The 41,446-nt window shown below is 42.7% G+C and carries 45 protein-coding genes; 20 read left to right on the top strand and 25 right to left on the bottom strand.

The window, feature by feature from the left end; genetic code table 11:
* Window positions 1-279: 279 nt before the first annotated feature.
* The gene (gene hemW, locus GW12_RS12000; protein WP_034587791.1) at window positions 280-1,434 is read right to left on the bottom strand and encodes a radical SAM family heme chaperone HemW; all 1,155 of its coding nucleotides are present in this window, start codon (window positions 1,432-1,434) and stop codon (window positions 280-282) included.
* Between the two features lie 124 nt (window positions 1,435-1,558).
* Between hemW and GW12_RS11995 the strand changes: the two genes are divergently transcribed.
* Window positions 1,559-2,017: a DMT family transporter gene (locus GW12_RS11995; protein WP_034587787.1), complete on the top strand. Its 459-nt coding sequence runs from the start codon at window positions 1,559-1,561 to the stop codon at window positions 2,015-2,017.
* 40 nt (window positions 2,018-2,057) lie between these two features.
* The gene (locus GW12_RS11990; protein ID WP_034587785.1) at window positions 2,058-3,419 is read left to right on the top strand and encodes an MATE family efflux transporter; all 1,362 of its coding nucleotides are present in this window, start codon (window positions 2,058-2,060) and stop codon (window positions 3,417-3,419) included.
* 240 nt (window positions 3,420-3,659) lie between these two features.
* Here GW12_RS11990 and GW12_RS11985 read toward each other — a convergent pair whose 3' ends face one another.
* A complete protein-coding gene (locus GW12_RS11985) occupies window positions 3,660-3,869 on the bottom strand; it encodes a DUF1737 domain-containing protein (protein WP_034587782.1) in 210 nt (69 codons plus the stop codon).
* 258 nt (window positions 3,870-4,127) lie between these two features.
* On the opposite strand from GW12_RS11985, the gene GW12_RS11980 reads away from it, so the two are divergent.
* Window positions 4,128-5,426, top strand: a complete 1,299-nt coding sequence (locus GW12_RS11980) for an AarF/ABC1/UbiB kinase family protein (protein WP_034587780.1) — start codon at window positions 4,128-4,130, stop codon at window positions 5,424-5,426.
* 129 nt (window positions 5,427-5,555) lie between these two features.
* Window positions 5,556-5,813, top strand: coding sequence for a type B 50S ribosomal protein L31 (locus GW12_RS11975; RefSeq protein ID WP_034587776.1), 258 nt, complete (start codon window positions 5,556-5,558; stop codon window positions 5,811-5,813).
* 76 nt (window positions 5,814-5,889) lie between these two features.
* Here the strand turns inward: GW12_RS11975 and crcB are convergent, their stop codons facing one another.
* Window positions 5,890-6,270 carry a fluoride efflux transporter CrcB gene (gene crcB / locus GW12_RS11970; RefSeq protein ID WP_034587774.1) on the bottom strand — a complete coding sequence of 127 codons (381 nt, stop codon included), beginning with the start codon at window positions 6,268-6,270 and terminating at the stop codon, window positions 5,890-5,892.
* Between the two features lie 163 nt (window positions 6,271-6,433).
* Here crcB and GW12_RS11965 point away from each other — a divergent pair, with 163 nt between their 5' ends.
* Window positions 6,434-6,766, top strand: a complete 333-nt coding sequence (locus tag GW12_RS11965; protein WP_034587771.1) for a HopJ type III effector protein — start codon at window positions 6,434-6,436, stop codon at window positions 6,764-6,766.
* A gap of 78 nt (window positions 6,767-6,844) precedes the next feature.
* On the opposite strand, the gene GW12_RS11960 is transcribed toward GW12_RS11965, so the two are convergent.
* A complete protein-coding gene (locus GW12_RS11960) occupies window positions 6,845-7,396 on the bottom strand; it encodes a hypothetical protein (protein WP_034587802.1) in 552 nt (183 codons plus the stop codon).
* A gap of 193 nt (window positions 7,397-7,589) precedes the next feature.
* Between GW12_RS11960 and GW12_RS11955 the strand changes: the two genes are divergently transcribed.
* Window positions 7,590-8,216, top strand: a complete 627-nt coding sequence (locus GW12_RS11955; protein WP_034587770.1) for a class I SAM-dependent methyltransferase — start codon at window positions 7,590-7,592, stop codon at window positions 8,214-8,216.
* 1 nt (window position 8,217) lies between these two features.
* Here the strand turns inward: GW12_RS11955 and GW12_RS11950 are convergent, their stop codons facing one another.
* Window positions 8,218-8,799: a hypothetical protein gene (locus tag GW12_RS11950; protein WP_034587769.1), complete on the bottom strand. Its 582-nt coding sequence runs from the start codon at window positions 8,797-8,799 to the stop codon at window positions 8,218-8,220.
* A gap of 11 nt (window positions 8,800-8,810) precedes the next feature.
* Window positions 8,811-9,287, bottom strand: a complete 477-nt coding sequence (locus GW12_RS11945) for a Holliday junction resolvase-like protein (RefSeq protein WP_034587767.1) — start codon at window positions 9,285-9,287, stop codon at window positions 8,811-8,813.
* A 124-nt stretch (window positions 9,288-9,411) separates the two neighbouring features.
* On the opposite strand from GW12_RS11945, the gene GW12_RS11940 reads away from it, so the two are divergent.
* From GW12_RS11940 to GW12_RS11925, 4 genes are all read left to right on the top strand, one after another.
* The gene (locus GW12_RS11940) at window positions 9,412-10,056 is read left to right on the top strand and encodes a ParA family protein (protein ID WP_034587765.1); all 645 of its coding nucleotides are present in this window, start codon (window positions 9,412-9,414) and stop codon (window positions 10,054-10,056) included.
* A gap of 126 nt (window positions 10,057-10,182) precedes the next feature.
* The gene (locus tag GW12_RS11935) at window positions 10,183-11,316 is read left to right on the top strand and encodes an AI-2E family transporter (RefSeq protein WP_161788391.1); all 1,134 of its coding nucleotides are present in this window, start codon (window positions 10,183-10,185) and stop codon (window positions 11,314-11,316) included.
* 127 nt (window positions 11,317-11,443) lie between these two features.
* Window positions 11,444-11,992 (top strand): superoxide dismutase family protein, encoded by a 549-nt coding sequence (gene sodC, locus GW12_RS11930; protein WP_034587761.1) that lies wholly within the window; start codon window positions 11,444-11,446, stop codon window positions 11,990-11,992.
* 215 nt (window positions 11,993-12,207) lie between these two features.
* The gene (locus tag GW12_RS11925) at window positions 12,208-12,504 is read left to right on the top strand and encodes a DUF3817 domain-containing protein (RefSeq protein ID WP_034587758.1); all 297 of its coding nucleotides are present in this window, start codon (window positions 12,208-12,210) and stop codon (window positions 12,502-12,504) included.
* A gap of 120 nt (window positions 12,505-12,624) precedes the next feature.
* On the opposite strand, the gene GW12_RS11920 is transcribed toward GW12_RS11925, so the two are convergent.
* The 4 genes from GW12_RS11920 to GW12_RS11905 all read right to left on the bottom strand — a co-directional run bounded on the left by GW12_RS11920 (window position 12,625) and on the right by GW12_RS11905 (window position 17,081).
* Entirely contained in the window at window positions 12,625-13,854 is a 1,230-nt protein-coding gene (locus tag GW12_RS11920) for an MFS transporter (protein ID WP_034587757.1), read from the bottom strand.
* Between the two features lie 147 nt (window positions 13,855-14,001).
* Window positions 14,002-15,081, bottom strand: coding sequence for a hypothetical protein (locus GW12_RS11915; protein ID WP_034587756.1), 1,080 nt, complete (start codon window positions 15,079-15,081; stop codon window positions 14,002-14,004).
* A 68-nt stretch (window positions 15,082-15,149) separates the two neighbouring features.
* Window positions 15,150-15,521, bottom strand: a complete 372-nt coding sequence (locus GW12_RS11910; protein WP_034587755.1) for a hypothetical protein — start codon at window positions 15,519-15,521, stop codon at window positions 15,150-15,152.
* A 150-nt stretch (window positions 15,522-15,671) separates the two neighbouring features.
* The gene (locus GW12_RS11905; RefSeq protein WP_034587799.1) at window positions 15,672-17,081 is read right to left on the bottom strand and encodes an FAD-binding oxidoreductase; all 1,410 of its coding nucleotides are present in this window, start codon (window positions 17,079-17,081) and stop codon (window positions 15,672-15,674) included.
* 354 nt (window positions 17,082-17,435) lie between these two features.
* Between GW12_RS11905 and serA the strand changes: the two genes are divergently transcribed.
* From serA to GW12_RS11890, 3 genes are all read left to right on the top strand, one after another.
* Window positions 17,436-18,668 (top strand): phosphoglycerate dehydrogenase, encoded by a 1,233-nt coding sequence (gene serA / locus GW12_RS11900; RefSeq protein ID WP_034587753.1) that lies wholly within the window; start codon window positions 17,436-17,438, stop codon window positions 18,666-18,668.
* A gap of 179 nt (window positions 18,669-18,847) precedes the next feature.
* Window positions 18,848-19,675: a DMT family transporter gene (locus GW12_RS11895; RefSeq protein ID WP_052127920.1), complete on the top strand. Its 828-nt coding sequence runs from the start codon at window positions 18,848-18,850 to the stop codon at window positions 19,673-19,675.
* A 241-nt stretch (window positions 19,676-19,916) separates the two neighbouring features.
* A complete protein-coding gene (locus GW12_RS11890; protein ID WP_034587749.1) occupies window positions 19,917-20,795 on the top strand; it encodes a DMT family transporter in 879 nt (292 codons plus the stop codon).
* 77 nt (window positions 20,796-20,872) lie between these two features.
* Here GW12_RS11890 and GW12_RS11885 read toward each other — a convergent pair whose 3' ends face one another.
* The 3 genes from GW12_RS11885 to truB form a co-directional block, all read right to left on the bottom strand.
* The gene (locus tag GW12_RS11885) at window positions 20,873-21,340 is read right to left on the bottom strand and encodes a hemerythrin domain-containing protein (protein ID WP_034587747.1); all 468 of its coding nucleotides are present in this window, start codon (window positions 21,338-21,340) and stop codon (window positions 20,873-20,875) included.
* Window positions 21,341-21,467: 127 nt separating this feature from the next.
* Window positions 21,468-22,235, bottom strand: coding sequence for a TSUP family transporter (locus GW12_RS11880; protein WP_034587744.1), 768 nt, complete (start codon window positions 22,233-22,235; stop codon window positions 21,468-21,470).
* Between the two features lie 22 nt (window positions 22,236-22,257).
* A complete protein-coding gene (gene truB, locus GW12_RS11875) occupies window positions 22,258-23,163 on the bottom strand; it encodes a tRNA pseudouridine(55) synthase TruB (protein WP_034587741.1) in 906 nt (301 codons plus the stop codon).
* Between the two features lie 155 nt (window positions 23,164-23,318).
* On the opposite strand from truB, the gene GW12_RS11870 reads away from it, so the two are divergent.
* Window positions 23,319-24,350: a lipase secretion chaperone gene (locus tag GW12_RS11870; RefSeq protein WP_034587739.1), complete on the top strand. Its 1,032-nt coding sequence runs from the start codon at window positions 23,319-23,321 to the stop codon at window positions 24,348-24,350.
* A 535-nt stretch (window positions 24,351-24,885) separates the two neighbouring features.
* Window positions 24,886-25,869: a triacylglycerol lipase gene (locus tag GW12_RS11865; protein ID WP_034587797.1), complete on the top strand. Its 984-nt coding sequence runs from the start codon at window positions 24,886-24,888 to the stop codon at window positions 25,867-25,869.
* 61 nt (window positions 25,870-25,930) lie between these two features.
* On the opposite strand, the gene rplS is transcribed toward GW12_RS11865, so the two are convergent.
* The 12 genes from rplS to ispH form a co-directional block, all read right to left on the bottom strand.
* A complete protein-coding gene (gene rplS, locus GW12_RS11860; RefSeq protein WP_004787066.1) occupies window positions 25,931-26,302 on the bottom strand; it encodes a 50S ribosomal protein L19 in 372 nt (123 codons plus the stop codon).
* A 176-nt stretch (window positions 26,303-26,478) separates the two neighbouring features.
* Window positions 26,479-27,228 (bottom strand): tRNA (guanosine(37)-N1)-methyltransferase TrmD, encoded by a 750-nt coding sequence (gene trmD, locus GW12_RS11855; protein WP_034587795.1) that lies wholly within the window; start codon window positions 27,226-27,228, stop codon window positions 26,479-26,481.
* 41 nt (window positions 27,229-27,269) lie between these two features.
* Complete coding sequence (gene rimM, locus GW12_RS11850; protein ID WP_034587737.1) at window positions 27,270-27,818, bottom strand: ribosome maturation factor RimM; 549 nt, start codon at window positions 27,816-27,818, stop codon at window positions 27,270-27,272.
* Between the two features lie 29 nt (window positions 27,819-27,847).
* Window positions 27,848-28,105, bottom strand: a complete 258-nt coding sequence (rpsP, locus tag GW12_RS11845) for a 30S ribosomal protein S16 (protein WP_034587736.1) — start codon at window positions 28,103-28,105, stop codon at window positions 27,848-27,850.
* A 125-nt stretch (window positions 28,106-28,230) separates the two neighbouring features.
* A complete protein-coding gene (locus tag GW12_RS11840) occupies window positions 28,231-28,674 on the bottom strand; it encodes a type IV pilin protein (RefSeq protein ID WP_034587734.1) in 444 nt (147 codons plus the stop codon).
* The gene (locus tag GW12_RS11835; protein WP_034587733.1) at window positions 28,668-29,120 is read right to left on the bottom strand and encodes a type IV pilin protein; all 453 of its coding nucleotides are present in this window, start codon (window positions 29,118-29,120) and stop codon (window positions 28,668-28,670) included. Before GW12_RS11835 ends, GW12_RS11840 begins: the two co-directional genes overlap by 7 nt.
* Window positions 29,121-29,130: 10 nt before the next feature.
* Entirely contained in the window at window positions 29,131-33,201 is a 4,071-nt protein-coding gene (locus tag GW12_RS11830) for a pilus assembly protein (protein ID WP_034587732.1), read from the bottom strand.
* A gap of 20 nt (window positions 33,202-33,221) precedes the next feature.
* A complete protein-coding gene (locus tag GW12_RS11825) occupies window positions 33,222-33,995 on the bottom strand; it encodes a pilus assembly protein (RefSeq protein ID WP_034587729.1) in 774 nt (257 codons plus the stop codon).
* Window positions 33,996-34,964, bottom strand: coding sequence for a PilW family protein (locus GW12_RS11820; protein ID WP_034587728.1), 969 nt, complete (start codon window positions 34,962-34,964; stop codon window positions 33,996-33,998).
* Window positions 34,964-35,515: a type IV pilus modification protein PilV gene (gene pilV, locus GW12_RS11815; protein WP_034587726.1), complete on the bottom strand. Its 552-nt coding sequence runs from the start codon at window positions 35,513-35,515 to the stop codon at window positions 34,964-34,966. The genes GW12_RS11820 and pilV overlap by 1 nt, the downstream gene beginning before the upstream one ends.
* Before the next feature lie 2 nt (window positions 35,516-35,517).
* Complete coding sequence (locus GW12_RS15890) at window positions 35,518-36,003, bottom strand: GspH/FimT family pseudopilin (RefSeq protein WP_034587724.1); 486 nt, start codon at window positions 36,001-36,003, stop codon at window positions 35,518-35,520.
* Window positions 36,004-36,166: 163 nt separating this feature from the next.
* Window positions 36,167-37,117 carry a 4-hydroxy-3-methylbut-2-enyl diphosphate reductase gene (gene ispH, locus GW12_RS11805; RefSeq protein ID WP_034587722.1) on the bottom strand — a complete coding sequence of 317 codons (951 nt, stop codon included), beginning with the start codon at window positions 37,115-37,117 and terminating at the stop codon, window positions 36,167-36,169.
* Window positions 37,118-37,251: 134 nt separating this feature from the next.
* On the opposite strand from ispH, the gene gmk reads away from it, so the two are divergent.
* From gmk to GW12_RS11780, 5 genes are all read left to right on the top strand, one after another.
* Window positions 37,252-37,875: a guanylate kinase gene (gene gmk, locus GW12_RS11800; protein ID WP_034587720.1), complete on the top strand. Its 624-nt coding sequence runs from the start codon at window positions 37,252-37,254 to the stop codon at window positions 37,873-37,875.
* A 74-nt stretch (window positions 37,876-37,949) separates the two neighbouring features.
* Entirely contained in the window at window positions 37,950-38,231 is a 282-nt protein-coding gene (gene rpoZ / locus GW12_RS11795; RefSeq protein ID WP_034587719.1) for a DNA-directed RNA polymerase subunit omega, read from the top strand.
* Between the two features lie 217 nt (window positions 38,232-38,448).
* On the top strand, window positions 38,449-40,551 hold the full coding sequence (locus tag GW12_RS11790) for a bifunctional (p)ppGpp synthetase/guanosine-3',5'-bis(diphosphate) 3'-pyrophosphohydrolase (RefSeq protein ID WP_034587717.1): 2,103 nt from the start codon (window positions 38,449-38,451) through the stop codon (window positions 40,549-40,551).
* 75 nt (window positions 40,552-40,626) lie between these two features.
* On the top strand, window positions 40,627-41,010 hold the full coding sequence (locus tag GW12_RS11785; RefSeq protein WP_034587715.1) for a RidA family protein: 384 nt from the start codon (window positions 40,627-40,629) through the stop codon (window positions 41,008-41,010).
* 188 nt (window positions 41,011-41,198) lie between these two features.
* Window positions 41,199-41,393 (top strand): bacterioferritin-associated ferredoxin, encoded by a 195-nt coding sequence (locus GW12_RS11780; RefSeq protein ID WP_034587713.1) that lies wholly within the window; start codon window positions 41,199-41,201, stop codon window positions 41,391-41,393.
* Window positions 41,394-41,446: the final 53 nt, after the last annotated feature.

Here is a 41,446-nt window from a genome sequence, read left to right as displayed (position 1 = left end):
ATTTTGCTAGTCTAGAGCCATGTTTATATACTAAGTGGTAGAGGGAATTTATTACCTAAACACTTATACGTGTATAATCTGTCAGGTAAAATTATTCAAAAAATCAATAATTTTCATCTTGGTCTAAAAGAAGCTAAATCCGTAGGCAATTCAAATCATTGGGAACCCGAAGGTTTAGCGATCGACGGAGTTAGGAACGAATTAAATATCCTTTTCGCAGTAGGAGATAAAGGTCAACGAACAGCTCATTTACATCGAGTTAAAATACAAAATTAAGCCTTACAAAAACTCTTCCAACACCGAATTCAAAAAGGTATGGCCTTGCTCGGTACAAGCTAAACGCTCAGGATCATCTACCATCAATTTACGCTGACGCAGTGAGTTTAATAATTCCTTGATTGAATCCAAGCTTTGACCTGTGCGTTCTGCATAGAGTTTGACATCAACACCCACATTTAAACGCAGCGCATTCATCATAAATTCAAACAGCATATCTTCTGCTGCAATCGGTTTAAATTGCAAATGCTCAGCTGGAACTTTGGCTAAATAGTCTTTTGGCAAACGGGTTTTCTGGTAACGGTACACGCCATCTGCTTGAGTGACTTTACCATGTGCCCCTGCCCCAATCGCCAGATAATCGCCAAATTGCCAGTAATTCAGGTTATGTGCTGAGGGCAGCTCTTTACGCCAAGCAGAGACTTCATAATTTACGAAACCATTGGCTTTTAGATAGGCTTCGCCCTGTTCCTGAATTGCTTCCAGTACTTCATCATTTGGCAAAACTGGCTGAGTACGGAAAAAGACTGTATTCGGTTCAATGGTCAGCTGATACCAAGAAATATGGGTCGCGCCATTTTCAATTGCCAGTTTCAAGTCATTTAGTGCCTGTTCCAGTGTCTGTTCTGGCAGTCCATGCATCAAATCGACATTGATACGCTGAAATCCGGCTTCTTTGGCATGCTGAATTGCGTTGATCGCATCTTCATTGCTATGAATACGTCCCAGCTTTTGTAGATGTTCAGTATTAAAGCTTTGTACACCTAAAGACAGGCGGTTAATCCCTGCAGCCAGATACCCAGCAAACGGATCATGCTCTACAGTCCCTGGATTAGCTTCCAGGGTAATTTCACAGCCCTCTTCAAAAGGAATTAAAGCTATTAATTCTGCGAACAACCATTGATAGCCTTGCGCAGAAATCAGCGACGGCGTACCGCCACCGATAAACACGCTATGAATCTGGCGGCCTTGGGCAAAATCGACCTGCGTCTTAAAGTCCTCAACCAAGGCATGCAGATATTCCTGCTCCAGATCCAGAGACAATTTTCCATCTGGCACCGCATGCGAATTAAAGTCACAGTACGGACATTTACGCACGCACCATGGCATATGGATATACAGGGACAGCGGGATATTGGCAGGGTTTAAATCAGACAAGGACAGTGCTCAGAATATCAGATGAATTTTGTTGCATTTTAGCATGACAAAAGTACCTAGCTCAGCAAATCTGGCCCACTTTATATTAGACTGAATTTAGTCCAACAAAAACAAGATGCTAAGAATGAAAATATCCCCCGAGATTCTGCTATTTATTCCACTGGCGATGGGTATTGGCATTGCCATGAGCTTTCAGACCGGGATCAATACCCAGCTCAGAGAATCTTTATATTCTCCACTGCAGGCCGCGCTTTTCTCTTTTCTGGTTGGTACAATAGTGCTCGCTGTGTTGGTATTTTTTCAGCAAGTCGATAAACCGGGATTTAGCACTTTTGCGCAATTGCCCTGGTATTTATGGCTAGGTGGTATTCTTGGGGTTTATGCCATCAGCATGAGCATTTACAGTGCGCCTAAACTTGGTCTGCTCAGCCTGTCTGCCCTGATTATTTTCGGGCAGCTAGTTACGTCGATGATCATCGATCATTTTGGCTGGCTCGGTAGTGAAAAAATACAACTCAACTGGCAACGTCTTCTGGGTGGCGTGGTGATTTTTATTGGTGTGCTTCTCACTTTACAACGCTAAACCTTATATCTAAGCACATAATGAAAGATGAGTAATTTTTGTGTCGAATGTTACGTCAGCCACAACTGTACGCTTTGAATTAAAACGACTCTTTACCCTGATGCTACCGATCCTGGTCACTCAATTTTCTCAGGCGGGGCTCGGTCTGATTGATACCATTATGGCTGGCCATCTGTCTGCACTGGATCTGGCCGCGATTGCAGTTGGTGTGGGTTTATGGATTCCAATCATGTTGCTGTTTAGCGGCATCATGATTGCCACTACACCATTAGTAGCAGAAGCCAATGGCGCACGTACACCAGAAAAAATTGCCACCATTGCCCGACAGTCGCTTTGGGTGGCATTAATTTTGGGAATCATTGCCGGACTGATTTTACAGTTCTTGCCTTTTCTACTACCGATACTTGGCGTGCCAGAAAACCTGCAACCGAAAGCCAGCTTATTCCTGCATGCGATTGGTTTTGGGATGCCAGCCGTCACCATGTATGCCGCGCTACGCGGTTATTCCGAAGCTATTGGCTATCCACGCCCAGTCACAGCGATCAGTCTGGCTGCCCTGCTGGTGCTAATTCCACTGAACTATATTTTTATGTATGGCGTTGGTCCGATTCCTGCACTCGGTAGTGCCGGCTGTGGTTTTGCCACAGCAATTCTGCAATGGCTGATGTTGATTACGCTTGCCACTTATATCTTTAAAAATAGCTCCTATCGTTCTACCCAGCCATTCACGCATTGGGAAAAAATTAATAGCTACTGGCTAAGACGTATTTTAAAACTCGGGCTCCCCATTGGTCTGGCAATTTTCTTTGAAGTCAGTATTTTTAGTACCGCTGCGATTATCCTCAGTCCACTCGGTGAAACCATTGTCGCAGCACACCAGATTGCAATTTCGATTACTTCACAACTGTTTATGATTCCGATGTCCCTCGCCATTGCCCTGACGATTCGGGTGGGGACGTATTATGGAGAGAAAAACTGGGTGGCGATGCACAAGGTACAATGGCTCGGCTTCGCAACGGCAACCATCTTGGCGGTCATGACCATGCTGCTCCTGTGGTTCTTTAAGCATGAAATCGTAGCGCTCTACACTTCAGATTTTCATGTCACCCAGATTGCGGTTTATTTGGTGCTATTCGCCATTGCTTACCAGATGATGGATGCCTGGCAGATCAGTGCGGCCGGTTGCCTGCGTGGTATGCAGGACACTAAAGGTCCAATGTGGATTACCATGGTGGCCTACTGGGTGGTGGCTTTTCCGGTCGGAATTTATTTATCCCGCTTTGATGATATGGGCGCAGCAGGCGTTTGGGTTGGGCTGATTGTCGGTCTGACTGTTGCCTGTGTGCTGCTATTGATCCGTCTCCATGGCAACAATAAACGTTTAAGCCAACAAGTTAATTAACCTCAGATAAGCTTTTCTCTGAATTTTAAAGTTCAAAAATTACAAGACTGAGAAAAGGCGGCATGGATGCCGCCGTTGAGCAATCTTGCGCTACGCTTTAAAGCAGTGCTTAAAGCGTGCTCAGGAGGCAATATTCGCCTAACAAAGCGTTTTTTACTTTTGTCGCTACAAAAGTAAAAACAGCCTACACGGAAAAATCAGAACCTCAGATAAGAAAATGGGGCTATGACAATTTGAACTTTAATTAGCTGCCAAAGCATCCTTTAATCCCTGCGGAATTTCCGACTCATCCACCACTTCTTTTATAACCACCTGCCCCACAATCACATCTGTCCCATTAAAGGTCATAGTCGGTGAACCATATAGCTCATAACCTTCGTTTAATGCTTTGGTGACACGGGCACAAAAATGCACATCATCCTTACCAGTAAAATAACGATAAACTTTCATGGAATAGTCTGAAATAAAATGATGTAGTCTATTCTAATCTTATCGGAGCGTAAGAAAACTCAGAATAAATACTAAGCCTGATCACCCCAGATGATGAGCCGAAAATAGCATTGGCACAAATTTTGGTAGATTTTTGAAGGAATTGTGAAGCATTCAATTGACCTAGCAACACAACCTCTACAATTAGTTATAGGCATTTAGGCCTTTGTCGCCTATGATCAAAGGCAGCATTCAAAAGATGATTTTGAGGAATCCCGCATGGCAAAAACGGCTAGCACACCCGGTCGTCGCTTTATGAAACTTGCCGGTATGACCGCAAGTATCGCCAGAAAAACACTATCGAATTCGATTAAAAATTTAACTGCAGACGATGAGCAGAAAACTGCCGCGCGCAGTAAACTTTTTCAGGATATTGGCGTTCAGATCGCGGACACCTTGGGGGAAATGAAAGGTGCAGTGATGAAGGTCGGCCAGATCGCCTCACAATATAAAGACATCTTCCCGCCTGAAGTCGCCAAAGCCATTGCCAAGCTGCAGCGTCAGGCACCGCCAATGCCTTTTAATGTCATTCGCGCACAAGTTGAAAAAGAACTCGGTAAACCTTTAGAACAGCTATTTCAGGAGTTTGATCCAATGCCTTTCGCCGCAGCGTCGATTGGTCAGGTGCATAAAGCCACTCTGCCGAATGGTCAAGCAGTGGTGGTGAAAGTGCAATATCCGGGTGTGGATGAAGCTTGCGAAAGCGACCTGAAACAGGTCCGTCTGGCACTACGTTTAATGGGTGTTTTAAAAATTGACCGCAAGCTGCAAGACCAGCTATTTAAGGAAATTCAGCACAGCTTGGATGATGAGCTGAATTATGAAATTGAAGCGCAGAATCTGGAAGTCGCACGTGCTTTCCATGAATCACTAGATGACAAGATCATTATTCCAGAGGTGTATAAAGATTACTCGTCCCGCCATATTCTCACGCTAAGTCTTGAACAGGGTGACAGTATGGAAACTGCCAGCAACTGGCCGGTAGAAGTACGTAATGAACTGGGTCGCCGCCTGTTCCGTGCGATTGGTCAGGAAATTTTTTACCTGCGTCGTTTCCACTGTGACCCGCATCCGGGCAACTTCGCTTTCCGTGAAGATGGCACCGTAATCATTTATGATTTTGGTGGGGTAAAAACCTTGTCGACTGAGGTAATTGGTCATTTTAGAGAATTGGTACATGCAGCTCGGGAACAGAATATTCCGATGATTGAGCAGCAACTCGACTCTCTGAAATCGCTTACAGAGCTGGGCAAGTTCCCTCAAGAATTATATGAACAATGGCTGGAAGTGCTGTTACGCCCTCTCACTGGTTATTATGACTTTGAAGAAAACTCGGCCCATCATGATGGCGTCGAACTGATTAAGCCTTCACTGAAATACTGGGATGTATTCAAGCCATCGCCGGATACATTGATGGTGAACCGAACCATTTCCGGTCAATACTGGAACCTGATTCATTTAAAAGTGAAAGATGATTTAAGTGATGTGTTTGAAGAGTTGGTACCAAAACGTGTCTAATTTTTAAAACTTAAATTTTAAAAAGTTACGCCCGGTTACACATCATTACCGGGTTTTAATTGATTTAAATAATGTTACATTATAACATATCAAATAATCTAATTGTGTTGTTTAAGCAAGGTGAATATTATGCGTCCTGATATCCATCCAGAGTATCGTGAAGTGTTATTCCATGACACCAATGCCGATGTTTATTTTGTGATTGGTAGTACCATGAGTTCCAACCAGACCCGTGAATATGAAGGCAAGACTTATCCATACGTGACTTTGGATATTTCCAGCGCTTCACATCCTTTCTATACCGGTGAGCAACGTCAAACCAGCAACGAAGGTCGTGTGGCAAGCTTTAACAAACGCTTTGCACATTTTAAACGTAGCAGCAGCTAAAACAGCCGGTCTCATTTTTCATATCCTCGATCTGCCAGGAAATTTTTCTTGTTTCCTGGCTTTTTTGATGCCTGCTTTAGGCTTGAGCCAACACCAGCTGGGTCAGGTAAAAACCGATCCCCAACATAATGACACCCATGATCAGGCTGGAAATGGCATAGCCCAGTGCCATAGTGACTGCACCATTTTTAAGTAACTGGAAAATTTCCAGACCAAAACTGGAAAAAGTGGTAAAACCACCGAGAATGCCCACCATCAGCAACAGGCGTGCTTCATTCTGCAGGAAGACATATTTCTGGCTAAAAGCAAAAAAGATCCCGGCAAACAGACAACCAATCACATTGATCCACCATGTTGGCCATGGAAACATCATCTGTGGCTTGGCAATGAGCAAACCTGCCCCATAACGCAGTGTTGCCCCAATCGCGCCGCCCATTGCCACCAAAAGCCAGTTCATGTCCGCTCCATTTTCATTCTATCACTCATGCTCTGTTGAGATATGTAACAGAGAATCTGAATAACATCATGCACCTAAAATTGCACAATGAACATGGAACTTTAAAAAAAAATTGGTATAGTCGACGCCATTCAAATTTATTTAAGTGATAGAGGGAAACTCCATGGCTCAGGATTTACTGGCACAACTGGCTGCAGGCGAAGCGCAATTTGCTGATGTGATCGCATACATTGATGCACGTTATACCCACACACCAACTGCGTTTAAAAATGGCCAGCAAGCCAATGCTGCGACTGAAAACCAGGGCAGTGCTAAAGTCTTTTCTTTTGCAACACTAAAAGGTCTAGACAAAGACCAAACCCTCAGCCTGTTCGCAGAACACTATGCAGCTGTATTGGCTACGCCAGACGCGACTGATCACCAGAATATTCGTCAGTTCATGCTGAATGGCTGGGATGGCATTCAATTTGAAGGTGAAGCACTCGCTGCAAAATAAGCACACACTTCATGTGAAAAAACCGCTTATTTAAGCGGTTTTTTCATGCAAATTTGTTTTTAATGAATAACCGTACAACTAGCTACGCTGTACTTTTTCAATCCATTGAATCGAGTTCACACGGAATACTTCACAGGCACCCTCGCCTGTATCGGTTGGCGTTAATGATGATCTCCAGACCAGATTATTGTCTCGCACTTCCACCAGCTCACCTTTCAGACGGACCAGATCACCACGTTTTACCTGTTTAATTGCTTTGGCAATCTGTGGATTGGCTGGAATGATGTGCATATTGGAAACCATCTGCATGGCCTGCTCTTTCGGTACCGGTACTTTATCCATTTTCCAGTTCAGGAAGCGGTCATACTGGTTCACGGTAATATGACGGGCAATTTCCGGTTCGGCAAACAGCCCCCAGCTGACTGCATAATCAATCGGGGAAAACTTGGCTTGCGGGTCGTTGGTATAGATTTTTGACCCCAGAATACGGAAATCCCCTCTAAACGGTTTCAGTACCGAAATTGACTGCCCTTTCACTACCGGAGGCAAGCCTTTGGCAATATTATGATCTATGGATGCCTGTGACAGCACCGGCAACATGAGACCCAGACACAGGGCAACATGCTTCATGCTTTTCAACATCATCTCTTATCTAGTCCAGTCTTCTCAATTCATCTTTTCAGACTATCTTAGCGTGATTTTGTGAAGGAAATAGTTGATATTGGTAACAATGTGCATTGGTTTGGTCAGGCTGAATCTGCTTGTACCTGCAGAATTTTCGGTTAAGCTAAGGTCAGTCCAGCCATAAATCGAACCTATAACCATGCTGTATCAATTTTATCAAAAACATATTTTCCCTCATCTGCTCAATCAGGTGATGCAAACACCTTCCCTGATGGATCTGCGTCGTGAACTTTTGGTCGGTGTCTCTGGTGAAGTGCTGGAAATCGGCTTTGGTACCGGGTTAAATCTGCCGTTTTATCAGGGCATCAGTACGGTCTATGCCTTGGAACCAAGCAACGAGATATTTAAGCTGGGACAGGAACGCATTCAGGCTGCACCGTTTCTGGTGGAACACATCCTTGCCAACGCTGAAGCACTGCCGTTTGACAATGACACAATTGAAAATGTGGTCTCGACCTGGACGCTATGCAGCGTGCCGGATCTGGTGAAAAGCCTGCATGAAATCTACCGGGTGCTTGTTCCAGGTGGAACCCTGCATGTGGTTGAGCATGTGCTGAACCGGCAAAACCTGAATGTGCAGCGTTTACAGCAATTACTGACACCAATTCAGAAAAAAGTCGCGGATGGCTGCCACCTGAACCGGGATATTGAACTGGCATTGCTAGAAGCGGGTTTTGAACTGGATGAAGTCAAATATATCGATGCAGCGGGCATTCCAAGTATCGGCCAACGCATGCTGCTGGCACGGGCACGTAAACCAACTTGAGCTAATTTAAAACCTGAAGACGTGTCACTTTTACCATTTGACATTGGTCACGCTGCTTTGATCCAATTCCGGCAGCAAAGGTTTGTCCAGTAGTGCCGGAACGTACCGAGACAATCTCACCTTTTAGCTGAATCTGCTGACCGGATTTCAGACGGCGCAACTGGTTGGCAATGCTTTTATTGGCAGCAATCAGGCTAAAGTGCTGCACATAGTTTTGAATCGCTTCGCGTTCTGCATCATTCAAAATGCCTTCAACCTGAAAACAGCGTTTAGACTTATCCAGCTCCAGTTTGGCCTGCATCTCTGGTAAAGGCTGCCGAGTGAGCAGTACATCAATATTACTGAGATAAGCCAGATCATTAAATCCACCGACAAAAGGGCTGGCCTGATGCAGTACCCGGCGATTCGGTGCAATAAAGGATTTTTCCAGAATGGTATAAGTCGCTGAAACGGGCTGCACGGCTTCGACCTTAAAGTTTTTCAGCACGCCAGTTTCTTCCAGATGTGGCACGGCACGAAAAAATTCTATCCAGATCCAGATACCCACGGCGAATAGTGCTAAGGTGATCATTAACTTATCCATCGGACATTGTCCTAATTTTCCAGCTCTTCAAAGTCGATACGAATGGTTTCAAAGCGCACCCGGCCTTCCTGAATCGCCCGGGCAATCGCCTGCTGTCCTTTGGTCAGCCGTGCTCCACCACTCTTGATGTCGATCAACACCACTTCAATATCTTCAGCCAGACCATCACCATCACGGAAATCGGTATAGCCATCAAACACCACATAGTCCACCGGATCACCGAGGAACTTGGCATCGCTTGGCAGATACTGGAATTCAGGCATGATCGGTGCCAGCTGCTCGGCCATTTTCCCTTTTAATACGGCACGGCTGGTATTTACACTGCGTTTCTGTGCCGCAGCCAGAGCCTGCTGATGTTCCAGCTCCAGCTCGGCAATATACTGTTCATATTCCGCCTTGATCCGGCCATTACGGCTTTGCCCCAGAATCAGGGTAGTTAATACAATGCCAATACAGGCCCCAATCAGCATTGCCATCCAAATGGACATTCAGTCTTCCTTTATCTTTTACATTCTTGATGGATAGATTCGACTGAAGTCGATGGGGTTCCATCCGCTGCCAGCCTGAAAAGAATGATATGCTAGCTGGGTAAAGAATTAAATCACACGGCTCATGAAAACGATCTTAGTTGCGAATCAGAAAGGCGGTTGTGGCAAGACCATCACTGCTATTAGTCTGGCATCAGCACTGGCCCAGAAAGGCTATAAGGTTGCGCTCGCCGATGCCGATAACCAGAAATCTGCCCTGCAATGGCTGAAACAGCGTCCTGAAGATGCTGCCCCCATTCAGAGTCTGGATTGGCGTGACAGCAAATCCATTGGCGATGTGCCGAAGAATATCGAATACCTAATCATCGATGCACCGGGTGCATTGACCGGGAAACAGGCTGAGCCACTGATCAGTGAAGCTCATGCCATCATCGTGCCTTTACAGCCGTCTTTTTTTGATATCGACTCAACCCGACGTTTCCTAAAGCATCTGCAGGACATCAAACGTATTCGCAAAGGCAAAGTGCAGATTCTGCTACTGGCAAATCGTACCCGTCCCAATGCTGCGTCCAATCAGGAAATCCAGCAGTTCTTTGATCGCATTGACCAGCAACCGGTGGCCTGGATTACCGAGCGAACGCCCTATGGCCGTCTGGCGATGCAAGGCCTGGCTATTTTCGACAAGCCACAGAAAATGTACCGTGAATTGCAGTTACAATGGCAACCGGTTCTAAATGCCATCATTGATGACCCAACCGAATGGTTTTAGCTGCCAAATCAGTGGTATCTTGATCAGATAAGCTAATCTGAAATACTTCATTCATGCTCGTTTGCGGATGGATATTTTTCCAGTTAATATGCCTGTCACGACCTAAGGAATGAGTCATTGAATTCAGTGCAACAATACGCGCCCACATTACAAAAAGTCTTATTGTTTGGACTCTTTTTTGTCCTGCTTTTTTTGAGTTTTAATGTACTTAAGTACTTCATTGTGCCTGTGGTCTGGGCGGCCATTATTGCCTATATGACCTGGCCGATGTACCAGTCCATCAAGCGCAATGTGGGGAACCGGCCGAATGTCAGCGCCGTGTTGATGATGCTGATTGTCACTCTGGTCGTGGGTATTCCTTTAACCTTTGCCATTTTCCTGCTGCAGCATGAAGGTCGTAACCTGTATTTCGAATTGCAGAAACAGGTATTTTCCGGTCACCTCAACGTGCCGGAATTTATCCGCAAATTGCCTATTGTCGGTAAGGAAATTTCCCGCACACTCCGCGAAATTAACAATGACCCGAACAGCATTGCCCAGAATATTTCCCTCTGGATTCAGGGCCACCTGAACTATGGCAAGGTGCTGTTTAGTGAAATCAGCAAGAATCTGGTCAAGCTCGGCTTTGCCATGCTGTCGCTGTTCTTCTTCTATCGTGATGGTGAAACCATTCTGAGACAGGTGAGCAAGGCGCTGGAAAAAGTCATCGGTCCTCGTGTGCATCATTATCTGGATACCATTTCCGATACCACTCGTGCCGTGGTGTATGGCGTCGGCCTGACTGCGATTGCCCAGTCGCTACTGGCTGGTGTGAGCTATTTCGTGGCAGGTGTGCCGAATCCGATGGTACTCACTATCGTCACCTTTATCTTTGCCCTGATTCCCTTTGGCCCACCAATGGCTTATGGTGCTGTATCACTGTGGCTGTTCACGCAAGGCCAGACCATTGAAGCGATTGGTGTAATGGCTTGGGGCGTCTGCATTGTTAGTACCGCCGACAACGTCATTCGTCCGCTGGTGATCTCTGGTGCAACCCAGATTCCATTCCTACTGATCATGTTTGGCGTCTTGGGCGGTATTGCCAGCTTTGGTCTAATCGGCGTGTTTATTGGCCCAGTGATTCTGGCTGTGCTGCTGGCAATCTGGCGTGAATGGCTGCATGAAAGTGACCAGCATGAACCACTGATGATGCCGAAAGCCACCATGGCTTATGACATCGAAGAGGAGAAAAAAGACCCACCGCCGTCTGCGCCGCTCTAAGCCGGATGGTGATCTTTACATCGGAATTACAAAGCGAAAACATTTAAGTACTTCATCTTCATAGTCTTGTTGCAGTCAATCTGCTTCAATGAAGGCACATAATCACAATAATGATGGGATGCCTATAATGTCTTTATTCGTCAAATTATCTGCACTCGGCATGATCAGTGCTGCTCTGTTCACCGGCTGCGCGACCTCTTCTACACAACCCAATATTGAAAATATGAAAGCCGTGACGGTCAATGCCGTGACTGCACAAGGTGTGGGTGAATCGATTGGTATGGTCTATCTAGCAGACAGCCCGGCTGGTCTGGTGATTCGTACCAACCTAAGCAACCTGCCAGTGGGTGAACGTGGTTTCCATATCCATGAAAATGGTTCATGTGACCCGGCCGAAAAAGATGGCAAAGTCGGTGCTGCCCTTGCTGCAGGTGGCCACCTGAATACCAACCAGGCACCAAACCACGGTACGCCAATGACTGGCCACCTCGGTGACTTGCCTGCACTGAAAGTGGCTGCTGATGGAACTGCCAAAGTGACCGTAGTTGCACCACGCCTGAAACTGGCCGATGTTCAGGGACGTGCCATCATGGTTCATGCTGGTGGGGACAATTACTCTGACTCACCACTTCCACTAGGAGGTGGCGGTGACCGTATTGCCTGTGGCGTGATTTAAGCTCCATCCACGAAGAAGCACCTGATTTAAGGTGCTTTTTTATGTTTTATAAATCAGTCAGTTCATTTTACCCAGTAGCCTAAATGTAGCTAAAACCAAGCTCACCACTCAGAATTATTATTTTTAAATACAAAAACTTATAGAAATTAAATCGGTTTATTCTTATCAATATATCCGCTACACTCGACTCCGTTTCCAATTTTTAAAATGTGCTTATGAACATCAAAACCCTGCGCCTTGTTGGCCTGATCGAAGGTATTTCATTTCTGCTGTTGTTATTTATTGCGATGCCGGTGAAATACATGATGGATAATCCGATTCTGGTGAAATATATCGGTATGGGACATGGGGTATTGTTTGTACTGTTTCTGGTGGTACTGTTTGCAGTATGTGAAAAGCAGAAATGGTCACTGAGTATGTTTATTATGGGATTGATCGCTTCAATCCTGCCGTTTGGGCCATTTGTGTTTGATTTAAAGTTAAAGAAGTTGGAGCAACCAGCTGAGGCCTGATTTTCTGACGTCCCCCTTGGGAATAGGGAGATTTAGGGGGGATTCATATATTTACAATTATTTTAATTTAATCCCTCTCTTGCAGAACAGTGTTCCTCACCCTTTTCCAAAGGGAGGAGTTTAAAACTCCCCTCTCTCCTTCCTTTCCACCATCAGCGTTTTTAAACACGCTCTTGGAATACCAAACCACAGTGCGATCAACACAGCACAGGAAATGCTATAGCCCCAAATGTCATAAGCTTCATAAATCATCCGCACCAGTTCGATCACAAAGAAGAAACTCAGCATCATCAGCACTGATAAAGCTGCGGCAACTGTACCTTTAGACACTTCCGAGGACATCAGGGCAAAACGGTAAATCACCGAGAAACTTAAACCTTCACCCAGACTCACCAGCGTCATGCCAATAATCAGGCTATAGACAAAATAATCCGGTACAAACAGGCCTGCTACGACGATCAACGTGCCTGCACACATCATCGGTACCGCCCGCAATACAGTTTGCCCGAGTGGCATTTTATCGATGATTTTCATGAGAAGCAGGTTGCCTGCGATCAGTCCGCCGAGTACCGGAATTTGCGCCAGTCCATACTGCATACTGGTTAGCCCTAGTCGTTCTACCAGCATCACTGGGGATAGTGCAATCCAGAGCATCAGCGGCATACCAATCGTGGATAATGACAAAGTCAAAGTCACAAAGCGTTTGTTTTTCAAGACCCGTTTAAAGTCATCCCAGATATAACTGAGTGGCTGTTTGACCCGGCTAATTTTGGGATCAGGCATTTTGGCTTTGAGACCAAACCAGCTGATCAATGCTAAAGCCGCAATCCCGATAAAGCCCCAATGCCAAGAGACATGCTCAATCATAAAGGCACCCAACACTGGGCCAAGTAATGGCGCCAGCAAAGAAACATTCGCCATGAGTGCCATGACTTTAATGGCATCGCGTTCTTCAAAGGTTTCCTGAATGACAGCATAACCCACTGCCCCAATCACGGACAGGCCAAAGCCCTGTAAAAAGCGCAGTCCAATAAAACTTTCGATATTTGGCGTAAACAGAATTGCCAGACAGGTGATCACGAAAAAAGCCACGCCACCAAGCAGTACAGTTTTACGGCCCCAACGGTCTGACAGCGGCCCCAATATCCCGGCAATAAATGCCCCACCCAGCAGGAAAAATGACATGGACGACGGTGCCCAGGTACTGCTGACACCAAAATCTTTGGTAATCGCGAGCATGGCTGGCTGTACCAGGTCATTACAGATATAGACGGAGAACTCAAACAGCACCAGCGCCAAGGGGAACATGATGGTGGCACGGGTGAGCTTTGTAGTTTGAATATTTTGCATGGAAGAGTTAAGGCTCATTTACTCTTTTTAGAATTTTAAAAGAGCTGAATTTGAAAAAATTGAGCAAAGTGTAGCAGAGTTTTAAACTTAAATCGTTGCTGTCAGTCTACCGTACAATCATGTCTGAATGGCTTAAATTCTGAAATATTAACTTGCTTCAGTAATTTTCTTGATTTTAAGGGACTCAGCTAAAACCTTGTTTGCTTCCGTCAGCAATTTAATTTGTTCCAGTGAATTATCAGAATTTGAACCAACTTTCGAATTGTTATAAAGCTCTTGCCCAAAAAAACGATCAGCTAAAATTTTCCGAAGTTCTAAACGGTCTTCATCTTTAAATTCACGTGCATATAAAGGAAAAGCTGCAAGTTCAGTTCCTAAACTTTGCGCTTTATATGCAACTTTTCTATGCTTTGAAGACTCACGTGTAAGATACCAAGCAGGTGTTGAAAGTCCTACTAATACTAATACATTGATAAAATATTCCCATCCAAACGCTTTAGAAGGAATAGAAAAACTTATTCCCCACTTATTAAAGCCCAAACTCACATTAAATAATTTCCAAATTAATATGAAACTAATAACACCAAAAATTCCTAATGCCCAATTGCGATATTTATCTGCAATCTGAATTTCGAGCTTATAAATTTTATTATATAGTCCATGAATATCTTCATTACTTTTTTTATCGATATCTTCATTGAGTTGAGCGTTTTTCTCCTTAAAATCTCTAAATATAGCTAAGATATTTTCGTAATCTTTTTCTATACCCTTGAGCTTTAATTCAATACTATCTGCCTCATCAGTTATAAGATGCAATTTTTCTAATGCTTTTTTAATATCTGATTGTTGAACAAAGTTTGATTGAATCTCTTTTAATTCTGATATGAGTATTTTTTCATTTTCAAAATCTTCACTATCTAAAACATCATTTGTTATATGTGTGGATAAAATATCATTAATATCCAATGATATTTTTTCGAGAGATTCTAAAACTTCAGCCTTCTTAGTTTTATTATAGGTTTTCAATGCAGCACAAAATGAAGCTAGTTTCTTATTTAACTCCTCATTGTGGAAAACATACCTCCACTCATTCTCCACATTAGATAGGTTACTTTTAAGCAAATTAAACTGATGATATTTTTGAATATTTTCTAGATGAATTTGAGAATTAAAAATCAGTAAATCTAAAAAAATAGTTTTTAACAATTTGAAGTTATTATGACTCATTTTGATCTCAAAAAAGCGCATCAATAAGATACGCTTTTAACCAAATTTCGTTTAAATATCAAACAAAATTATGCACATGGTTCTTGCTGGAATTTTTTCTGATCGCTACCGCGTAAGCATTGATACATTTTCTGAGTATTCACCAATTCCCATTTATTACCATCCCGCTTAAAGTGATAAATGGTTTGAATGGCTTTTACCGAATCATCTTTTAAACCCGTTTCTGTAACTTTTACCTGTCCTGCCGTAGGAGATTCTGGATTATTAAAAAATTGTCGTAACTCTACCGTCGCCATTTCATTACGCAATTCAGGGCGTAATTTTAGAACCTGTTCTAATGGTGTATCCGGTGTATGTACTTTAGCAATAATATTTTCTGTAGTCGCACATCCTGACACCGCTACACCCAAAGTCAAAGCAAATAAAATTATACGTAGCATGGTCTTGTTTCCACTGTCATCTTTATTATCGAATTTATGATGCCGAGCTTTCTTTTAACCGACTATTGAGACTATGTAAATGCATTTACACAACCATAAAAAAAGCGCACCTTTCGATGCGCTTTTGTAAACTTTGAGAATTCGATCTGATTAAAGGTCGAATAATTTACCTGGGTTCATGATGCCATTTGGATCGAACACTTTTTTCAGAGCTTTCATATATTCAATTTCTTCAGCAGAACGAGTGTATTCAAGATAAGGTTTCTTGGTCATACCCACGCCATGTTCTGCAGAAATTGAACCGTCATATTTCTTCACGGTATCAAATACATATTTGTTCACCACCTGACATTTTGCAAAGAATTCATCTTTAGTCAGGTCAGCCGGTTTCAGAATGTTCAGGTGCAGGTTACCGTCACCGATATGACCAAACCAGCAGATTTCGAAGTCTGGGTAGTTCTCATTCACGATCGCATCAATTTCTTTAATGAATGCAGGAACGTGAGTGATCAGTACAGAAATGTCATTTTTGTATGGAATAAACGGTGCGATTGACTCGGAAATGTCTTCACGCAGACGCCATAAGCTATGAACCTGTTCCAGGCTTTGGCTCATCACGCCATCCAGCACCCATCCTTGTTCCATGCAGTGCTCGAAAATTTCCATTGCCTTGTCCATGATCGGCTCAAACGGCGCTTCAAACTCAAGCAATACGTAGAATGGGCATTCTGTTTCAAATGGACGTTGTACGTGACCATTTGCCAGAACTTTCTGCATCGCCAGTTCACCAAAGAACTCGAATGCTGTCAGGTCAATTTTCGCCTGGAATGCATGAAGTACTGGCATAACTGCATCAAAGTCAGGCACACCTAGCACCATCACTTGCAGGTCTTGTGGTTGACGTTCCAGCTTGATTTCAGCTTCAGTGACCAGACCTAGCGTTCCTTCACCACCGATGAACAGGTGCTGCATGGCATAACCAGTCGCGTTTTTGATCATGCCCTTGTTCAAACGCAGGATGTCGCCTTTACCTGTTACGACTGTCAGACCCAGAATCCAGTTACGGGTCATGCCGTATTTGATGACTTTAATACCACCAGCATTAGTCCCGATGTTACCACCGATCTGAGATGAACCTGCAGAAGCGAAATCAACTGGGTAGTACATGCCCTGCTCTTCAGCATAGTTCTGAAGCTGTTCAGTCACTACACCTGCCTGTACGCGTACCATACGATCCGCTGGATAGAAGTCCAGAATCTGGTTCATCTTGTCCATGCTCACCACGATTTCACCGTTCGCAGCCACTGCACCTGCAGAAAGACCAGTACGACCACCTGATGGAGTCACCGCAACATTGTATTGGTTTGCCAGTTTAACAATGGCCTGAACCTGTTCTGTTGTGGATGGGAAAACGATGACCGATGGGTTTGGATCAAAGTGCTTAGTATGATCGCGACCCCAATTTTGGAGGCTATCCGCATCAGTTTTAATACGGTTTTCACCTACAATTGCAGTCAATTGGGTCAATAACTCAGGGGTTAAAGCGACTGGAGCATTCATCGTTTGCAGACCTAGCATGAAGTAAACAAGAGAGAGGTCGTCCGTTCATTTGCATATATTTCAGGCAAAAAATCTTGTATGAAATTTGGACGATACATGCACATTAAAGCAGCAAAACCGGCAGCTTTAAAAGCATGGCGCAATATTATAAGCTATTTTTTCGCGTTTCCCTGAAAAAATGACATTTTTCATAATATACCTTTGAAAATGATAATTTAATTCAACCAAAATCATCATTTTCATCAATATCACTTGCAAAAATACCTGATATTCACGTCAAGATTGAAATGTGAATCGGGTGCTTTCCTATGCTATAATCTGCGCACTAAATTTGGCCTTTGTAGCGGAGCCGTAATGAGCCAACATCTATCTCTACCTAAAGATAAAATCCGTTTCTTGTTGTTAGAAGGTGTTCACCAGAACGCAATCGACACATTGAATGCAGCTGGATATACCAACATTGACTATCGCAAAACAGCGCTTGAGGGTGAAGCACTGAAAGAAGCGATCAAAGATGCTCACTTCATTGGTATCCGTTCCCGTACTCAGTTAACCGAAGAAGTTTTTGAAGCTGCGAACAAGCTGATCGCAGTGGGCTGTTTCTGTATCGGTACCAACCAGGTGGACCTGAACGCTGCAATGCGTCGTGGTATTCCTGTGTTTAACGCACCATACTCAAACACTCGTTCAGTTGCTGAACTGGTACTTGCTGAAGCGATTCTTCTCCTGCGTCGTGTTCCTGAAAAATCAGTGACTACACATGCAGGTGGCTGGGAAAAAACTGCTGTCGGTTCTTATGAAACACGTGGTAAAACTTTAGGTATCGTGGGTTACGGTTCAATCGGTTCACAACTGTCTGTGCTTGCTGAAAGCATGGGTATGAAAGTGATCTATTACGATACAGTGACTAAATTACCTTTAGGTAATGCACGTCAGGTCGGCACAATGGGCGAATTACTGGCAAATGCTGATGTGGTTTCTATCCACGTTCCAGACGTTCCTTCTACCCGTAATTTTATGGCGAAAGAACAGTTTGACCAGATGAAAGACGGCGCTATCTTCATCAACGCTGCACGTGGTACATGTGTGGTGATTGAAGATCTGGCTGATGCACTGAAATCTGGCCACCTAGCTGGTGCTGCAGTTGACGTATTCCCTAAAGAGCCTAAAGCAAACGGTGAAGAATTCGTTTCTCCACTACGTGGCCTGCCAAACGTGATCCTGACTCCACACGTCGGTGGTTCTACCATGGAAGCTCAGGCAAACATCGGTCTGGAAGTTGCTGAGAAGTTCGTGGCTTATTCAGATAAAGGTATGACACTTTCTGCGGTGAACTTCCCAGAAATCGCATTGCCATTAACTGAAGGCAAACACCGTCTGCTACACATCCACAAAAACATTCCAGGTGTGCTGTCTAAGATCAACAACCTGTTTGCTGAACACGGCATCAACATCTCTGGTCAAACATTGATGACTAAAGGTGATGTCGGTTACCTAGTGATGGATGTTGATGCGACTGCATCTCATGAAGCGCTAGACACATTACATAATTTGGAAGGTACAATCCGCGTTCGCGTATTATACTGATCCAGTACTTCGGAAAAACCACAGCAATTGCTGTGGTTTTTTTGTGCCTATTGCTTTTATATTTCAGAGCATTGCTATGCTTTTTCTCATCGTTCGCATGATCTGGAATATAAATTATTGTGGTCTCCTTCCCTAAAGTTACTCCCACCGTTCAGGCCTATCTATTGCTTGGGATTTCCATGCTCAGCATGCAAAGCAGTGGTGCCTTTGCCAAACATCTGTTTCAGCAGTTTCCAATACTCACTGTGTCCTGTATGCGACTGTTTTTGGGTGCAGTACTGATTGGACTAGTGTTTAAAATCTGGAAGGTTAAATTACGAGAGGTTAAATGGTCGACCATACTTAGTTTTGCTGTTGCACTGGCAGGATTAAACTTAATGTTCTATGCATCGATTGCACGATTACCACTGGGCATTGCCGTATCTTTTGAATTTATCGGACCACTCGGTGTCGCACTATTAAATGCACGGCAGAAAACCGATTTTGTCTGGGTCGGACTGGCAATTCTGGGCCTGATGCTGCTATTTCCTTTCGATCAGGCCGCACAACCACTCGATCCTTTAGGGATTGCACTGGCTCTAGGGGCTGGTGCCTGCTGGGCACTGTATATTGTTACCGGACAAAAGCGATCCGGAATTTCCAGCAATCATACCGTGTGTTTAGGAATGTTCATTGCGCTACTAATGCTACTCCCGCTCAGCCTTTATATCGGTATTCCTGCTTCTGCCTTTGAGCTGGGTAATCTGTTTTATTTTGCCATTTTTGCGACGCTCGCCAGTGCACTACCCTTCTGTCTGGATCTGTTCGCCTTACGCCAGATCAGTGCTTTGAGTTTTGGCACCTTGATGAGCCTGGAACCTGCGTTTGCGGCTTTCTCTGGTTTTATCTTTTTGGGTGAAACCCTATTATGGAATCAGTGGCTGGCACTGGGCATGATTATTACTGCTTCCATTGGTTGTACCTTCACCACACAAAAGCAAAAACATGCCGTAGTTCAAACCAGTTAAGGACAGGATTTTTGTCTTAGGAATTTTTAAATTCAAAGTTTTCTACCACCATTTTTGAACTTTGAATTTAAATTTTTGCAAAGCCTATTTCACGCCAGAAATTTAAATTCATTGCTCATCAAACCAGTCCATTCTTCACAAAATAGTGCTCACCAAGCTTCATCAAAAATTCGCCAGTTTGCTATAATCTGCGCCACTCCCCAACTGAATACTGTGCCATGTCTGGCACACTCCTGTTCTCATGCCAAACGCCCAACTTCTTGCCGTGTTGTACATGGTGCTATCCATGACTTCATACCAGATCAGTGCATCCTTTGCCAAGCAACTGTTTACTGTGCTGGATCCGCTGACAGTCACTATCTTGCGCTTATGCTTTGCCGCGATTATTGTCGGCGTGATGTTCCGTTCCTGGAAAATCATATCGCGTTTACCTTATCTGAAATGGAAAGACTTACTGTGCTATAGCGCAGCACTCGGCCTGATGAATATCCTGTTCTATATGTCATTGGGTAAACTGCCACAGGGCATCGCTGTAGGTCTGGAATTTGTTGGCCCGTTGGGATTGGCGCTGCTATCGATTAAAAACCGTAGCGACTATATCTGGGTGATTATGGCAATTCTCGGCATTATACTGATGGTGCCGTGGGGACAGGCAGCACATCATGAATTTGACCTGTTTAGTGCAGCATGTGCACTGGGTGCGGGTCTGTGCTGGGCTTTCTATATTTTCTTTGGTCAGCGTGTGGTACAGCAGAATATCGGCATGCATGCCCTGACCATCGCCATCAGTATTTCTGCACTATGTTTGATGCCGATCGGACTATATAGCAATGCGGAAGCGGTACTGGATACCCAGTACTGGGGCAAGGCTCTAGTCATTGCTACATTGGCCACAGCGATTCCCTATGCACTGGACTTAAAGGCACTCAAACAGCTGAATAAGATGAGCTATGGCACCCTATCCAGCCTGTCACCTGCACTGGCAGCACTGACTGGATTTATCCTGCTGGGTGAACGGATTAGCCTGATCCAGTGGATTGCCTTGGCCTGTATCATGCTGGCTTCTGTTGGTGTGACAGTTCGTGCCGCCCATCAGTCCAGAAAAGAAAAAACTGCCTGATGACCAAATAAAAAAGATAGCAATTACGCCATCTTTTTTTATACTTAAAAAGTTTTGAATTCAAATTTCAGCCTTCTTCAGCTTTCCACGAGCATGTCTTTTTTCATCTCTTTATAACGCTGGTATTCATTCTTGTACTGCACTGCTAAAGCAGTTTTCTGTTCCTCTCCCAGAATTTTACCCGCCTGCTGAAAGAAACCATGTTCTTCCTCTTTTAAGTGATGATGTACTTTTTCTGAAAGTTTCTTAGCCAAGGCAATCCAGCCCGGATTACTAAAATCCATATCAGTCAGCTCTTCTATCATTTCATCCATTTCATGATGTTCTGCCAAAGCATGACGAGTGATATTCAGACCAGAATCAGTCATCATCAATGGAATATAGAAATACCGGTCTTCAGCGGTTTCATGGGCGAATAATTCATTTTTCAATTGCTGGAACAGCTCATGGCGTTCTGGTGAATCCCCGGAAGTCTGTAATAATTTTGCTGCCAGATCCCGCTGAATTTCATGACTTTCTCTTAATGCTTCAAAAATGGTCGTCATGTCATTTTTCTCCTGTTTTTATCATGCATTTCATCCAGCATAGAGATAAACAGCTAAACTTTCAGGCGGGTTTTTAAGACAAATTTGTATGACAAACTTTAATATTGAAAACGGTTTATCAATTTATCTAGGCAAAAAACATTTGATACGCCATCCGGCAAATCAGCAAACTGACCAGAATTAAAAACAGAACCCGGATAAAACCGCTGCCATATTTAAATGCCAGTTTTACCCCAACAATTGAACCCGCAATATTGGCAACTGCCATCATGGCACCGATCAGAAACAACACATGTCCAGTTGGAATAAAGAAACTCAGCGCAGCCAGATTAGTAGTGAAATTGGCAATTTTCGATAGTGCTGAAGCATGCAGAAAATCTACACTCAGATAACGAATAAAAAAGAAAATAAAGAAACTGCCCGTACCCGGCCCAAAAATCCCGTCATAAAATCCGATGAGCAGGCTGCCGATGGCTGCAAGGATCAGCATTTTCCGGCTGAGTTTTTGCTGTACATGCACCCGGCCAAACTGCTTTTTGGTAAGGGTATAGACCGCAATCACGATCAGCATGATTAAGACAAAAGGCCGCAAGATATCTACCGGAATCAAGGTAACACTGGCTGCACCGGCAAAGGAACTCAGAAAGCTGCACAGCGCAATCACACCGAGCAACGCCCACGGTAATTTCACCTGGCGAAGATAGGAAAAAGCTGCCGAACCGGTACCACAAATGGATGCCAGCTTATTCGTGCCAAAGACCGTTGCAGGCTGTAAATGCGGCAGGCTGCTCATGATTGCCGGGATCTGGATCAGACCACCACCGCCCACGGCAGCATCAATCGCCCCCGCCATAAAGGCAAAACCAATCAGGCTGATGATGATCTCGATATCCATATCTACATAGTCCTGATGATGCTTAGAGGTTTAACACACGTTTGGGAACCAAGCGCTTGCGATCGGTGATTTCTGCCAGTCCTAGACATTTTTCGCCATCAAAGACCAATACCTGTGGTTCAGCCGGATGATCAATATTGCTTTCCATACCACGGCTAAAATATTCAGCACGCCCTTCCGGTACCTGCACTTTCGGTAAATGATTTATGGGTGCATAAGCCGGCAGCAATAATGCTTCACGCTCTTCCTCGCTCAGGCTTTCCAGATATTCAATGGTATAGCTTGGAATCAGCTCAAAATGTCCAGTTTGGATACGGTGTAGATAAGTCAGATGACCATAAGTTCCTAGCGCTTTGGCAATGTCCTCACCCAGCACACGGATATAAGTGCCTTTGGAACAGGTCACATCCAAAGTGATGCTATTTTCGGTAAACGATAAAAGCTCAATCGCATAAATGGTAATTGGACGTGCTTCTCGCTCAATCTCGATGCCCTTGCGTGCCAACTCATATAGCGGACGACCTTCCTTTTTTAGGGCTGAATACATCGGTGGCACCTGCTGGATATCCCCCACGAATTGCGCCAAGGTATCCTTGATCAGTTGCTCATTCAGCTCAACCACTGGCTTTTCTAGCAGAATTTCACCTTCAACATCCCCAGTCGTGGTGCTATGGCCCAGAAAAACCGTGGTCTGGTAACGCTTGGTCGAATCCAGCAGATAATGCGAAAATTTGGTCGCCTCTCCCAAGCAAACCGGCAACAAGCCAGATGCCAGCGGGTCCAGTGCTCCGGTATGTCCGGCTTTTTGCGCCCGATACAGCCAGCGTACTTTTTGTAATGCGGCATTAGAGCTGATACCTAAAGGCTTATTTAAAAGAAATACACCGCTGATATGACGACGCTGAATTTTAGGAGATGAGGATTTCATGGCAAAAAATCAGACAATTTTAAAGTTGGCGCAATGGTAAAACCCTGCTGAATGATTTACAACTTTTCTATGCCATTCCTTTGCATTTATGGCATATTGAGCGCATTCCTTTTTGATAAATCTCTTAAGAAAAACAAAATAAAGGTGCATAGGACATGCAGAAATATAAAATCTGGATCATTGCGGCATTAGTGATCCTGTGTCTAGTCACGCTAGTATTGTGGCTCTCTCCAAAAGATGAACAGCAAAGAAAAAATCAGCAAAAAGGCGCACAGGCTGCCATGCTTAGAACTGAAAATAATGCCACGAATGTGATGAATTCAAGTGGAGGTATGTTCACTAGCCCGAGCCAGCAGGACACTGAAATTAACTGTCAGATACAGCTGGATAATGGCAATCACCTGATTGTGAACGAGCAGACCCGCAACTGTTTTGAATATTTCATTACCCAGTTCGGTGAAAAGACCATTGAGCAGATCACGCAGGATTTTAAAGCTTATATTTCTGAAAATCATAAAGAGCCGGTCTTGAGGCAAATTCTGGATCTTTGGGATCGTTATATGCAGTACCGGCAAAGTCTGGGTGAACTAACACCACCAGCCGGTCTAGATCAGGAAGATCCTGCTTATTACCGCAGCATTTATGCCAACACCAAAAACCTGCGCAAACGCTTCTTTTCTGATTATGAAATTGAAGGCCTGTTTGGTACTGAAAATACCTATCACGAATATACCTTAGACCGTATGGAGGTGATGGCGGATAAAAGCCTGAGCGAAGCTGAAAAAGCCCAGAAACTGAAAGAGCTGTTTGAACAGCTGCCAGAAGACTGGCAGGAAAATCTGGAACAGCTGAATAAACTGGAAGATCTACGTAAACTTACGGCTGATATTAAAGCCCGTGGCGGTTCCGCCGAGGAAATCCGCCAGATGCGTTTAAATCTGGTCGGTCCTGAAGCCACTCAGCGTTTAGAACATCTGGACAGTGAACGTGCTACTTGGAAAGCTGATGTCACGCATTATTTAACTGAACGTGACAGTATTATGAAAAGTGGTATGAATGACGGTGCCAAGCAAAAAGCGGTGGAACAACTACGTGCCCAGCATTTTAAAGAACCAGGAGACCGCCTACGTGTGGAAACCTTTGAAAAGGTCTATGATCAAGGTGGTAAACTGCCTTTTGTCGATTAACATTTTCTAAATTTTTTAGAGGTTGTAACGAGATCAGTTATAACCTTTTTTTATTTTGAAATTCTGCCATTTTCACCTAAACATCCCGACTGATTATTCAAGCTGATTAAAAATGAATGCCATTCATCTATTTAAATGTTAAATCATGATTTCTTACAATATAGTTTTCATACAATAATTTCATAATAATTATTAATTTTCAATAACTTAAATTTTAAAACAATGTACTCTCATCAGTCTTTACCATTTATCTATTTTTAAAGCCTGCTCCTGACCTCAAATGATATGGCTTTGCCCTATCAGCATGAAAAAATACGCTGGCGTAAAATTCATTTGTTCTTTGTTTGAGGATAAAGACGGTATTTTTAAATTCAGACGTTCAACGCTAATTCAGCATCAGTATTTAAGGGAATTCATATCAATCGGAATGTTCTTCAATATCAGGAAAGTACTTTCTCACAACAACAATAGCTGATTGGACTAAGTAAAACATGGCTAGGACAGCCTTTAGAAAACAACAATAGAGGTCATCATGATGAAAATTAAACTCTTGGCAGCAAGCCTCGTATTGGCGGGTACCTGCTTTAATGTACAGGCTTCAACCCAGGCAAAACAGGTCACTGCAAAAGCCAGTTCCACCTATGCCAAAACCAAATATCCAATTGTGTTCACCCACGGGATGGCTGGCTTTATCACTGTAGGTACCGATCAGTTTGGTCTGGACTACTGGTATCAGATTTTGCCTGATTTAGCGCGTAATGGTGCCAATGTCTGGGCGACCCGCGTTTCACCGTTTAACTCGACCGAAATTCGTGGTGAACAATTATTAGAACAAGTAAAAGAAATCCGTGCCATCACCGGTGCTGATAAGGTCAATCTGATCGGCCATTCCCATGGCGGTCCAACCATCCGCTATGTGGCTGGGGTTAAACCTAAATTTGTCGCTTCACTGACGGCTGTTGGTGCAACCAACAAAGGTTCCCCTGTTTCGGATCTGATTTTAACCATTCGGGATGCTGCCCCGATCTTGGAAACGCCTGTGGTAAGTGTGGTGAATTTATTATCTAGAACCATTACCTGGGCGCAGGGTCTGGATCCAAACAGCTTCCCACATAACTCACTGGCGAGTGCAGAAAGCCTGAGTACTCAAGGTGCCGCTAAATTCAATCAGCTTTATCCTCAAGGTGTTCCAAGCAATTGTGGTGAAGGTGCTCCTACATGGAAACATGCGAATGGCGTGATTTACAATTATTCCTTTACGGGTACAGGTACCGTCACTAACTTACTTGATCCTGACAGCATCTTGAAAGCAACTAGTCTGCTCATCAATGGTGGCCGAGATAATGATGGTCTGGTACCACGCTGTAGTGCCAAATTTGGTAAAACCATCCGTGATGACTATAACTGGAACCATCTGGATGAAGTGAACCAGGTACTGGGTTTAAAAGCACTGTTCGCACCAGATCCGGTAGATGTTTACCGTCAGCATGCCAACCGTCTAAAACAGCAAGGTTTATAAAATTCAGGCATAAAAAAATGCGCCAAACGGCGCATTTTTTCGCTTTAAAGCAAGGTCAAAATTAACCTTGTTTACGAGCTGGTAATTTTTCACGAATACGTGCAGCTTTACCAGACAGTTCGCGTAGGTAGTAAAGTTTAGCACGACGAACGTCACCACGACGTTTCACTTCGATTTTAGCAACGATTGGAGAGTGAGTTTGGAATACACGCTCAACACCAACGCCGCTAGAGATTTTGCGTACTGTGAACGCAGAGTTCAAACCACGGTTTTTCTTAGCAATTACAACGCCTTCAAACGCCTGTAAACGCTCACGGTCACCTTCTTTTACTTTTACTTGAACAACTACTGTGTCACCTGGTGCAAAAGCAGGGATATCTTGTTTCAACTGTGCATTTTCAACAGCTTGTACTAAAGGATGTTTACCGCTCATGGGGTATCTCCAATAATGTGTGGGTCAGAAGAGGTCTGAGTTCCACTGGGTATAGAGGCTAAATCGCATAGACCCGGTTATCTTTCCCTTTATGCTTGACCACTTCAATGCATAAAGAGCCTAATTCTTAAATACTGGAAACATGATTGTTTCAGTATGCGCTCGGACGACAATAATTAGTTATTGTGACCTTGCAAATCTGCTAGCCATTTCTTTTGCTGCTTGGTCAGTTCCACTTTTTCCACCAGCTCGGGCCGGCGTTCCAAAGTGCGCTGATAACGCTGCAAAAACCGCCATTTTTCAATATTGGCATGATGTCCCGATTTCAATACTTCTGGCACATCCATACCTTCAAAATGGTCTGGCTTGGTATATTGTGGGCAATCTAAAAGACCATCCACAAATGAGTCTTGAACGTGTGATTGTTCGTCGGACATCGCACCCGGAAGTCTCCGGATAATGCTGTCTAACAGAACCATCGCAGGAAGCTCACCACCCGATAACACGTAATCACCTATTGACCATTCCTGATCAACGTATTTCTGGATTAAACGTTCATCGACACCTTCATAACGACCACAAAGTACAATCAATCCGTCATAGTTTACGAACTCTTGTACCGCAGGTTCATTTAAGGTTTTTCCTTGTGGTGACATATACACCACAGGAACATGAACTGCTCCCGCTTGCGCTGCAAGCTCTTTGGCACGGTTTATTGCTTTCGCCAGAGGCTCAGCCATCATCACCATACCGGGACCACCACCAAATGGACGTTCATCCACCCGTTTGTAATTCCCTTCAGCAAATTCCCGTGGATTAATACAATAAATCTGTATCAAGTCACGTTTTGCTGCGCGCCCGCTAATGCCGTAGGCTGTAATCGCTTCAAACATTTCAGGAAAAAGCGTTATGACTGCAAAGAACACCGCAGACTCCTCATTTTCCTGCTGCATTAATTTTGACAGGATTAATAATCCACGCCCCAATTAACGTAAATACGACCAGCTTCGAGATCAACTCGCTGTACCACATCTTTATGCCATGGAATCATTCGCTCTTCACCATCGACGCTGTCAGCAGTAGCGCGAACCACCATTACGTCATTGGCACCTGTTTCAAACAGTTCATGGATTTGACCGAGATTCACTTCCTGCTCATTTTCATCCAGACCTAACACGGTTAAGCCTTTCAAATCTGACCAGTAGTACTCGTCCACACCCGGTTGAGGCAGTTGCGATTTTGATATCCAGATATTTGCGCCAACCAAGTTATCTGCTGCTGTGCGATCAGTCACACCCTTCAGCGAAACAACCAGACCTTTGCCATGTGGTTTCCAACGTTTTACATCTACAGTTTGCCAACCTGCTTTGGTCTCAATGTACCAAGGAAGATAGTCAAACATGTTGCTCATAGGTTCCGTGTTGGAATAAACCCAGAGCCACCCATTTAATCCATATGCTGAACGTAACTGTCCAATCTGAATACGATCTTCGGGAACATTCTGTGTTGGTGTCATGGGCTCACTACTACCTAATTCGTTAAAAATTATGCAGCAGCTGCAGCTTTCTTAGCTTGAGCAGCTAAAGAAGCAACACGTTCAGAAGGTTGAGCGCCTTGAGCAACCCAGTGTGCAAAACGGTCAGCATCTAAACGAAGTTTTTCTGCTTTACCTTGAGCTGTAGGGTTGAAGAAGCCAATACGTTCGATGAAACGACCGTCACGCGCATTGCGGCTATCAGTTACAACAACTTGATAGAACGGACGTTTTTTAGCACCACCGCGTGCTAGACGAATTACGACCATGTTAATACTCTCACATGTTAAACAAAGCTTTTTAAGTTCGAATGAACTAAAAAGGCGAATATTTTACGATATATTCGCCTAAAGGGAAAGATCAAAAAGTGTTTATCCACAATTTTGAATTTAGATTAGCGGCCGTCCCAGTTGGAAGTTGCTGTAGGGGTACAGGAGGAACCTTTAGTCCAACACCTGTATCCTTGATAGTTTAATACCAATTCGCCATTGCCATTCTGAGTGCTCGATGCCACCGGCTTGGCAGTCAATAACCACGTATCTCCAGTCACATCAGAAAGTTCAAATTCATACAGTTTTTTTGAAGCATTCGGATAATCCGATGACACCCCCAGATCACCTAAGGTCAAAGCATTTCCATTGGCTTTGACATAAGAGGAATTAAGTACTTTATAGCGTTGTAATAATCCAGCAATCCTGGTCATTTCAGCTTGAGCATCGACACGGTTAGCTTTAACAACATATTGAGTATAGCTTGGATAAGCGATAGCAGCTAAAATTCCAATTATTGCCACTACAATCATTAATTCAACTAATGTGAAACCTTTATCATTTACCATGGCTGACTTCCTGTTTGAGCACTATCATTCCAAGGCTCACATTTAAAATCCACATCACTCTCTAAACGTGATTTACACTTTAAACCTGTGCTACTCATAAGAAAATAATAGTTTTTAGGATCGGATGGCGGCTCTACTTTAATAAACCATCCTCGTCCTTGAACTCCATCACTCAACCCTTTATTTGTACTATCTAAATCATAGATATTTAAACTATATCCATCAGGAAGCATCACATTCGTGGTAGTGAAATTTCGATAATTAAAATTTCTGGCACGATACCGTTCTAATTGCTCAGCAACTTTTAATATTTCCTGCTGAGCTTTCGCCTCATTATTTTTCCTGATGGTTTCCTTATAGCTTGGTATAGCGATTGCAGCAATGATCGCAAGAATCACTACCACAATCATTAGCTCAATCAAGGTGAAACCTTTGCTATCCTGCATAAAATTTCTCCTAGCGCTCATACCAACGCTGTGAAATAAATTTCGTCTTACCTTGATATGTTTTCAGGGTTTTATCTGTTGGTAAGTTCAAAACCAAGCCACGTTTTTTGTCGATACCACCAAAACTGATACCAATATTTCCTTTACCTAATTCGATATCATCTGGACGCGATTCTTGTTCATAGCTTCCATCAGCATTTTTCTTTAAACATTGGCCATAAGGTAAACAGAATTGTTTGGCAACACTTTTCCCTCGTACGCCGCCGTAGCAATTTACGTCATCAATATCCACTGTAGCATCAAAAACACTGGTATATAAATCGTTAGCAATCACGACGTTGTCATTTAAGATACGGTTCTTATTAGCTAAAGGATAATACCATCCACCATATATTAAGGTTGTAGCAGTATTACCATCAGCATTTTCAACTAATTTATTACCGCCAGAACCTGAAACACTTACATCTACTGTAGTTAGCTCACTATCAGACATTACAGGCAAGTTTCTCTTGGTGACATCCTTATCATAAACAACATACAGCGCATCACTCTGATCTGATTCAGACATTGGGAAACTTAGGTTACCTGAGCCAATTGTCACTACACCAAATAATCCATTGCCCTCATTATGAACACTAAATGTTGGCGTGCTATAAAAACGCGGAACATTTGATGATGTAGACATATCCATAATTCGGACAGCACGTTTGGCAAAATTAGTACTTTCACCTGCTGATTTTGATGAATCCAAATCGACTCGCCATAATTGACCACCTAAGTCCCCAAAGTATAAGTGATCTGCAAGACCATCATTATTTCTATCAATAGCTTTAATTTGACTGACCACACTACGCTTCATGTTTGCAACATGCAGCGAATCAGAAGAAGCTGCGCTTTCATCAGCATGCGCACTCGCCCACCAGAGCAGAGAACCATCTTCTGCATCAAATACATATACACCAGCACCTTTATCTGTACTTGATGAAGGTCGGAAATTTAAATTCTCATAAGCATCGTCATAACCACCACCTACGATCATGACTAACTTACGTGTACCTTTCCAGTTCACCCAGGTAATCGTTGGTTTTGACCAACTTTGTCCCATATAACTTAATGGGCTATATGCTGCCGCGCTCTGTGGATCAATTCTAAATTTGATTTTTGGTGTTCCACCTGATGAAGTGACATCAGATAAATCCAGAGCATAATAGCTTCTGCCTCCCATTCTGAGACCGCCATAAAGCCACTGTTTACCATTCTTAACACTCACTACAGGCTCATTTGCAGAACTACCGCTTTGAGTTGCGTATTCAGTATAGGCTGTCCATTGTCCATCTATACCATATTTCAATAAATTGCCTTGTTGAAGCTGATTTAAAAAGCCCTGATACTGATTTTCAATCATTTCATTTGGCACGAAAGTAAATACTTCTTTGCCCGCATCAGAATCAGAAGCACTATCACCTGCACGCACAATATGTAATAAACCTTGGGTTGTACCAAAGACTATCAGATCATCTCGATTAATATAGGTTAAATCGCCTGTCTGGGTATCAAACTTCGTTTTACCTTCTTGTGTAATCAATATTGGCTTAGAGTGCATAACTGCACCCATTTGTCTTAATGTCGCATTTGCATTAGTCAAGAAATTGCTAAAGGTTGTTTGCGCTCCAGTGGTATTGCTTGCTAATTGAGTCGCTAAAGCTGATGTCACGTCATAGCCAAATAAAGCTGCAATATATCCACGTTTAGGATCTTTAGCATAGTTATTTACATTATTAAGGACTTTTAGATCACTGGTTTTAATCTGTAATAAGTTCGAGTTATTGGAAACTGTAGTAACCTGGCCATCCTCTGTGATTTTTCGATCAGTAAAAATTTTACGTTCTACATTATTATTCATACCAAGTTTAAGCTGACTTAAAGCACCACCTACAAGTACCTCTATATCCTCTTCTATTTCAACATTATTTACAGTTTTGATTTTAGTAATCATTTTTTTAATAGATGTATCAGCCCAATAGTCTTCTGGACTATCTACACTGACACCAGTTTCTTCATCAACAATTTTGTTATTATTTTTATCGCGAAGAATATTGTTAACAACTTTATATTTCTTTAAGTTACCAATCCATGTGGTTACCTGTGCATCAGGTGCTGGATCAAATTGAGGAAAATAACCCCAAGGTTGAATATTCTGAGTATCTAAATTATCGACAGGTACAGTAACTGAGCCCGTTGTGACAGGAGGAATATATTTCTGTAATTTTTTAAGGAAAGATAAAACGCTGCTGACTACAGCTTGGTCATCACTCCCCTTATAAAAACCACCTCCTCCAATTTCTCCCCATTTCTGAGCATCCGCTATATCATTTACATAGTTATCGTTTGAAACAGCACCTGACATATAATCACCAAACCCAACTACAGCTGTTTTAATAGCAACACCTGTTGGATTATTGTTCAGAAGCGTATAAGCATAATCTCCTATACACTGCCAGTTCTTTCTATCATGGTCACCTCTATCATAATAATTACTTTTCTTTCCTAAATAGGTATTTGTGCAATCAAAGGAAGTATCATCCCCTAAAGATTTTTGCATTATGGATCTAGCTGAAACATCTTGTGTATATTCAGGAACACCATCAGTAAGAAAATATATTCCTTGCGTATTACATTGTTTACTACTATTCACCGATGCGGGTGCCAGATAGTTATCTCCATTTTGTATAGCAGTTTTACCACTAGATGAACTAAAACCACTGATATTACTAATACCTTTTGTAGTTTTACCCAACATATAGGCACCTACTTCCGCATAAGCAAATGCTGTAGGCGTACCGTTAGCTGCGCTTAAAGCTTTTACTGCACGAACCATTTTGTTCCGATGGGTATCATAAGCGGTTCCTGTATACGTTTTTATCTGATTTGCAACAGCGGTAGCCTGTTGTGTCCGCTCCTCAGTCTTTATATCTGTTCTTTGCTGAGTCTCTTGCTTTCTTACAGTTCTAGTTTCTGTTCTAGTAACAGTTCTTTCTTGTCGCTGGCAATTAGCACCACAACTATATGGGGTCCCTGGTGTACCATAAACATCTGCTGAAGTGGTACTACCAGATACAGCTGTTGATCCAGTAGTAGTTGAACTTACATTTCCTTCACTAATGGAGATTTCATTCCAATTAGTTATAGAATTCCAATTAGAGAAAGTATAATTATTATCAATATCTCTATACAAAGTATAATTATCTGTCACCTGCTCAGGAGTTAATATGCTATTTTCCCAAGTTTTACAGGATAAATTAGAACTATCATTCGGTGCATTCCACTCTATACACTGTTGTACTACTCTCTCTCCTCGAACTACTTCAACAGTAGGTGAAGAATCGGTGACAACTTCACTTCCCCACGCTGGATTAGTCCAATCCCCCCAACTACCACCTACATAAAGTCCATTTTCAGTCCATAGCCCATTATTAGTCCAGGATATTGCAGACCAGTCTCCCCATGCTCTCCAACTAGAACTACTATTTCTTCTTGTTCTATCACTTGTTTGTTTCCCTACTCTAATTCTACTTTCAGTTGTTTCAAGAGTTCTTTGCCTTAATAGAGTTCTTTTCGAGGTTCTTGTTTGAACTCGAGTACCAGTATATGTACTTGGCACAACTATTCTATAAATTTCTTTAGTGCCTAAATTGTCAGATGAACCAAGTGATTTAGCTTCCAGCTTAATTCGACCCGTATTATGCCCAAATTCAGACAAACCAACCCACAATTTATCAGGAAGCGGCTCAACCCCTTTAGACTCATTACCAAGTAATAGATTAATCATACCTTCTTTTAGTAATTCAAGCCGTGTTTTCCGGCTGCCAGTACACAGACTCTTACTTGGTGTACTGCTTCCATTATCACAGAAGTCCATACTTCCAGATACATCCATCATAAACATGATAGTTGTATCTGAACTTCGAGGTGCCTTATATAACTCCACATCACTTGCAAAACTAGGTAAAGCAGAACAAATTAAAGAGGTCATAATTGCTGAATGAACAGCGACTGTTAATTTTTTATATTTTGTTTTCATTTTCAAAATCCCCAAATTTCTTAGCTCTTAGATGCATAACTAATCACGGCATAATCCATGACCTGCTGACTATAAGGAACACCCAATTTACTAAAACATTCTGCAACTGTTTCCTGTCCGGGATATTGATCAGACTTCACATTGATATGCTTTTTAAAACAATCATTTATATCTGCACTAAATGAGCCCCAGCCACTACCTGAACCACTCGCAGCACCAGGAATTATAGTAGTAACTACTACTTGAACAGGCTGTACTTGATCTAGTTGAACTGTCGTTACATCAGTTCCCAAAGGATAAAATTTGAATGGAACATCTGTTTGCATACTACTTTTCTTAACAGCCACTTGAGAGATCATAAAATCACGGCTACTACTATAATCTGCAGAGGTATACTGACAGAAACCAGTTGTACCCATTTCTGAATTATTGATGCCATTATTATTATCAGTAGGATAAATAATACTCGCTTTGTTAATATCAAATACTTTCGCCTGATTCTTTGGTCTAAAACAAAATACTAATTCTTTGTTCATAAACGCATCAGACTTTACCATGCCGAATAGACCTAAAGAGCTTAAATTTTTCTGGAAAATGACTGAATCCTGATTATCTCTTTCTAATGCAAAAAATACCGCATCTGCAGTCTGCTTCATTAAACTTTGTGCCTGGCTGTTAGTTGCCACATTCAAACCCACCAAACTTTGCTTAACCGCTAAAGTTCCTATAAGAACCATAAATATCAGCACAAACAATACAACTATTAATGTTGCTCCTCGTTGATATTGCTTCATTTATAACTCCTCCATAAGACCATAGCCATTTCTTAAAGCAACGGTTTGACTAACAACATCTCTCACATATTTTTCAGTCAAACTTGAATTAAGCGTGACATCAGAATTTAGGACTCTAAAAGAGTTAGGTAACGCATCATTTCCGCTAATCGTGTCATATCCACGAACTAAAGCCCCTATTTGCACAGACATGATACGAGCACGTGGATTGCCATCTTTTTCCAAACTATTGTCTGCCCCGATATATTCATCAATAGTCATATAACTAAATTCATCAGAGTCATTTTGTTTGACTCCCAGCAAAACATGGAAATAATCCACACGACGCATAATTATTTGACCATTGTCACCAAAATTTTGTATCCCTGTAGGCAAATCATCGGTAGCAACTAAGCTTTTGTAACGGCCTGCATCACAAGCTAAAGCCAAATCTTTAGTGTCCCCATCTGCTCTTAAAAAATATCGCTGTACAATGAATAAACCTTGATCAATTTCATCTTGAGTTATGGCATTACCTTCACAATCAAAACCATTTGGATCGAATGCTTTGTATTGAATAACCAGTTGATCACTCGCCACATTTACATTACTTGGCCCGACTTTAGATCTAGTGAGTTTTGCTATATCTACGGATGAATTTTGTAAATAGAGAGGAAGATTGGCAGATTGAATTTCTTTATCTTCTTCTGTCAATGATGCATAACTTTTAAAACTTGTTAAAACAATGCCACTATATTTATTGCGATCATTAATAATGGATAAATCTGCATCTAAATTTGCAAGCTTTATATCCTTGATCAGATAATTCAAACCAAAATTACCGTTATCTTGTAGTTCAGCTAGGCTTTTCTGTAAATTATAATTAATACTACCCGTTAAGAAGAGCTGGAGACCTGCCCCAATAACAATTAGCCCTATAACCAAGGACACCATAAGCTCAATGAGGGTGAAGCCTTTAGAATATTTCATTAGTAAGCCTCCAAAACCACACATTTAGAATCGGATAAAAAGCTGCCATTATTGGTACACGCAGTATCACCACTACCATCGATCGGCTGAGTTTCTCCCCAAGCAACATAAACACAATAACGTTGCAAGCTCATACTACCTGGGCATTCATTAAGTGCGACTTTCATACCTGTTCTATATGCACGATATAAAATTTCATTTGCATCTTCTTGAGCAAAATCTTCACTTGAACATTTAGAAGCTCCTTTGCATGCAGGAGTGTGGCTGGATATCGAGTATTTTCCAGCCATTGCCTTACTATAAGCATCAATTAACTCTTCGACATCATCTGCACTCACAGGAATTGACTTAGATAAACCTGACTTATTCGCCCTCATCCTTTCAGATAAATCTCTTGCTAAATTCATTGCTTGAATACGACTCGAGGCATCTAACGACGCCTCCATGGCTCGAACTTGCAATACAGAGAATCCTAAAACCCCTATAGACAGTAGAATTAAGGCCACCAGTACTTCTACAAACCCTACACCTTGTTGGCTTTTTATTTTCATTATTAACACCCTCCAACAAATGCAGAAGTTTTACTGCTGGATACCCGCCCAAAATGGGTTAAAGAAATAAAATTTTCAGCTTCGCCATTGGTTATTGTTATCTCTAAATTTGCTGGTAATCCATCAACATTACCTTGGGGTAAAAATTTAATTGAACTTAAAGGCGGAGACATCGCTGTAGTAGACCAAGACCCGCCTGCACAAGTTCCTTCAATAAATTCTAAAGTTACACCTTCAACTGGATTCCAATAGCGGTTAACTGGATCGTCCTGACCATTTGTACCCAAATGCACAGTAATATCTTTACGATATAAAACAGCATCAGATCTCGCTTGGGTCAAAGATTTCTCTAAATCCGTAGTAGTTTTTTGTATTGATCGCTTGTCCATCGTGTCCTGAAATTTAGGAGCTGCGATAGTTGCAATAATCCCAAGTACTGCAATCGTTACCATCAGTTCAATCAATGTAAATCCGTTCTTTTTCTGCATACCCCCCCCGAAGGCAACAAAACTTTACCCTAATTATCATAATACTTAATTAATTTACACAACTAACACAGTTAAGGATGAATGGCATAAAAAAACAGATAACTGCAAAAAGTAGTTATCTGTTTTAAAAAAATTATAAATCAGGTGATAAGTGCGTCACATCTTAAGCTTGAGTGACTGGAATACGCAATTCTTTCGGTAAGCTAAAAGTAATATTCTCTTCTCTTCCATCTAATTCGTGCGGTGCCTGCGCACCCCAGTCCTGTAGCCGCTGAATCACCTGTTTAATTAGAATCTCTGGTGCGGAAGCTCCAGCAGTTACACCAATTTGAGATTTACCTGCAAACCATTCCTGCTTTAGCTCATCGGCATTATCGACTAGATAAGCAGCTTTACCCATACGTTCTGCCAGTTCACGCAAGCGGTTAGAGTTCGATGAGTTTGGTGAGCCGACGACAAGCACCACATCACAACGTGCTGCCAAATCACGTACCGCATCCTGGCGGTTTTGAGTGGCGTAACAGATATCATCTTTACGTGGTCCCTGAATATTGGGGAACTTTTTACGTAAGGCATCAATAACTTTGGCTGTATCATCGATCGATAAAGTCGTCTGGGTGACAAAAGCAACCCGATCTGGATTTCGGACATTTAAAGCTGCAACATCTTCCTCATCTTCAACTAAATAGATATCGCCACCATTTTTTTTATCATACTGCCCCATGGTGCCTTCTACTTCTGGGTGGCCCTCATGGCCAATCAAAATCGCCTCAATACCTTCACGGGCATATTTGGTGACTTCAATATGTACCTTGGTGACTAATGGACAGGTTGCGTCAAAAACTTTTAAACCGCGTCGTTCCGCTTCCAGCTGGACTGCTTTAGATACACCATGCGCACTGAAAATCACAATATTGTCATCTGGAACTTCATCCAGCTCATCGACAAAAATTGCGCCGCGCTGACGCAGGTCATCCACCACAAATTTGTTATGCACCACTTCATGCCGTACATAGATCGGCGGATTGAAACATTCTAAGGCACGGTTCACGATCGCAATGGCACGATCAACGCCGGCACAAAAACCACGCGGGTTGGCTAAAACAATTTCCATAGAATCCTCAATACTCACTCAATGTATGGCGTTACAATTGAAATAAATGTAAAACAATCGACGTACAACTATTTAGTTTAAAGCTGCTCTGCTCTAAAATAGAGAAGATATTTTATCATATCAGGAAAAATATCATGTCGGGTCTCTTGTTTGTCGTTTCTGCTGCGTCTGGAACAGGCAAAACATCCCTCGTTAAAGCATTACTTGAACGCGTCAATAATCTTCACGTTTCTGTTTCTCATACGACACGCGGGCAACGACCTGGCGAACTCGATGGCGTACATTATCATTTCTCAACCAAAGAAGACTTTTTAAATCTGGTCAATGAAGGCGGTTTCATTGAATATGCAGAAGTGTTTGGCAACTACTACGGTACTGCACAAGCCACTGTAAAAGAACAACTCGCCAAAGGCCACGATGTATTATTAGAAATCGACTGGCAAGGCGCACAACAGGTTCGTCGTTTATTTCCTGAATCCAAACAGATTTTCATTTTACCGCCAAGCCAGTTTGACCTGCGTCAACGTTTATCAAACCGCGGCACAGATTCTGTGGAAGTGATTGAACATCGCCTAAGCTGTGCGGTTGAAGACATGCAGCAATATGTTAATTTTGATTATGTGATTATTAATGATGACTTCAATAAGGCATTGCATGACCTCGAAGCTGTCATCATTGCTAACCGCTTGGTACTATCACAGCAGGCAAAACGTCATGAGAAACTGATTCAAGCTTTAATTACGCCAATGGAAGAGTGATTAAAACTTGAGTCTGCAGACAAAGCATTTTATACTTCGCAGTCTGTTAAAATATTATCCAAACGAGAATTCCTATGGCACGCGTAACCGTTGAAGATTGTTTAGACCATGTAGACAACCGCTTTGAGCTTGTACTAGTGGCAAGCAAACGCGCGCGTCAATTGGCACGTCAAGGCATTGAACCAACTGTAGAATGGGACAATGACAAACCGACTGTTGTTGCTCTACGTGAAATCGCAGCTGGTCATGTTTCTAAAGACATCCTGAAACAACGTGATCAAGATTACCAGGCATCTAGCCTTGACCTTGCACTTTCTGCAAATAATCTGAATTTAGATGGTTTTTCTTTCCAATAAGAGACCAATCTTTTAAAAAAGCCTAGTTTTTAACTAGGCTTTTTTATTTTGTGTCTTTTATATTCTGCATAGAACGGTTATAACATAAGGTTCAACAATTAAGTTTGTCTGATTTTTCTGTGAAGAAGAACAGAATAAATCGACAAACTTTGCGACTTGCATTTCTCCCATGTATTCGCATATTTTTTGTATAGAATTCAGTTTTTAAAGGTGTTATATGCCAGGCCCACAGGTCAGCCAAGCCAAGCAACAGCTTAATATTATCATCGACGCTTATTTGAGTGCCAGTGAAGTCGAGCGCGTGCTTGCGGCCTGTGATTATGCAGATATTGCACATGATGGCATTACCCGAAAAAGCGGCGAGCCTTACATTCTGCATCCGATTGCAGTGAGCTGTATTTTGGCACATATGCGTCTGGATACAGAAACATTGATGGCTGCCCTGCTGCACGACGTAATTGAAGATACTGAATTCACCAAAGAAGATATTACTGAAAAATTTGGCAAAACTGTGGCAGAGCTGGTCGATGGTGTGACGAAACTTAGCCATTCAAGTGATAAAGAATATAATAAAGCTGCTTCTTTCCGGAAAATCCTGCAAGCCACTTTACAGGATCCACGCGTCATTATTGTGAAACTGGCGGATCGTTATCACAATATGACTACTCTGGATGCGCTACGTCCCGATAAACGCGCGCGGATTGCCAAAGAAACTTTTGAAATTTTCGTACCGATGGCGCGTCTGGTCGGCATGAACGAGATGGCGGATAACCTGGAACACCTTTGTTACCAGAATCTCGATCTGGACATGTATAACAATGTACAGACTGCCTTACAGCAGACAAAGGCCAAACGCTGTGAATATCAAGCCATCTGGGAACAGAAACTGCACGAACTACTCGAAAAAAATGCCATTCAAGGCCGTATTAAAAAGAAAAACAATAACATCGAACTTCTTCGTCACTTCGTTAAAAATGACCTTAATCTGCAAGAACTGACCCATAGCCATGCCTTTGAAATTATTTTGCAGAGCATTGCTGACTGTGACCGTTTTGCTGAGCTATTAAAAGAAAGCTTCCAGGTTTTAAGTTTTGAAGATCATATTCGTCGCCCCCTACCGGGCGGCAACCAGTCCTTAAATATGCGTCTGAAAGGGATTAAAACCACTCTCTCGCTGACGATTCAAACTGAGTTAATGCGCAAAGCTGCTCGATTTGGTGTTGTATTGGGCGAGAATGCACCGCAGGCTTGCCGTTCTGCGATTCAGGCATCCATGCAGAATTTGAACGTGCTGGTAGATGGGGACTGTGCCAAGACCACCTTTAATGAATTGCTAGACTATCTGCATCAGGAAAAAATCTGGGTTTATACCCCACATGGCCAGCTGCATGAATTACCACAAGGCGCTACAGTGGTTGATTTTGCTTATTCCGCCAGCCTGTTCCTCGGCAACCATGCCGTTGGTGCCAAGATTGATGGAGAGACTAAACCGCTATCTACACCTTTAAATAGCGGACAGGTTGTTGAGATCATTACGGATGTGCTGGCCTCACCAAATCCGGACTGGCTTAGCTTTATCAATACCCAGAAAGCGCGTCGTGCCATTCAGAATATTCTGCGCGATCAGGATATTGAAGAGCAGCGTATGGTCGGTGAACAGGCACTGAATCGTGCCTTAAAACTATTTAACTATTCTATTAACAACCTGACTGATGCTGACTGGAATAATATTTTAGAATGGCGTCATATTCCAACTCGTGAACGTCTGTATGAACAAATTGCAGTAGGTGACTTATTACCACAGCTGGTTGCCAACCACCTATTTGCTCAAGATACTGAACATAGCACAAGCTCAAACCGTCTGATTAAAGGTACAGAAGGTGTCGACGTTAAATATGCGCACTGCTGTAATCCAGTTCTGGGCGATCCAATTCAAGGCCATCTGACTCGTCGTGGCTTGATTGTGCACCGTGCACGTTGTCCAAATCTGCTGCATGAGCAGCATTTGCATCCAGAAAATATCATGCCGCTGCACTGGACCGATGAAGACAATGAAGATATCAGCTTTACCGCTTATCTATCCATTGAAATACCCATGAATGATGAGCAGATTTCCGATCTGATCTATCAATGTCGTAAAGCGCATTCCGGTGTTGAATCGGTATGTAATCATGAGGGTAAGACTTATGTCAACGTGGTGGTGCATAACCGTAAGCAGATTGCCCAGCTGATCCGTGATCTGCGCATGCAATATGGCTTCCCGCGCATTAACCGTTTACCACAGCCAATCAGTATTGCAGAAGCCTCCAAGGCCAGTTAATCATTTATAACGATAATGCTTTTGCCCATGCAATTGTTCGAATATGATGTATGTTGATGATATAAGGAGTAATTGATGTCCCGCCAAGTGATCCATACTGAAAATGCCCCTGCTGCGATTGGTACTTATTCGCAAGCGATTCTTGTTGGTAATACTCTGTATCTTTCCGGTCAGATTGGCCTTGACCCATACAGCATGGAACTGGTAGAAGGCATCGAAGCTCAGATTCGTCGCGTATTTGATAACCTGAAAGCCGTTTGTGAAGCTGCAGGTGGTACACTGGCAGATATCGCCAAACTCAACATCTATCTCACAGATCTTTCTCACTTCCAGTTAGTCAACCAGATCATGGGTGAATATTTTGCCCAACCCTACCCTGCACGTGCTGCTTTGGGCGTTGCTAGCCTGCCTAAAGGCGCTCTAGTCGAAATGGATGGCATCGTAGTTATTAATCAATAACTTATAATCCATTAAAAGATACCACCCTTGTGCGAAAGCCCGAGTATTACTCGAATTTCTGCTTAGGTGGTATTTTTTTATCTAAAACAACTATCAGATTAAACGCATTTTCAAATGATTTTTATTGACAAACGATAATAATTATCAATAATACTACTTATCTTATTTCATCATTGTGGTTGGATCAGATGTACGTTTGTTTGTGCCGTGGCATTACCGATCAAGATATTAAAGAAGCAGTTGCAAATGGTGCGAAAAGCTACCGTGAAATCCGTGAATTGCTGGATCTTGGTACCTGTTGTGGCCGCTGTGCCCCAGAAGCGCGTATGATCATCAGTGATGAAGTAGCCCAAATTGCTGCCCGTCTGGCAGTGGCGGCATAAATCAATCCAAATTTATTTCTTATAATTATAATCTCTGTACACGACAAAAATAG

It is taken from the genome of Acinetobacter sp. HR7, from assembly GCF_000773685.1.
Lineage (GTDB): Bacteria > Pseudomonadota > Gammaproteobacteria > Pseudomonadales > Moraxellaceae > Acinetobacter > Acinetobacter thermotolerans.
The sequence above is the reverse complement of the archived record's forward strand: the minus strand, read 5'-3'. Positions and strand labels throughout refer to the sequence as shown.

Coding starts and splice junctions, on each gene's coding strand:
- GW12_RS11790 (WP_034587717.1), top strand. CDS start 38,449: ATGCCAGGCCCACAGGTCAGCCAAGCCAAGCAACAGCTTAATATTATC.
- truB (WP_034587741.1), bottom strand. CDS start 23,163: ATGAAATCCTCATCTCCTAAAATTCAGCGTCGTCATATCAGCGGTGTA.
- GW12_RS15890 (WP_034587724.1), bottom strand. CDS start 36,003: ATGCAGAAAAAGAACGGATTTACATTGATTGAACTGATGGTAACGATT.
- rpoZ (WP_034587719.1), top strand. CDS start 37,950: ATGGCACGCGTAACCGTTGAAGATTGTTTAGACCATGTAGACAACCGC.
- rimM (WP_034587737.1), bottom strand. CDS start 27,818: ATGACACCAACACAGAATGTTCCCGAAGATCGTATTCAGATTGGACAG.
- GW12_RS11865 (WP_034587797.1), top strand. CDS start 24,886: ATGAAAATTAAACTCTTGGCAGCAAGCCTCGTATTGGCGGGTACCTGC.
- GW12_RS11785 (WP_034587715.1), top strand. CDS start 40,627: ATGTCCCGCCAAGTGATCCATACTGAAAATGCCCCTGCTGCGATTGGT.
- crcB (WP_034587774.1), bottom strand. CDS start 6,270: ATGAACTGGCTTTTGGTGGCAATGGGCGGCGCGATTGGGGCAACACTG.
- GW12_RS11940 (WP_034587765.1), top strand. CDS start 9,412: ATGAAAACGATCTTAGTTGCGAATCAGAAAGGCGGTTGTGGCAAGACC.
- GW12_RS11905 (WP_034587799.1), bottom strand. CDS start 17,081: ATGAATGCTCCAGTCGCTTTAACCCCTGAGTTATTGACCCAATTGACT.
- GW12_RS11825 (WP_034587729.1), bottom strand. CDS start 33,995: ATGAAGCAATATCAACGAGGAGCAACATTAATAGTTGTATTGTTTGTG.
- GW12_RS11920 (WP_034587757.1), bottom strand. CDS start 13,854: ATGCAAAATATTCAAACTACAAAGCTCACCCGTGCCACCATCATGTTC.
- gmk (WP_034587720.1), top strand. CDS start 37,252: ATGTCGGGTCTCTTGTTTGTCGTTTCTGCTGCGTCTGGAACAGGCAAA.
- GW12_RS11885 (WP_034587747.1), bottom strand. CDS start 21,340: ATGACGACCATTTTTGAAGCATTAAGAGAAAGTCATGAAATTCAGCGG.
- GW12_RS11835 (WP_034587733.1), bottom strand. CDS start 29,120: ATGCAGGATAGCAAAGGTTTCACCTTGATTGAGCTAATGATTGTGGTA.
- GW12_RS11985 (WP_034587782.1), bottom strand. CDS start 3,869: ATGAAAGTTTATCGTTATTTTACTGGTAAGGATGATGTGCATTTTTGT.
- GW12_RS11980 (WP_034587780.1), top strand. CDS start 4,128: ATGGCAAAAACGGCTAGCACACCCGGTCGTCGCTTTATGAAACTTGCC.
- GW12_RS11880 (WP_034587744.1), bottom strand. CDS start 22,235: ATGGATATCGAGATCATCATCAGCCTGATTGGTTTTGCCTTTATGGCG.
- sodC (WP_034587761.1), top strand. CDS start 11,444: ATGTCTTTATTCGTCAAATTATCTGCACTCGGCATGATCAGTGCTGCT.
- rpsP (WP_034587736.1), bottom strand. CDS start 28,105: ATGGTCGTAATTCGTCTAGCACGCGGTGGTGCTAAAAAACGTCCGTTC.
- GW12_RS11840 (WP_034587734.1), bottom strand. CDS start 28,674: ATGGTAAATGATAAAGGTTTCACATTAGTTGAATTAATGATTGTAGTG.
- GW12_RS11925 (WP_034587758.1), top strand. CDS start 12,208: ATGAACATCAAAACCCTGCGCCTTGTTGGCCTGATCGAAGGTATTTCA.
- GW12_RS11910 (WP_034587755.1), bottom strand. CDS start 15,521: ATGCTACGTATAATTTTATTTGCTTTGACTTTGGGTGTAGCGGTGTCA.
- GW12_RS11995 (WP_034587787.1), top strand. CDS start 1,559: ATGAAAATATCCCCCGAGATTCTGCTATTTATTCCACTGGCGATGGGT.
- GW12_RS11965 (WP_034587771.1), top strand. CDS start 6,434: ATGGCTCAGGATTTACTGGCACAACTGGCTGCAGGCGAAGCGCAATTT.
- GW12_RS11945 (WP_034587767.1), bottom strand. CDS start 9,287: ATGTCCATTTGGATGGCAATGCTGATTGGGGCCTGTATTGGCATTGTA.
- GW12_RS11975 (WP_034587776.1), top strand. CDS start 5,556: ATGCGTCCTGATATCCATCCAGAGTATCGTGAAGTGTTATTCCATGAC.
- GW12_RS11870 (WP_034587739.1), top strand. CDS start 23,319: ATGCAGAAATATAAAATCTGGATCATTGCGGCATTAGTGATCCTGTGT.
- GW12_RS11960 (WP_034587802.1), bottom strand. CDS start 7,396: ATGAAGCATGTTGCCCTGTGTCTGGGTCTCATGTTGCCGGTGCTGTCA.
- GW12_RS11955 (WP_034587770.1), top strand. CDS start 7,590: ATGCTGTATCAATTTTATCAAAAACATATTTTCCCTCATCTGCTCAAT.
- rplS (WP_004787066.1), bottom strand. CDS start 26,302: ATGAGCGGTAAACATCCTTTAGTACAAGCTGTTGAAAATGCACAGTTG.
- GW12_RS11915 (WP_034587756.1), bottom strand. CDS start 15,081: ATGAGTCATAATAACTTCAAATTGTTAAAAACTATTTTTTTAGATTTA.
- GW12_RS11780 (WP_034587713.1), top strand. CDS start 41,199: ATGTACGTTTGTTTGTGCCGTGGCATTACCGATCAAGATATTAAAGAA.
- GW12_RS11895 (WP_052127920.1), top strand. CDS start 18,848: ATGCTCAGCATGCAAAGCAGTGGTGCCTTTGCCAAACATCTGTTTCAG.
- pilV (WP_034587726.1), bottom strand. CDS start 35,515: ATGAAAATAAAAAGCCAACAAGGTGTAGGGTTTGTAGAAGTACTGGTG.
- GW12_RS11890 (WP_034587749.1), top strand. CDS start 19,917: ATGCCAAACGCCCAACTTCTTGCCGTGTTGTACATGGTGCTATCCATG.
- GW12_RS11950 (WP_034587769.1), bottom strand. CDS start 8,799: ATGGATAAGTTAATGATCACCTTAGCACTATTCGCCGTGGGTATCTGG.
- serA (WP_034587753.1), top strand. CDS start 17,436: ATGAGCCAACATCTATCTCTACCTAAAGATAAAATCCGTTTCTTGTTG.
- GW12_RS11830 (WP_034587732.1), bottom strand. CDS start 33,201: ATGAAAACAAAATATAAAAAATTAACAGTCGCTGTTCATTCAGCAATT.
- GW12_RS11820 (WP_034587728.1), bottom strand. CDS start 34,964: ATGAAATATTCTAAAGGCTTCACCCTCATTGAGCTTATGGTGTCCTTG.
- ispH (WP_034587722.1), bottom strand. CDS start 37,117: ATGGAAATTGTTTTAGCCAACCCGCGTGGTTTTTGTGCCGGCGTTGAT.